Here is a 53,267-nt window from a genome sequence, read left to right as displayed (position 1 = left end):
CAAATCGGAAAGTATATCCAAATAAATGGTAATCTATCGAAAAAGGTCATTGAAAAGAAACCTAAGGACAGACCTAATTGGATAAAACGCCATAAAAAGTTCAAATTTAATGTCGATTTTTGCAGGAAATTGGCAAACAAAAGAGGAATTGTAGGAGCAAATTGAAAGGAGTGGTCCGATTGTTTGCAAAACCTTGCGAAATGTCATTAAGAATCAAGAAATTACAGGCACTTTTCGATGGGAGGATGGATCCCAATCACCCCGATTGGCCGGATTTGGTTCACGAATATAAAAATAGGATGGCAGGGTATCATGGCGAGAAATCCGTGGATTTTTACTTGAGCATGCTTCCAGAGGCCGACTATCAAATTTACCACGATATCCGCCTGCTTTATGGAAAGTATTACTTTCAAATTGACATCCTGCTACTGTGTGCGATGTTTGGCCTAGCGTTGGAAGTGAAAAATAGGAGCGGGGAGATCCATTTTAAAAGAGAATTAAACCAGGCCTTTTTGCGAAAGAATGGTCAGGAGGAACGCATAAAGAATCCGGTGCTGCAGGCCAAGCTCCAGGCGCGAAAGCTAAACGGGTGGCTGCAAGAGCACCATTTTCCAAACGTTCCAATCCATTATCTTTTTGTAAACAGTAATGAAAAAACGTTGATTACAACGGAGCACGGGAACGAAGAGATTCTTCGGAATGTATGTAATAGTGAATTTTTAATAGAAAAAGTAGAACAAATTAAAGAATTTCAAAAGATAGAGAAGCTAGGCTCCAAGGATTTAAAAAAGGTAAATAAATTACTACTATCGAAGCACACTCCCGATAATCCCGATATATTAAAGCAATTCCACCTGTCTCCTAAAGATATCCCCACTGGTGTGAAGTGCCCCGATTGCCGCTTTCTGCCGATGACTTATCATTCCGGAACCTGGTGGTGCCCAAAGTGTAACGCCAAATCGAAAACTGCCCATATTCCAGCCATCAACGATTATTTCCTTTTAATAAAACCGACTATCACAAATTCTGAGCTAAGAGAGTTTCTCCATATAGATTCGATAAGAGTGGCCAGCCATTTTCTAACGACCGCAGATTTCCCCCATAGTGGTACATTTAAAGACCGTGTTTATCACCATCCCGTATTGCAATAAAAAAACCACCGCCTACCAGCAGTGGTTTAAGAAACAGACCGAACGCGGCCGAGCAGCTTCGCCAGCCCCACAAATTTACCCTTAAACAATGCGCCGCGAATAAAATAGTAGCAGACGCTGATGCCGAGGAAGTCCTTAAACAGGTCAAATAGCGACGCGGAGCGGTATGGATAGAACGATTGGTGGATTTCGTCACTGATGCCGTAGAAGGCCGCAAACAGGGCACAGGCCAAGTTCCAGCCTGGTGTAAAACTGAAACCGGCGACAGCATTGCTGCGCAGGTCAGCGTCACCGCGTCTAAACGTCAAACATGCGAGGACTAGTAATACATATAAAATCGCAAACTCTATTAAATGCAACGATTCTTTAATAGTATGGTCAATATTCGAATCGGGCAGGCGCACGAAGTGGTCCGACGGCAGGCTCGATTGAATGAAGATGGCTGCCATGTAAAGCACGGGCAGGACCCGCAGCACCCATTTTAACACTTTCATGAAACAATTCCCCCTAAAAATTTTTCAAAAAGATGCATAAAAACGCAGGCGATTACAAAAAATAAAATTTTTTTCAGACTAGTGTATATAATTCTAGTTATCTGTTCAGAATGATTGCTGAGGTGATGAAAATGAGAGAGGAAGAAAACAAACGATCTTCTCAAAGTTCCAGCGTAAAACGCTTTTTCAAGAAGCGTTGGGTATTTCCAGCCATCTATATCGCAAGTGCAGCAATCATTTTAACAGGTGTTCTTTGGTACCAGTCCAGCGCAGGAGACTCAGACAAATACGATTACAAGTCTACTGATATTACTGGCAAAAAGACCAACCCGCCTGCAGTTGAAGTTAACTCGGCTTTAGAAAACGTCAAAATGCCGGTGAAGGATGCAGCATCAGCAGTGATCAAGACAAAGTTCTATGATTTCACAGCCAAAGCTGAAGACCAGGAAGCCGCATTAGTATTCTACGAGAACACATACAATCCGAATACTGGTGTCGACATCACCATGAAAGACGGCGAAACGTTTGATGTATTAGCATCACTAAGCGGTAAGGTCGTTCGAGTGGAAGAAGACGCAGTGCTTGGAAATGTCATCGAAATTGAACACGACAAAGGTATTGTAACACAATATCAGTCCGTGAAAGACATTAAAGTTGAAGTTGGCGACAAGGTGAAACAGGGAGATGTTCTTGCCAAGGCTGGGCAAAGCATGTTCAATGAAAAAGCTGGAACACACGTCCATTTTGAAATTCGTAAAGATGGCGTCGCGGTTAACCCTAGTAAGTATATCGACAAACCGGTAAGCACTTTACAAGAAGCGACTCCTTCAAACAGCAAGGAATCCATGCAAACTCCTAGCGAAAAAAAGCAGCAGGAGTTGGAGGATCCAGCTGGCTCCGACGACCAGTCTTCCGATAAGGAAACAGACGACGGCAAGACCAAAGAAGACGAGTCCACTAACTCAAAAGAAAAGACAAATTCTTAATATAGCAATTGTAAGTAAAGGGGAAGGGGAATGCTTCCTCTTTTTTTTGCGTTTTTTTTTCAAAAAAAAGAATCCGGCCGCTAGCCAGATTCCGCACGTTATCAAAAAAATAGGACCCGGCCGATTGCCGAATCCAACACGATATATTAAAAGGGGGGGTTATGAAAAAGTGTGACTAAGATTGTCCTTTTCACACTCTTATCTTACCCTCCAGATATGAACAAACTATGAACAAAAGGTGAAAGTTTGAAAAACAGTTATGAGAATTATCTGTTCTGATAACCACAAAGTTTACCAAAAAGTCCTTTCCATTTTCAAAAATTTCTGATATATTTTGACTGTAAGATGATAACTTAATATTGTTTGAAATGCTCTACTGGGGGGGTCCGATGGCTCGGACTGAGAGAAGAATGCATAAATTCTTTGACCCTTTGAACCTGATCTGGATGATGCCAGCGTAGGGAAGTAGTATCAAAGGTGTCCGTGTTTAATTTGGGTACCGCTACTTTTGGATGAAATAATCAGGTTCTGTGCAAACAGAACCTTTTTGTATTGTCCTCTATTACTTTCCAGTAATGAACTGCGCTGTAACTCCCAGGGTGCAAATTCAAACCATTTTGAAGGAGGAAGTTACATGCAGAAGCAAGTGGAAGGGAACATCGAGTTAAAATCACAATTCACTGGAAGTAAAAAGGTATATGTCGAAGGGGCAAGCCCCGATCTTAAGGTTCCTATGAGAGAAATTCAACTTAGTCGAACCGTTGCTGCTTTTGGAGAAGAAGAAAACGAGCCTGTTCGGGTCTATGATACGAGCGGCCCCTACACAGATTTGAATTATCAGGTCGATATTCAAAGCGGACTTCCAGCATTGCGCAAGAATTGGATTCTCGAGCGGAATGATGTGGAGGCTTATGTTGGAAGAGAAATAAAGGCCAAGGATAACGGATACCATGAAGGGGACCAACGTGCAAACCTTGAATGGTATCCTAATGTAAACAAAACACCCCTAAAGGCTAAAACAGGAAAAAATGTCACCCAGATGCATTATGCCAAAAAAGGCATGATTACCCCTGAAATGGAGTACATAGCCATTCGTGAACATAGGGAACCGGAATTTGTTCGTGCGGAAGTTGCCAGCGGGAGAGCGATTATCCCAGCCAATATCAATCACCCGGAAAGCGAACCGATGATTATAGGGCGAAACTTTCATGTGAAAATTAATGCAAATATCGGGAATTCGGCTGTTACCTCCTCTATAGAGCAAGAGGTTGAAAAAATGACCTGGGCAACTCGCTGGGGCGCCGACACCATCATGGATTTATCAACGGGAAAAAATATCCATACAACGAGAGAATGGATCATTCGCAATTCTCCCGTACCAGTTGGAACGGTCCCAATCTATCAGGCACTCGAGAAAGTAAATGGGATTGCCGAGAATTTAACATGGGAAATTTACCGCGATACGTTAATTGAACAGGCGGAACAAGGCGTCGACTATTTTACAATCCATGCCGGCGTTTTGCTGCGATATATTCCTTTAACGGCAAAACGGACAACAGGCATCGTATCCCGCGGCGGCTCGATTTTGGCGCAATGGTGCTTGGCTCATCATAAGGAGAATTTCCTCTATACTCATTTTGAAGAAATATGTGAAATCCTGAAACAATATGATATCTCTGTTTCTCTTGGAGACGGGCTTCGTCCAGGCAGTATTGCCGATGCAAATGATGAAGCACAATTCGCAGAGCTTGAAACGCTCGGAGAATTAACAGACATTGCCTGGAAACATGATGTGCAGGTGATGATTGAAGGGCCTGGTCATGTACCGATGCATATGATCAAAGAGAACGTCGATAAGCAAATGGAAATTTGTAAAGAAGCGCCATTTTATACGTTAGGACCTTTAACCACCGATATCGCACCAGGATATGATCATATTACTTCAGCAATCGGAGCAGCGATGATCGGCTGGTTCGGAACAGCGATGCTCTGTTATGTGACACCCAAAGAGCATTTGGGCTTACCGAACAAAGATGATGTCCGGGAAGGAGTCATTGCTTATAAAATTGCCGCTCATGCCGCTGATTTGGCCAAAGGGCACCCCGGTGCGCAAAAAAGAGACAACGCGTTATCGAAAGCCCGTTTCGAATTCAGATGGGAAGACCAGTTTAATCTTTCTTTGGATCCGGAGCGTGCAAGGGAATACCATGACGAAACATTGCCATCGGAGGGGGCAAAAACAGCCCATTTTTGCTCCATGTGCGGGCCGAAGTTCTGTTCGATGAGAATATCACATGACATTCGGGAAAAGGCAGCGAGTAAAGAAGTGGACATCGAAGAAGGCATGAGGAAAAAAGCGGAGGAATTTATTCATGATGGATCAAGAATTTATCGATGAGACGAATTCCATTAAGGTAATAAAAATGAATGAAGAAATAGACATCCTAAAACAAAAAATTCATAGCTTGGAAAAGGAAATTGAAAACATTCAGCAACATTGCCGGCATTTATTTTCCGAAACGTACGGTATGAGGAAATGCCGAAAGTGCGGTTTCGCAGAAAGCACCTATTATTAATTTCATTCACCTAGTCACAAAGCAAATCCCGGTTTAATAGCCGGGGTTTTTTAATGCCGCTATTTTCCTTAGGAGTTTTGTCCTGAAATTGGCGATGGGGTGTTTTTGTTGCGGTAGATTGGAGGGCTTGGGCATATGTTAAAGAGTCAGCTGATTATACCTGGAATACAGGATGACCTACGTTGCTTTGATGAGAAATCTGTCTAAGGTTGTGTTAAAATGGTAAAAAAAGGAGGGGTTTGCCTTGAAAAAAGTTGCCGGGCTGTTGCTTGCCGTGGTGCTGGGTGTTTTGCTTGCCAGCTGCAGCAAGGAGCCAACGCCGCAGGATCGATTTTCCGAGTACATAGCCTTATGGAATAAGCAGAAGTTTGCTGACATGTATAATTACCTTTCGAATGATGCCAAAAAGAAAATCTCTAAAGATGATTTTACGAACCGCTATAAGAAAATCTACGACGATTTACAGATTACTGACCTCAAGATTGACTTCAAAAATCCGAAAGACGATAAACAGAAGGATAAAGAGCAAGCCAAGTATTCTTTTAGCGCCAAAATGAACAGTGTCGCGGGGCCAATTAATTTTACCGAAGAAGCTCTGTTGAAAAAGGAAAAAAAGGACGATAAGGAAAACTGGTTTGTGGACTGGAACCCGGGGTTCATTTTTCCAAAAATGCAGGAGGGCGACAAGCTGAGCTTGAGCACGGTACCGGCGAAGCGGGGCGAAATCGTTGACCGGAACGGCACGGGGATGGCGGTGAACGGCCAGGTGTACGAAGTGGGCGTATCGGCCGGCGATATAGCGGCGCCGGTGATGGAGCAGCTGGCGTCGCTGTTGAAGATGACGCCGGATTCTATTGATAAGGCGCTGAAGGCGAGCTGGGTGCAGCCTGGGATGTTTGTGCCGCTTAAGAAGGTGTCGATGGACGATACTGAGCGGGTTGCCCAGCTGGTCGCGCTTGAGCCTGTGAAGACACGCAAGGTGGACGCGCGGATTTATCCGTACAAGGAGGCCGCGGCGCAGCTGATTGGCTATGTTGGGCAGATTACCGCGGATGAACTTGAAAAGAGGAAGGACAAGGGTTACACGAGCCGTGATGTGATTGGGAAGCGCGGACTGGAGCAGGTGCTGGATGAGCAGCTGAAGGGCCAGAGCGGCGTGAAGATTGTGATTAAGAAGAAGGCCGGCGGCGAGGAAGTACTCGCGGAAAAGCCGGTTGCTGATGGAAAAAATGTCAAGCTGACCATTGATGCGGATTTGCAGGCGGTGGTGTATGCGGAGATGAGTGGTGGAGCAGGTGCCGCTGGGACCGTGGCTGGAGGAACTGCTGGGGCTGGTGCTCCGGCTGGCGAGGTCGGGACGGCGGCTGCGATGAACCCGGTGACAGGGGAAACACTAGCGCTCGTCAGCAGCCCGTCATTTGACCCGAATCAGGCGGCGTTAGGCTTTTCTGCGGATGAATGGAAGGCACTGCAGGACGATGCCCGCCAGCCGCTGTTAACGCGCTTTAAACAGGCATTTGCGCCTGGGTCTGTGATGAAACCAATTACGGCCGCTGTAGGGCTCGCGAGCGGCGCGATTAAGCCGGACGAGGGCGTGCAGATCCTCGGGCCGAAATGGCAGAAGGATGCGTCCTGGGGCGGCTATTTCGTGACCCGGGTGCACGAGGGAAGCCCGATTAATTTGGAAAAAGCATTGGTGTTTTCGGATAACATTTATTTTGCACAGGCTGCTTTAAAAATAGGCAAGGATGCATTTTCTGATGGTTTGAAAAAGTTCGGCTTTGAGGAGCAGCTGCCGTTCGTTTATCCGCTTGAGACTTCAAAAATTGGGGCTCTGGGCAGTGATATAGCGCTAGCCGACTCAGGTTATGGCCAGGGACAGGTGCAGATGAGCATTGTTCATTTGATGAGCACCTATACGCCATTTGTCAATAATGGCAATATGATTAAGCCGATTCTATTGGATGAAGAGAAGCGCGGGCAAGTGTTGAAAGAGGGCGTTGTTTCTGCAGAAAATGCTGGTTTGATTGCAGGGGACTTACGCAAGGTCGTTGGTGATGCCGGAGGAACTGCCCACGCTGCAGAAATGGCCGACAAGCCGCTTGCTGGAAAAACCGGAACAGCGGAATTCAAGCAGAAGCAGGGCGAAACCGGGCTCGAGAATGGCTGGTTTATCGGCTGGAATGTCAATTCGCCGAATCTGATGGTGGCCATGATGGTCGAGAACGTAAAAGACCGGGGCGGTTCGGGCATTCCGGTGAAAATGGTGAAGAATATTTATATGAAATGGAAATAAGTTGTGTGCGGAAGCACCTGGCCTGTGGGCCGGGTGCTTTTTTGTGGGGAAAGTACCTGGTTTGGGTGGGCTGTGGCCTTTGAAAATTACCTTTTTTTTAATTTACTTGCTTTGTTTGAGGGTTTACTCGCGGAAAATTAGGATTTACTCGCCATCCCCCATCTCGAGCGACAAAACCACCCTAAAAAAGGTAACTTTTCAATTACCTTTTTGGAGTGATTACCATTAATTTGGATATACTTTCCGGTTTGGTGCGTTTACTTTCCAAATGGGGACAAATACTTTCCAGATTCATGATTTTACTTACACTTTTTGGCCAAATACTTACCGGAATACCTGATTTACTTTCCAAACTTATTTTTCAGGGTGGATTTACTCCAAAAAGCCAGGCGGCGAGCCTGGCTCAGGTAACATATGAGATCTTAAAAATACCTTTTAAAATTTACTCGCTGATTTGAAGTTTTACTCGCCAACTTTTGACATTTACTCGTCTATTTTTATAATTTACTCGCCTGAATCTAAAATTTACTCGCCAACCCCCATCTCGAGCGACAAAACCACCCCAAACAAGGTAACTTTTCAATTACCTTTTTGGAGTGATTACCATTAATTTGGATATACTTTCCGATTTGGTGTGTTTACTTTCCCGGGTGCCACTGATATTTTTCCAAATCAATAACCCCATTTAAACCCACATCCACGCCCTCGGCCTCGAGCGACAGCCATTGTTCGTTGTAGCCCTCGTCATCCTGCAGGGCGATTTTTCCTTGGGCATTGACGACCCTGTGCCAGGGCAGGCGGTGTTTCCTGCTCATGGAGTGGAGGACGCGGACGACCTGGCGGGCGGCGCGGGGACTTCCGGCGAGCCCCGCAATTTGTCCGTATGTCATGACTCTCCCCAGGGGTATATTTTTTATAATCGAAATTACTCTTTCCGTAAAAGGTGTCACTGTCGTAAAATCCTTTCTTAAATAACTTAACCACATTATATAATATTAAAAACGATTCAATATCACGGACACTACAGGAAACTTGAAACCTTGCATCTTCTTCAATGTTACTTACCACATTTCAATGTTTTTTTACCAAAACCCCAAATTTTCACAACACAAACACATCAAACACATATATTTTTCATCCGACAAATTTCTTGGGAAATAACGAGCGGCCCGCGATTATTTCTGTATAAACCATAGACGTGGCGCGGGTTTGGGGCTTTTTTCCTAAATGTCGAAAAAACATACAATATTTGAATTTTCTAAAAATAGTCCAATACCTTGTCCCGTTTGTGTATTTTGTGCATAAACCCGTATCCAAGCTAATACAATGTTACAAACCTTTATACAAAGAGAGTGTTTGAGGTGAGGAGTCGTTTGAAGTTAGCGGGTATCCAGCCGGGGACATGATTATTCATCGTATGATCAGAAAGTGAAAACTTTCTGCCGTGTGACATGCAGGGCGAAATTTGGTGCCTGACACCATTCGTGGATACTGTCCACGTGGGGTGGACAATTCCAATTTCGCGTAAGCGCAAACATGAGCCAGTCAGCAGCTCGCACGGAAGCAGTATTCAGTCGAAGTGATAAGCGGGTCTCATTTCACACGTCTCACATCCAATTTAGGGAGGGCGAGAGTGTGCACGATTACATCAAAGAGAGGACTATCAAGATTGGGAAGTATATCGTGGAGACGAGGAAAACGGTTCGCGTCATTGCGAAGGAGTTTGGCGTATCCAAGTCTACAGTCCATAAGGATCTAACAGAGAGACTACCTGAGATTAATCCTGAGCTTGCAAACGAAGTAAAAGAGATTCTAGATTATCATAAATCCATTCGTCACTTAAGGGGCGGCGAGGCGACTAAAATGAAGTACCAGAAAGAAGAAAAAGAAGGAGAGGCTGTCAAGTAAGCCGAGAATTTTTCAAAAATAAATGCCATTAAAGAACTGGTGCCATACACCATTTCTTTTTTTTACAAAAAAATGTCCCACCTTCTCAAAGAATTTCCGATTCCGACAAGATTCAGCAAAAAATTACATTGATTGTTTTAAAATGTTATGGATATTTTAATGAATGTGATAGAATAGACAATTAGGTAGAAGGAATCCGTCTTGAGGAGGAAAGGAAAGAGAATGTTTGCAAGGGATATTGGGATTGATTTAGGAACAGCCAACGTGTTAATCCACGTGAAGGGCCGCGGCATCGTATTAAACGAGCCTTCCGTAGTTGCAATCGACAGAAACACTAACCGGGTTTTGGCAGTCGGAGAAGAAGCTCGCCGCATGGTTGGACGTACACCAGGAAACATCGTCGCAATTCGCCCGTTAAAGGACGGCGTTATTGCTGACTTTGATGTAACAGAAGCAATGCTGAAGCATTTTATTAATAAACTTAACGTTAAAGGCTTTTTATCAAAGCCGCGCATCTTAATTTGCTGCCCAACGAACATCACAAGTGTTGAGCAAAAGGCAATCAAGGAAGCTGCTGAAAAGAGCGGCGGGAAAAAGATTTATTTAGAAGAAGAACCAAAAGTGGCGGCGATTGGCGCAGGTATGGACATCTTCCAGCCAAGCGGCAACATGGTAGTGGATATCGGGGGAGGAACGACGGATGTGGCCGTTCTATCAATGGGCGATATCGTGACTTCTTCCTCCATCAAAATGGCGGGCGACAAGTTCGACATGGAGATCTTGAACCACATCAAGCGCGAATATAAGCTGTTGATCGGTGAGCGTACAGCTGAGAACATCAAAATCAACATCGCTACTGTCTTCCCAGGCTCTCGTTCCGAGGAAATGGAAATTCGCGGCCGTGACATGGTCAGCGGTCTGCCGCGCACGATCACCGTTCGTTCAGAGGAAATCGAGCAATCATTGCGGGAATCTGTGTCAGTCATCGTTCAGGCTGCCAAAAGCGTTCTTGAGCGCACACCACCTGAGCTATCAGCAGACATCATCGACCGCGGCGTCATCTTAACAGGCGGCGGTGCACTTCTTCACGGTATCGACATGCTGCTTGCGGAAGAGCTGAAGGTACCTGTTTTAGTAGCAGAAAATCCAATGGACTGCGTTGCCATCGGAACAGGCATCATGCTAGATAACATCGACCGAATTCCAGGCCGTAAGCTAGGATAATAAAACTGAATGTGGTAAGACCTCTTACCAATTTCCAAAAGTCTAATGATAACGGCTGGACAAGCCTGGGTCATTGGGCTTTTTTTGATGCATGGGTGATGCATGGGGACGGTTCTCGTGCCTCAAATGGAATCAGGTAAGTAATGCATTAGACCGTTTTTGTGCCTCATTTGGGTGATGCATAAGAACCGTCCCCATGCCTCACTGGAAAGCCTCAAACTTGGAAAGTATTGGAAATCTCCTTCCCAGAAAACCCCCCCTCGACCTCCAGCTTGACCCCATTTTCTGCGCTTTTTTTACATCAATTTACTTTTTTTCGCAAAAAGTTAATGTATAATCATGAATAATTTTTTATAATAGAATAAAATGTGCATCGTGTGTGGCTTCAAAATGGTTATAATATGTATTAACTCTAATCCCGTGTTGGTTGATAGGCAAAATCCTTTAAAAAGGAATGGCGGGATTCAAAGGGGAAATTAAAATGTCATTAAATAATGTAGAACAACAGCAATTTCAATCGCGAGAGGAATATAAAAAGGCACAGACTGATGCCTTGCAAAAGGTGGACACAGCCGCTGCTAAAGAAAGAAACACAGAGGAAGCAGAGCCGCAGAACCATGTCCGCATCAGAGTGCGGCTAATTCCAATCTGGCTTCGCCTCGTACTCTTGGTGGTGTTTTTCTTTGTCAGTCTTGTGGCTGGGGCGGCGGTCGGTTACGGTATCCTTGGCGGCGGCAATGCAGCCGATGTTTTTAAGGGATCGACTTGGACACATATTCTCGACTTAGTGGAAAAGAAATAACATTATTAACATAAATAAGCTGTAAGGCTTTATAACGCCTTACAGCTTTTTAGCATGGCTCCATTTTTGAATTACTTTTGTAAAAAAATAAGCTATATAACAGATGGCTGTATCGATCAGAAAGATGTAAAAAAGATTCATTCCCTTGCCCAGTTTAACCATCCCTAAAAGCCGTTCAAGGGAGGCGAGGCCAAAGGCAAACACGGCTCCTAGCACTAGTGAATAAATTAGGAAATTTTTCTTGTGATTGGTACAGTATTGATATAAAAGCAGGAAGCCGACCGGAAGTGCAGATGCTGTCATATTCAGTGCGTACGGGAATACAGGTGCAATAAAGTAAGTGTGAACAAAATAACTGTATCTTTGCAACACAATATCTGTGTAGGCCCATAGAACATGGACGGTATAGCCGAAAAAGAAAAGCTCAAACACACGGCTTCGATCCACTGTAAAATAAAGCAAAATGAGCGGAAACACCAGTAAAAACACGACGGTCCAGAACTGCCAGGTGCCGATATTGTTATGCTCATTCCAATAAGAAGTAATTAATGAGTTCATTTCTTCGCTGTGTGAAAAGATTTTTTGCCAATATTGATCATAGCTCATCTCTCGCCCCCCCTTAACTGCACAAAATGGGAATAGTCCTAGTCTTCCACCACCAATAGCTCCCATACATAGCATTTTTGAAAATAACCCTCCTTAAGGTATAATGGTTCTAAGAAATTACAATGTGTAAGGGGACTTTAATTCATGGAACAACTGAACATTGAACAAATTAAAGAGATTATTCCACACCGCTATCCATTTTTGCTGGTGGATCGGATTTTAGAGGTGGAAGAAGGAAAAAGAGCGGTTGGCATTAAAAATGTTTCCGCCAATGAAGAATTTTTCAATGGCCATTTTCCTGATTATCCAGTCATGCCTGGAGTTTTAATCGTTGAGGCACTCGCGCAGGTCGGGGCAGTCGCTGTTTTGAAAAAGGAAGAGAACCGCGGCCGGCTGGCGTTTTTTGCAGGAATAGACAGCTGCCGTTTTAAAAAGCAAGTAAAGCCGGGCGACCAGCTGCGCCTTGAGGTGGAAATGGTGCGTTTGCGCGGACCAATCGGCAAAGGCAAAGCCGTGGCAACTGTTGACGGCGAAATCGCCTGCGAAGCGGAAATTACTTTTGCGCTTGGGGAAAAGAAGGAATAAATTTAGGCTGTGAGTGGGGTTAGGCGAGTAAAACTTGATTTTAGACGAGTAAATCCTTAAAGTTGACGAGTAAATCCCGCAAATAGACGTGTAAAACTACAGAACTGACGAGTAAAGGCCGGAGGACAACCCACGGCCTTTTTCACATGCAAAAAAATTCCATTCAAATTTTAAAAAACAACGGGAAAGCTATAAGTGTTAGGCAATAACATGAAAGTTGAAGGGAGTTTTTTGCTTGAAGAAGAAGCTGTTTACGCTGCTCACCGGTTCTGTATTGTCGGCGATGATGCTGGTTGGCTGTAATAATGATAATGACAGAAATGACATCAACCCGCCGCCGCCGAGGGTCAACGATAACAATTTGAATGATAATTTGGATCGCAACGACCTGAATAATCGGAACAACCTGAACGACCGCGACAGGATGAATAACCGGTTGAACAACGATTTAAATGACAATCCGATGGATCGACGCAACCATTATCCGGAGTCTGAGGACAAGAACACACCAACTGACAAGGACTGGATTAAGGACAACAATACCAAGCAGGAAGATATTATCGAGGATGATATCGACCGCAAAGACCGCGATAACAAAGACGAATAAGGCAAAAGGGGACAGGTGCCAAAATGGCGCGCCTTGTCCCCTTTTTTTTAAGAAAAACCCGTCATCATTAAAGCTGCCGCGAGAATAGCAAAAATGATAACCAAAATATAAACGATGATGGCCAATATCGTGATAATCCAGCCAAGCACCTTTCGTCCGGTTTGAATTAAATAAATTCCAAGCGCGATGGCCCCGAAGAAAAATCCCAATATCGCCCATAGCCATGGCCTCTTACCGCGCTTCGGTGCGTCCACGGCTAAAAAAATGGCAATTATGACGTTTACAATCCAGCTAGTCCAACTCATCTCTTTCTCCTGCCTCCCTCCCAAATTTCTCCATATACATCAATAGTATGGGGAGGATTTGTCGAAAAAGCAAGATAATTTTTCCAAGAAAAAACCAGTCCGAAGACTGGTATACACTTTAAGTATTGTGGACCTTTAGCTTCGGCTTGCTCTTCATTTTATCCTTGAATTCGGCAAGGAGGGCGTCTCCTGATAAGCCTTTTTGGATGAGGCTGTCGAGCAATAGTTCGGAATAGTCGCTTTTGTTGCGGCGCAGGTGGCCTAAAAACAGAACGCTTGCGTGTTTTTCGAATTTCGTCATTGAAGCGATTTTCGTTTGAAAATAAGCGGGTGTGTTTTCCTTCTTCGTAATAACGGCCTCGACAATGACTTCGCGGTTTTGCTCAGATATTTTTTTAAAATAATCATACAGGGAGAGATCAGTGGTGTACGCCTCAATCAGCCAGGTGGAGCGTTCGTCTTCTTTGTTGAGAATCAGGCCGTCTTCAAGCGGAACTTCAACCGATTTGTCATTTTCCACAACTTCCAGCGAGAATAATTTAAACGTCTTCATTACCAACCTCCTGTTTGTTTTTTCCTAATTATAACATACGCAAAAAAGAAGCAAATGTCGAAAAATATTTGACCGAAATAGGATTTTTAATTTATTTGTAAAAAATTGACCTCGTCCGTGACAAAAACCATCTCGAAAATTGCTTTTTCGAGAAAAATCGACCTTGAAACGGGCTGTATCGCGATTTTACTTTGCTTTGGCCCGGGTCTAAGATGAAATCATCAAATGTTGGAGGAGATGATACCTTGATTAATCAAGTAACGCTGGTTGGCCGCTTGACGAGGGACCCGGAATTGAATCAAACGACGGAGGGAACGCCGGTGTCGCACATTACCTTGGCGGTGAACAGGAATTTCCGCAATCACAATGGCGAATTTGACACGGATTTTGTGCAGTGCACCCTGTGGCGAAATGCCGCTGAAAACACGTACAAATATTGTCGAAAAGGGGCGGTCGTCGGGATCACCGGACGGCTGCAAACCCGCCATTATGATGGGCGGGATGGAAAAAGGGTATACGTAACAGAGGTCGTGGCGGAAACGATTCGGTTTTTGAGTACGAAGCCGCAGGGGGCGGTGGCCGGGGAATCTAGAGCTGGGTCTTCGGCGTCGGTTTCTGGTGCGGCAAATGGGCAGGGGGCGAATCCCCCTGGACAAAGTTCAGCCGCGGCATCCGGAACTTCGGTGGCAGCAGGCCAGTCCCAAGCTGCTGCACCTGGGCCAGCCCCAACAGCTGAATCGGTTGCTGCATCATTACCATTTTAAGTGGTGGAATAAAAGGAGGGGCTCAACTTTGGGTGCTCATGAAGAAGAATACGTCCACAACCTCGAGCAGTTACTCGAAACATTAATAAAAATGGTTGGAAAGGCCAATCAAAAGGTCGACAGCCTGCAGCTGCGGGTTAGCCAGTTGGAATGGCTGATCAAGGAACAGCAGCAGGAAAAAAGGGAGCGCAGCCCGATTCGGATTTACTCGTAGGTGGGCACATTTTGGCGACCTTGGATTGACGGAGATTTTGGTAAAGGTAATTGCAGGCAGCGGCGCCACTGCCTGCTTCTCAAGAAAAGTATGTCGGTCACGATTCTCAACCAATTTCCCCGAACTGCCTACATTGAAAAAGAGAATCAAACATCTCTCCTGAACCAGCCTCATTTTTGGAATTCCGGCATTGTTTTGCCGGGATTTTTTTTGTATGACGAATTGGTATAAAAACCCACGAACTGGCAATACTATTAGCAAAACCCCCTGTTTTTTAAAAAGAAGCCGCTGATCTCGTGTCAGCGGCTTCTTCGATTTTCTAAAACCTCACGCTAAATCTTATCCCTATGCCGCTTACTAGCCCTAACGAGGCTTGCGATCATATCCGCATAAAACGCCCGGCGCTTAGGTGCCATTAAGTGGAGCTCCACCAGGGCCTTCTTTAACTCAGGCTCTTTTTGAAGCAATTCATAAATTATTGCCAAATCAGGATTCTCCAGGGTTTCCTTGGTAAGAAAGCCTGGCTCCACCTGTGGGAAATCGCCCTGATTCAATTCCCCGAGCAAATAATCCTTGTCTATTTTAAAAATTTCCGCAAACTGCAGCAATGTTTGATAAGTTGGTACGCTACGGCCGTTCTCAAATCGGCTGATCGTCGAGCGATGCAAATTCATCATGCTAGCCAGCGTGTCCTGGGACCAGTTTTGCCGATCACGAAGCTTCTTCAATTTTTCCGCTAGAGACATCCTTTTCACCGCCATCATAAAAACAAATCCTGACTTTACCTTAACGGGAAAAAATGGCCCATAGTCCAAATGTGCGCATCCTTCACATCAAGTGGCGTGAAAAGAGTGCACGTTGAATAAAAAATATGATTTCCCCAATTTTATTGAAAAGGAATATCAAAATTATTGTCGAATAATATGAAACGGTGTAGATAAATGTCAAAACAGGAGGTCTTTCATGGAAAAAACTTTTTTAGTAATAGTGGGTGAACAAATTAGCAGCGAGGAATGGCGATTAAAAAGAAAACCTAGTTTTATTGACATATTTATACTTTCATTGCAGTTATCTCACACAACTATGAACCCCTCATACCAATATATTCCCCTTGAAAACGGTGGGAAAATGCCCATTAATTTCTGTGAACAAGACTTCCAAATAATATACAACGAAAATAAATTACAGATTCTAGTAGGTGAAAAAGATCTCCCGGAGGAGGTAATCTATGAGATTCTGAGTCACTTTGTTCTAATTGAAGGAAGCAAAGTGACAGCCCTTCGACATTTCCCTTTTGAAAAAACAAGTCTATTAATAAGGAAAAAACGGCGTACCGTGTCAGCGGAAAAGAGACTTAAAGATACTAGTGATTGTTTTAAACTAGAAGGAGGGATACTTCGGAAATTGTAGTGAAAATTACCTGAGCCAGGCTGGACGCCTGGCTTTTTTGGATGGATTCCCTCTGAAAAATCAAGTTGGAAAGTAAATCAGGTTTTTCGGTAAGTATTTGGCCAGAAGGCGGAAGAAAAATGATAAAAGTGGAAAGTAATTACCCCCATTTGGAAAGTAAGCTCACCAAATCGGAAAGTATATCCAAATAAATGGAAATCACTTCAAGAAGGTCATTGAAAAATACCTGAGCGAGGCTGGACGCCTGGCTTTTTAGGTAGTTGGGGTCCGCTTGAGATGGGGGGTGGCGAGTAAATCATGAAATTCAGCGAGTAAAAGCCAATAGATGGCGAGTAAATCCTCATTTTTGACGAGTAAACTCACGAAATCGACGAGTAAATTTTAAAAAAAGGTAAATTTCAGCCCCAATACATGACTTTCAACCCAAACAGACAATTGTCCACGAACGGTGCCTGACACCTTTACCCACCGTTTTCCAAAATGGCCCCGTTTTTTTGATTTATGACACCTTTTTGCCATAAAACAGCCATTTTTATCCAGTTTAAGTCGATTTGTGATATTCTTTTAATATTTTTGTAACATAACTGGTAAGTTTGTCTGTTATAAATAGATTAATAGGAGGGGAGTATATGCAATCCACGATCAAGCGTATTTTACTAGTAGTACTTACAATTGCTACATACGCATCAGGCACCATGGTTACATATGCACAAACAAGCAGTGAAGCACTTCGCAATGCTCAACAGCAGCTCCAGGAAAAACAGCAAATTGTTAATCAGCAGAAACAAGAACAGCAAGCTGTTAATCAAGAAATACAAGGAATTCAGAAAGAACTCGATTCAATATATGCATATATTACAAAGAACCAAGAAGAAATGGCCCAAACTCAGGCCAAAATCGACGAAGTGAACAAGCTGATTGAACAAAAGAAAGAAGAGATTGTTGCGCTTGAGGACAAAATCCTCGGCCGTAGCGAAATCATGAAAAAGCGGGCCGTGGCCATGCAGCAAAGTGACAATTTCAATATCATCATGAACGTATTCTTAGAATCTGAAAGCATTTCCGATCTCATTAAGCGTGCAAGCGCTGTCTCGACATTGATGGATGCTGACAAGGACATTTTGAATGCCCAAAAGGCAGACCTTCAGAAAATTGAAGACGACAAAAAGGAAATCGATAAGCAAGAACAGGTTTTACTGGAGCAGCAAAACGTTCTTGCCGCAAAGCAAGCTGAACTTGATCAAAACCTGCAAAAGCGTCAGGAAGTCCTAACGGCCATGCAGGATAAATATAATCAAATTACGCAACAATTGGCTCTAGCAGAACAGGACAAAGCGAAAATCCAGTCACAAATGGCCGGCATTCAAGCGGCAATTGCCCAGCAACAGGCAAGCGCACGCCCAGCTTCCGCACCAGCGCAGGATACCTCTAGCGCTAATCTTAGCGGCAAGGAAATGTACGTCACCGCAACCGCTTACAGCCATGAAGATTCAGGCTCGATAACGGCAATGGGTTATAACATCGAGGCCAATCCAAATATGAAATTGATTGCAGTCGATCCGTCTGTTATCCCGCTTGGTTCGCGTGTATGGGTCGAAGGCTACGGCGAAGCGATTGCCGGAGACACTGGCGGCGCCATCAAAGGCCACCGCATCGACATCCTCAAGCCAAACAGTGCAGAAGCAAGAGCATGGGGCAGAAGAACCGTCAAGCTGATTATATTAAATTAATTTTTGAAAAATAAAGTTCATGTGAAGCGGAGACCCGGTACTGGAGCGTGCCGGGTCTTTTTATATAGGCTCGAATACTTTGGTTGGTCACACAATGAAAAATGACTTCGAATCAAGCAGGAACCATTTAATATATTCAATATCGGTTCTTGCAGGAAATTTGTCCAAGTTTGTCGAACTATACTTAATGTGGAATTTTGACTTTCATAACCATAGATGAAAGAATCGTTTTTGTGATTAGTATCGCTGGGCGATATGACTTGCGTATATCGTTATGCGATACGGATAAACCCCTTGACGATACAGCTAAAGGCTTGGCGTATTAACAAAAGAAAAATTATTGAAGATCTATTTTGACGATAATGCATTTAAACTTGAAGGAGGCTAAAAAGGGCGTTGTAGTGGTTGAGAAACTCAATCAAAAACAAGCATCATCCTTAATAGAGTTCCTCCAGAAAGGAGCTTTGTATCGCTGGGCGATATAGCTTGAAATAAATCGAAAATACTTTCATAATGTAATAGAATAGGAGGTCCGATATGAGACGTGATATACAACCGAATGAGCGAGCTTTCTCTTCCAAAGAAGTGGCGGAAGAAGTGGGGATTGCAACACCTACTGTCCGAAAGTATGGCCAAATCTTAGAACGAAATGGATATGAGTTTTTAAAAGATGGCGATCGGCGTATCTTTGTTCAATCCGACCTCGAAGCACTTATATCGTTACGCGATACAGACAAGCCCCTAGACGATACAGCTAAAGACCTTGTTTATCAACAAAGAGAAAGACTAGAACGATTCAATGAAACAGAGATAGCGGTATCCGATACATATGAAAATTTACCCGAAGACCCCAATCAATTAAAAGAAGTGTTAAGGTTTTTAGTCAATGAGCTCGCAGCCACACGTGAAATGAATGTCCAACTGACAAACGATATGTCACAGCTTAGAACCGCGGTTTCTCGGTTACAACAAGACCATCATAGCATAAGTTCTAATATTGCAAATTCGGCGCAAAAAACTCAGGTTAAAATTGAAAAATTATCTGAACACCAAATGACCCAATATGAAACATTACTTCAACAAGAAAAACAAATGAACGAATTCTTACAAGCAGAAATACAAAATATGCGTGACGAACAGAAAAAAGAATGGCATTCACAAAATGATTTTAATAAACGTTTAGAAGAAGCGATACAAAAACCTAAAGGGATATGGGAGACGCTTTTTCTGTTATTCCGAAAATAAGGGAACTATTTTAGTTTTTTTGCTTCGTATCGCTATGCGATATAGGTGCAATTAATTTCTTTTTCAATCCGAAGTCGGAGCCTTATAGCGATACCCGATACGGACAAGCCCCTAGACGATATTACAATCAAATCAAAACGAATATTCCTTTGTTTCAAATAGTCGGATTCATTATTCTTCAAATTTCAACAAATTCCCGGGAAATAACTGAAATTTTGCTAATGTTTGTAAAGCTTCCATTACGCCAAAAAACGCTCAGAAGATTGCTCTGAGCGTTTTTACTTGTCATTCATATTGCTAATATACTGTTAAAACATATGTTAATTAGTTTGGCATCTTTACCATCAACATCCGAATCCGTTAACCGAAAACCAGCTTGTTTGTAACTTAGATCGACATTTTTTCTGCGGAATCCACCGTATGTTTCAACAAGGTCGCAATGGTAATTGGTCCGATGCCCCCAGGGACAGGAGTGATGGCACTTGCCGCTTCGTAACATGTGTCATAATCAATATCCCCAACATTGCCTTTATTGTAACCTGCATCTAATACAACGGAACCCTGCTTTAACCAGCTTCCTTGAATAAATTTAGGCCGTCCGACCGCTGCCACAACAATATCTGCCTGCTTTAAGATTTCAGCTAAATTGTCTGTTTTTGAATGGCATGTCGTAACGGTCGCATTGGCATTAAGAAGTAACGCGGAAACAGGTTTCCCTAAGATCGGACTTCTGCCCACTACGACAGCATGTTTACCTTCGATTGGAATCTGGTAATAGTCTAACATTTTCATAATGGCCGCTGGTGTGCAGGAGGGATATTCGCCAAACCCTAGTGCTGTCTGTCCGTAGCCTGCACTTGTGACACCATCTACATCTTTTCGAATATCAATGGCCTCAAAAGCGGCACGTTCATCAATATGCGATGGAACCGGGTGCTGCAAAAGAATGCCATGAACCGCTGGATCGTTATTTAACTCTTTAATTTTTTCAATCAGCTCTAAAGTCCCTGTTTCTGCGGGTAATTGTACGCGAATAGACTCCATGCCAAGTCTTTTGCAGGCATTTCCTTTCATTCTTACATAGGTCTCTGAAGCGGGGTTATCACCAACTAAAATCGTTGCGAGGCATGGCGTGATGCCTTTATTTTTTAAAATTTCAATTCGTGCTTTCAAGCCTTCCTTAATTTCTGCCGCAACGACATTTCCATCCAAAATGATTGTTTCCATAACAAGCCCTCCTGAAAAAATGTAATAAAAAAGAGATAAGGATATAATCCTTACCTCTGCCCAGACGACCCGACACTATATAAAACACAGCTTCCTTGTGGTCGTTTCCACATTTGTCGTCAGTAACTGTGTCCATTTCAATGTTATAAGTAAAAGATAACATATAAGCTTTAAATGTCAATGGAGTTCTGATGAATTAGATTTTCTAAGAATCCTGTGTGATAATAATGAACAACTTTCTTTGTTCATAAAAGTTCAATTAGAAGAGTAATACGGAGGGGATAATCAGGATGGAAAAAATAGATGGATTAATCTTTTCTTGGGAGATTAATAAAGCCTATAGTAAATTTAGTAAAGAAAATCTCAATTCAGTTAATGGCCTACATGCTAGTTTTCGGAGTCAATTAAAGGAGAGCTTTTTTTCAGGATATTCAGTAGGACACGAAGATGGCTACCATTCTGGCGTGACCGATGCCAAATTAAAAATGATGGTTAAATTGGCAGTACATACGAACTTGGACGATAACTTAATATTAAAGGTTTTAGAAAAAGAAGGCGAAGAGCATTTTATCAATGCACTAAAAGAGATTCGAGAGAAACAAAAGAATCAAAATTAAGGCAAAAAAACAGCGGCCTCTAAAGCCGCTGTCCTCCCCATGCGTCCAAATGTCCACGCACGGTGCCTGAACCATTATCCAAGATGCACCAAATCCCTAAGTTCATCTGTAGAAAGCTCCGTAATCCAATTCTCACTCTGAATAATCTGGTCATTTAAAAATTGCTTCTTCTCCAGCATGGCGTCAATTTTTTCCTCGAGCGTGCCGGTGCAAATGAGTTTGTGCACGTGCACGAAGCGTGATTGGCCGATGCGGTAAGCCCGGTCAGTCGCCTGGTTTTCGACGGCCGGGTTCCACCAGCGATCGTAGTGGATGACGTGGTTCGCTGCCGTCAAGTTCAACCCGGTACCGCCCGCTTTTAACGACAGCAGGAACACTGGGAACTCCCCGTTCTGGAACCGTTCAATCATCGTATCACGCTGCGTCTTCGGCACACTTCCGTTCAAAAATGGTACCTCGATGCCAAATTTCTTCTTCAGCGCACTCCGAATCATTTCGCCCATTTCGATATATTGGGTGAAAATCAGACAGCTTTCGCCCTGGTCCAAAACCGAATCGACAAGCTCGACAAGCTTCTCCAACTTGTTCGATCGCTCGAGAAGTTCCCGGCTCGCTGACTTTTCCTTCAAGTAGAGGGCAGGGTGGTTGCACAGCTGCTTCAAACGGCCCAGCATTTGCAACACTAACCCCTTGCGTTCAAAGCCGGTCAATTTTTCAATCTGCTCAAATGTATCGTGTATGAGCTGCTCATAAAGCGACGCTTGCTCTGCCGTAAGCGGGCAGTATTCCTTTTGCTCCAGCTTGTCAGGCAGGTTCAGCGCTACTTCCTCATCCTTTTTTGTCCGCCGCAGCAGGAACGGCCGAATCAACGACTGCAGCTGCTGGATTTTATCTTTCTTTTCATCCTTTTCAATCGGGATGATATACCGTTTCTGGAACTGGCCTAAGCTGCCAAGATAGCCATGATTGGTAAAATCAAAGATCGACCACAGTTCGGATAGACGGTTTTCCATCGGCGTCCCTGTCAGGGCCACATGATGCCGTCCGCGCAATCTTCGAACCGCTTTGGATTGCTTCGTTTGGGCATTCTTAATATTCTGCGCTTCATCGATGGCAATCGTGCTCCATTGAACGGACTCGAATTCCTCGGAATCCAGATGACTCAACCCGTAGGAGGTAAGCACCACATCTACATCCTGAGCTTTTTCGGAAAAATTAGCCTCTTTCAGGCGGTTCGAGCCGTAGTGGAGGTACACGTTCATCTCCGGAGCAAACCGCTCAATTTCCTTTTGCCAGTTGCCGAGCACCGAGGTAGGGCAGATGATTAAGGCTGCGTTCGTCGGTAACTTGGCAGGGGCAGCATCCTCTTTTTTCTTCCTGCGCGGTTTTGCTTCCGCAGGTGTAATAGGGGTTTCCGTTTCAGCAGCCGTGGTTAGACTTTCCACGGTAGAAACAGTGTCAACGTCGGCATCGGTTTCAGGCGCCGTAGCCTGGCTATCCAGCGTATCAACCACAACCGGCGCTTCCACAACCTCTCCCGGAACCACCTTCACCACTTCCCCAGCTTCATCCTTCACCTTCAACAAATAAGCAATCAACTGAATTGTCTTCCCAAGCCCCATATCATCGGCTAACACAGCGCCAAACCCGTACTGCCGCAAAAACCAAAGCCAGCTCATCCCCAGCTGCTGATACGGTCTCAATTCTCCGTTCAATCCCTCAGGCACATCCACAAGCGGAATTTCATTTGCCTCCGACAGCTGCTTCACCATCTGCTTCCATTGCCGGTTCAGTTCAATCTGAATCTTCGCGAACACCTTGGGATTCTCTAGTTCCTCTTCGCTGCCCTCACCTGAATTGACTAACTCCTGCTCAATCAAATCCCGAACTTGCAGGCCCTCTTTTTCGGCACGTTTCATCAAATCCTGAATTTGTCGAATGAACTGCGGATCGAGCTTCACCCAGCGGCCGCGGATATAGACGAGCCGCCGCTTTTCTTCGACAAGCTGATGGAACTCATCCTCGGACAAATCGACACCATTCATCGAAAAGCGCCAGTTGAAATCGAGCATCGCATCGAGCCCGACAAACGATGGCCGGTGGCTCGACGTACCCTTAAGCGACGCCTTCACACGCAAATTAGCATTTTTCATCGCCTGCCACCAGGAAGGGAGGAGGATTTCGACATCCAGCGCCAACAGTGTCTCGCTCGCATCCGTCAAAAACATCCACGCTTCTTCCTCGGTGAGCTCCGTTTTCAAAGCCGCAGGGCTGCTCTCATCATCCGCATCCGTCGAAGCCCCGTCTCCCAGCCACGGAAACAGCCGCACCCAGCGGGCCTGCTCACGGTCAACCTTATCCAAAAACGGCCGCCACTTCGCCGGAATCCGCTTCACATCTTCGACATCAACAATTTCATCGACATTTTTCTTGCCGCGCAAAAATACATCCAAGCTCCAGTCGCCTTCGCCGTCCTCCGGCTCATCCAGCCGCAAGCCAATCGTAAACGGCGCCTCGCTCTCCTTGATGCCGACCCACTCGAGCCAGCTTTCCTCATCAAAGTAACGCCCCAGCTCCAAGCCCGACAAATTCTGTTTCTTCAATAAATCAAGCTTCGGCCCAAACAGCTCCTTCGCCGCATTATTCCTAGTCAAAAAAGAATCCAGCGCACTGTTATACAAATCCGAAATATAGTTGAGAGCGGTGGGTGAGGCATGGGGACGGTTCTCATGCCTCACTTCATCTGCCTCTGATGATGCGCGAGAATCGTCCCCACGCACCACATCATCCGTCTGCGGTGATGCAGAAGAACCGTCCCCATGCACCATTTGCTCCCAAAACTCGGGATGGAATTCATCCATCACGCGCTCGGGCAGCTTCCAGCGGAATTCGCCGTCCGGGCCCCATACGGAAAAGTCTGGGTGCCAGTCTTTTTCGACAATGCCCTCGTACATGGAGTTGGCGGCCGCCAAGCAAATTTCGGACTCTTCGTTCCAGTCCCATTCGATAAAGCGGTTGAATGACTCCTTGGCAAAAAGCGACACAAGCTGCCAGCCGTTCACAACCACGCCTTCGACCTCATCCACGGTCATCTCATCCAGGACTGTCCCGAAAAAACTCTCTTCGTGGCTGCTGAAGACAAGATTCTTCCACTTGAAAGGACTCATGGACCTGCCGTGCTCATCTTGGGCCGTCAGCAGAAACCGGTCATCACCTAATTTAGTTGTCAGTAATTTCAAAAACCTGGTTTTAAGCATGGAAAACGTGCTCCTTTATAGGAGGGCCGCTTAAAGTTAGACCCTCGAATACCTTTTTCTTTATAAAAAAGGTAATTTAAAAATAAATGTATGTATGTAAATCTATAATTGCCCTCAAAAAAGTTTTATAAGTTACCTATTTTCAACATAAAAGTCCTTTGCCCTTTATAAAATTTCGTTCTATTGGCGAATTTTCACACTCTATTGGCGAATGGACGGGTTCTATTGGCGGTTCAAGGCCTTCTATTGGCGAATTTTCATGTTCTATTAGCGGATCGAAAAATTACTCGACTCTGAACCCAAAAATCGTAACAAAATATAGTTGGAGCCATTCGGCCCCAAACCTATATCAACTTACTCCGCTGACACTCCTCATGAAAAGCCCGCAACCGCTTCGTTCGTTCCAATAAACCTTCAATAAAGTACTCCCAATCATCAACGCGCTTCAGCTTCTTATATAGCGTCCGCAGCTTCTTCAAGTGCCTTACTGCCGCCCGGTAGCTCGAACGGTTTTTCTGGTCAATCTCCCGCTGCGCCGTTTGATGCAGCATCCCCAGCAGTACCTCGGGCCGCTCCTTCTCGACGACCTTAACCCGATCCTTCGGCAATTCATAATAATCGAACCCGACAAACGCCTGAAGCTCGCCCCAGCGGTCATAATCGCCGCGCTCAAACAATAAATACTCATAATCCGCAAAGCTGTAGGGCAGTGACACCAACAGCGCCCGCTCATACAATTCCACGCGGCCATTCTCCGAACAATACGGTGCAATCGACCGCATTACACTCCTCACAAAGGCCGAACAGCTTTGATAGGAACCAATCCAATCCAAATACTCCTTCAGCTTTCCCAAAAACATCTCAATCACAGGCTCCGCTCGGCGCCACAGTTTCGCACCTGTAAAATAATCAATCCAGTACACCATATATGGTACAAACCGAACATCCGGCACACCGCCAGCAAGCTTCAACGCCAAATCATCATTCCCCAGTAGGAAATACAAATGAATCATTGTTGCCAGGAAAGGCAGGGGATTCTCCGACTCCTCAAGCGTCTTCAGCCGCGCACCAATCCTTAATGCTTCCTCCTGCCGCCACTCCTTCTTCCGGAACAGCTCAGTCCACAACTGGCGGTGCATATATACCCGTTCAATTTCATACCCCGAAACACACGTCAGGACCTCAAACGACTCATCCCGCAGCCGCTCAATAAACTCATCGAACGCAAATGGCATCGTCTGTACGACCAACCGTTCCACCAAATCCGCCGTATCCTCGAGCAAATTTTCAAAACAATGCCCATAAGCCTTCCGTCCGACATGTTCCTCAAACCCAAGCTCTTCGCTCAACACCAAAAGCTTCCGAAACGACACGATCGACGCGACCAGCTCATACAGCAGGCGCCACTCCTTCTCCACCGGCGCACTCGCCCCGACCCGTTTCATATGAATCCCGAACAGCTCTGAGACCACATACGGGTTCGAATGCTTTTTAGAGGCAACCAACGCATCAAAACTCGACTCAAACGACTGCACCCAGCGGTCATAGTCCGGCTTCATAAGCCCAGCTGCCTTCACCAAATCCTTCGCAGCCTGCAGACCCCAGCTCGCCACCGACTTTGTCTCCCGCACCGGCTCACGCCACTCCGCCAGCCAATCCGAAACACTCGCTTCTCTTGAGTACGCTGCAAAAAACACGGCCAACTGATGCCGGCAAAGCTCGTCACTAGGGCACGAACAATCACTCATTCCCAAAAACTCCGGGTCCAGCCGCACCTTCGCCGGTGACACATCCTGCACAACCGCCGTATACTCCCCTTTCTCAAAGCGAAGCTGCGTGACCAGACCCTGCCGGTACAGCATCATCCCCTTCTGAACTAGCCGTGCATCATCCGCCGCATTCGCATTCAGCATATCCTTCAACTCATCCGCAAGCCCCTGTAACACCTCGTTCACAGGCATCGCTCCCTTTACCCAAAAAATCCATATTCCTCTATTATACCCAAAAAACCGCAACACGAGGAGCAAATGCTCAAGCCTCTAAGAAAAAACGGTATCATTTCACAAAAAGGTGTCAGGCACCGCTAATGGACAATCCGAGCTCACAGCCCAAATTCCGCTGTCATTGTCCGATGACAACCAAATTCTTTACATCTTAGGTACTACTGCCTAAGTAGTAGAAAGTTGTATGTCGAAATTCCCAAAATTTGTGAAATCAGCAGGAGATTTCCACTTACACGCTGAAATTATATAAATATACTTCTTATGGGAGGAAGGCCGAATGAGAACTACCCACCAATATAGATCTCCTTATGCTGCCATGTTGTGGTCTGTGGTGATGCCGGGGTTCGGACATTTTTATAACCGCGATTATATAATGGGATTTACGTTACTGATATTGGAATTCGTCATCAATGTGAAAGCGAAATTAAATCTTGCCCTCATCTTCTCATTTGATGGGAACCTGCCGGAGGCCAAGCCACCGATCGATTACGGCTGGGGATTGTTTTATCCGTCACTTTACGGCTTCGCCATTTGGCACGCCTACAATACGGCCAAGACGAATAATCAGAAACTGGAAGGAAATGTGGAGAACAGGACTTATCTGTCAGGCTTTTTTCTCGGAATTGTCCTCGGGATGGATTTTGGCCTGTTCTGGCATGACGGCCCCATATTGAAAAATTTGCCGCTTTTCGACGCTCCCGTGTTCAACGGAATCTTCTTCGGTCTGGTGATGGGATTAATTGGGCAACTTTTGGAAAACAATGTTTATCGAAAAAACAAAAGGAAGAAGATGCGAGCAACTTAATATGGAAAATGACCATAGCCAGGCTGCCCGCCTGGCTTTTTATCTTTTTTGGACAGTTGGAAAAATAGGTCAGGCGAGTAAAATACAAATTTCGGCGAGTAAATCCTGAAATTAGACGAGAAAAAACAAAATCAGACGAGTAAAGTCAAAAAATAGACCAGTAAACCCGATAAAGTGACGAGTAAATCCCAAAATAGGTAATTGATAGGGGGGCACGCACCAAAATCCCTTACCAAATCTCTAAAGATAGTGGGGTAGACCAATTAAAATTACCTTTTTTCTGGATATATTTCCCTGCTTTATATAAATACTTTCCAAAAAAGACGATTTACTTCCCACATCCAACAAAATACTTTCCAAATTCAATAGTTTACTTTCCAAAAACCCCAACTTTCTTTCCAAACACAAAAAAACCAGCCCCATAACCAAAAGGGGCTGGCTTGCAAACTAGTTTAATAGAGCCGCTTAAACGCAGCAAAGTGCGACGCATAATACGTGCTTTTTACATTGGAAATCGTCACGCCGGTGCCGTCGTTGGCGTGGATGAACTGGTCGTTGCCCAGGTAGATCCCGATGTGGGAGATACCTTGTTTATAGGTGTTTTGGAAAAAGACCAGATCGCCAACCTTAGGCTGGTCGACATAATACGAGCGGTCATAGTAGCCGGCAGCGGAAGTGCGGGCGATTTTATAGCCTGCTTGATTAGCCACGTAATAGATGAAGCCGCTGCAGTCGAAGCCGGACGGTGTGCTGCCGCCCCAGGCATACGGGACGCCCAATAAGCTTTTGCCTACGGAAATCATCTGCGCGCCTAAATCACCAGCTGGCGCCGGTACCGAAGTCTGGCCTGGCACCTTTAGCGTCTGGCCGGCATAAATCATATCGTAGGTTAAATTGTTCAGCGCCTTCAATTCCTGAACAGTGATGTTAAATTTAGCAGCAATGGCACCAAGTGTGTCACCGCTTTTGATCACATAATCAGAAACGTCCGATGCCGCTGGAGGCGGAGTCACCGGCGCTGGTACTGCGGGAGCGGCTGGAGCTGATGGCTGTGCGGCATCACTCTGCCCCGGGACCTTCAGCGTTTGTCCGGCATAAATCATATCTGAACTTAACCCGTTCAAAGACTTCAATTGCGACACGGTCGTCCCGAATTTTAGCGCAATTTTGCTCAGGCTGTCGCCTGGGACAATCGTATAATCCTGCGTCGCAGCTACAGAAGGGGCCGGAGCCGGAGTCGAAGGAGCCGGCGGCGGTACAACCACCACTGGCCCAGGAGCCGGGGCACCCCCAGCATTAGGGTTTGATACCTTCAATACCTGTCCTGGAAAAATTAACGTGCCGCTAAGGCTGTTCCACTGCTGAAGCTCGCCGACCGTCACGCTGAAGCGGTTGGCAATCTTAATGAGGGCGTCACCTGATACAACGGTATAAGTAGCCGCTGGCTGCACAGATGGAGAAGGGGCAGGAGCAGGAGCTGCACTAGCCCCAGAACCCGGAATCTGCAAGGTTTGTCCAGCATAAATGAGATCGGAACTTAATCCGTTTAACGACTTAAGATCATTCACAGTCGTCTTATATGTATTGGCGATTTTCGATAAGGTGTCGCCTTTTTGAACCTTATATGTATCTGCATGGGCTGCGCCCGCATAGGCTATGGAGAGAAGGGCGGTTGTCGACAGAGCCCGAACGACGGTTTTACTCACGAAACAGTCACCTCTTTTTCTTCTATTTTTCTATGTATTTTACCATAGATTGCTAATTTATTGTTCGAAAGTCAAAAAATTTGTGAGAAATTAACAAAATAGCGCACCTACTGTAGAAAATTCTACAATATTCACAAATTTGCTACAAAAATAAACTGGAAATCTATTTACATTCCACTACTTTTCTATTATTATGAAAAACAATGAGATGATGGAGGGACAGGTCGGAGTGGAAAAGAATGTAGAAAACATCAGCATGCAGGCTGACTTTTCAGAGATTGTCAAAAAAACATACGACAAGGCCATGCAAGAAAAAGAAATTTCCCTGAATCAATTAATTGAAGATTTAAAAGAGGACCTTAGACATTTGGTAGCACTTTAATAATAAATGGAAGACTGCTGGACTAAAAAACTAGCAGTTTTTTTGTTGGGAGAGATGGATGCACGGGGACGGTTCCCGTGCATCACCCATTTTGATGCATAAGAACCGTCCCCATGCATCAAAAAAGCGAACCCTCAAAAGGTCCGCTCCCACAATTATTTACTAATCAAATACCCCGCCAACGCTTCGCTCCATACTTGTACACCTTTGTCACTTGGTCCGCTCTGGTCGGGCGTTAAGTATTCCTTAATCGCTTCGGTATTCGGGTCTGGCCAGGCTGTCCAGTGGTCTAAATAGGCAATCCCGTTCTTCTTCGTATAATCCTCCAGCTGTGCCACCTGAACAGGGTAATTCTTCGCCTTATAAAGTGGAATGGATGGCTGCAGGATAAAGGAAGTATCAGACTTGGCCGTCTTCACAGCCTTCATCACCGCCGACAGATCCGCTAACGACTTATCCATCCCCACTGAGGATCCGTTATTCTGCAAAATAAACGGTTCATAAATGATCAAATCGGCCCCGATACTAGCAACCTCTTTCTCTTTGTTCTCTTTCAAAAATTGGCTGGAGTTTGAGCTATATGTATACAAATCTACTTCGACATGTTTCGCCCCGAACGCATCCACAAGCTGTTTCTTCACTAGTGGAAAAGTCCCGTCACCTTCAGAGCCGATAGCCTCAGATCCAACAAATAAAATCTTAAACTTAGACCCATCAGCCAGCGTCTTCTTGAACCGCTCCACAGCGCCAGAAGGCCAATTTTTCGTATACGAAACCAAATCCTTCTGCCCCTTAGCTGCAGCAGAACCGGCACCGCCAGCAGCATTCCCAGCCGACCCGCGCGACTTCTTATATTCCTTCTGAAGCGTCGTATAATAATCCGTCTTCATATTGGCAGATGTATCCGCAATTTGCTGTTTCCAGTTCGACTGTCCGAAATATAAAACGATAATAAAAATAATCCCTAATAATGCCACAATCACTTTCTGCATCTCTACCTATAACCCCCAATCCATGTTGCCCCCCTATTATAACAGAAAAATTCCAAATTAATCCTTGATTCTACAAAAATCACCAAAAACCCGAGACGAAAATCCTGAAGTTGAAATTACTTCCAAATTCACATAACCTCTTCAAATTTCTTACAGAAAGGTGTTTAATAATAATCAGCAGTTAAATATATTTGAAATAATCCCGACATAAAACCCAATAAAGTGACAAATTATGCTATAATAAGCATGTTTTGTATTGAGAATATTCAGGAGGACCAAATGGAAGAAACTATTAGTCTAAAAGAACTACTTGAAACGCTGAAAAAGCGGCTATCGTTAATCGTATCCATCACCCTCATTGCTGCCATCATCAGCGGTGTGGTCAGTTACTTTTTCTTAACCCCGATTTACCAAGCTTCAACGCAAATCCTTGTCAACCAAACGAAAAATGATCAAACGGCGTACAGTCCGAGCGAAGTACAGACAAACCTGCAATTAATCAACACCTACAACGTTATCATCAAAAGCCCGGCTATCTTAGATATCGTGGCGGACGAGCTCAAATTAGGCTTGAACGCGACCCAATTAAATCAAAAAATCACTGTCGGCAGTGAAAAGGATTCCCAGGTCGTCAACGTATCCGTACAGGACTCAAACCCGGACACGGCAGCCCTGATCGCCAACAAAACGGCTGAGGTGTTCCAATCGGAAATCGTCAAGATTATGAATGTCGATAACGTCAGCATTTTAGCAAAAGCACAAACTGGGGAAAATCCATCACCGGTAAAACCAAGACCATTATTAAATGTGGCCATTGCTCTTGTAGTCGGCTTAATGGCAGGTGTCGGTCTGGCCTTCCTATTAGAGTATTTCGATAACACCATCAAAAACGAACAAGATGTCGAAAAAGAGCTAGGCCTGCCGATCCTTGGCATCATTGCCCAAATCGATGATCAAAAAATCGAAGAGTTAAAACAGCGCAGAGCCGCGAAAAAAACAGGAGTAAGAGGTGAGACTTATGGCTCTTAGACGAAAAAAGAAACAGATAACGAAGGACCCAAGCCGTAAGTTAATTACATCGATTGCGCCAAAGTCACCGATTTCCGAGCAATATCGGACAGTCCGTACCAATATTCAATTTTCATCGGTCGATAAAGAAATCCGAGTGATCATGGTGACCTCTTCCGGTCCTGCTGAAGGAAAGTCGACAACAGCAGCCAATCTAGCAGTGACCTTCGCCCAGCTTGGAAAAAAAGTCCTCTTAGTGGATGCTGACCTGCGTAAGCCAACCGTTCACCATACGTTTGGCGTCACCAATTTATTTGGTTTTACAACTGTCCTAACCAAGCAAAGAACGCTCGAAAACACAATCAACGAGACGGAAGAGCCGGATCTTTATGTGTTAACAAGCGGACCGATTCCGCCAAACCCTGCGGAACTCTTAAGCTCCAAATCGATGGAGCAGTTTATCGAAGAGGCCAAAAGTGTATTCGACTATGTCATCTTCGATACTCCGCCATTACTAGCGGTTGCAGACCCGCAAATTCTTGCGAATCAGTGCGACGGTTCTATTTTGGTTGTCTATAGTGAAAAAACAGAAATCGACCTGGCGAAGAAAGCGAAAGAATTGCTGGAAACGGCCCAAAGCAAGCTGTTAGGCGTGGTATTAAACCACAAAGAAGTTCAGAAGAGCGACTATTACTATTATTATGGGGCATATGGTACGAAAAATTAACATCATTCGACAAAGTTCGTCATACTTTATCCCTATGAATATGGTAATATAGTGGAAAGTGTTACAAATGACGAAATTATCAGAAAAGAGTGTTAACAATGATTGACCTACATTGTCACATTTTGCCCGGAGTGGATGATGGGGCGAGAGATTTGTCAGAAAGTATCGAGATGGCAAAAGAGGCTTACAAGCAAGGGATTCGAACCATCGTGGCGACGCCCCATCATTTAAATAACCAATTCGAAAATCCGAAACAAATCATTCTGGAAAAAACAGCGGAGCTAAACCTTCAGTTACAACAAGAAAATATAGAGATAAAGATTATCCCAGGGCAGGAGGTCCGTCTTCACGGCGGACTGATTGAGGGTCATAAAAAGGGCGAAATTCAGCCGATTCACACCACGAATTATGTGTTGGTGGAATTCCCCTCCAATCACGTCCCGCGCTATGCCAATCAGCTGTTCTATGATATGCAGCTGGAAGGGCTGATTCCGATTATTGTCCATCCAGAACGAAACCTGCAAATTGTCGAAAATCCGGATATCCTCTATCGAATGGTGGAAAAAGGCGCGTTAACCCAAGTGACTGCCGCAAGCATCTGCGGTGATTTTGGGAAAAAAATCAAACGCTTCACGCTGCAATTAATCGAAGCAAACTTAACGCACTTTATCGCTTCTGATGCCCACAATGTGAAGAATCGCACGTTCCGGATCCGAGAGGCCTTCGACATCATTCAAAAAACCTACGGAAATGAAATGGTTTATGTTTTTCAAGAAAATGCAGCCAACCTCATGGAAGGCTACCATGTCTACAAAGAAGTACCCGAGAAGATTAAAAAGAAGAAGCTTTTTGGTATATTTTAACCGATTAATCCGATAAGAAAAGGCTGCAAAACTAAACATTCATTTCAGGGCGTGATGTATGCCTTGAACGGTGAGGCTTTCCTGTCCGTTATCAAAGGGAGCACTCGGTCATGCTGTGGGTCCCCTCTTCGGCAAAGAGTAGGTCCTTAGACGCATGTCGTCAGGAGCATGATGTGAGGGCGGGTTAGATGCCCGGATTAAAAAATAAACAAAAAACAATAAATATCTAATGAAAGGATAGGTGTAAAGTCACTTGTATTTCCATTAGATATTTATTTTTTTGCTCAAATGGTATTGAAATATAAAAAGAGAAAAAGGGGGAAAATACCGGTGACCTATGGGAAGAGACTGACCACACTGGCGCTATTGGATTCGGCAATCATCCTGACAGCAATCTACATAAGCTACTGGACGCTTAATCCGATGATTCAAATTCTCGAGAGCCCGATTGTGCTCGTGACCGCGCTGACATTATTAATCTGCCATCATCTATTTGCTTTTTATTACAAGCTTTATAACAAAGCGTGGCAATATGCGAGTGTGGGCGAGCTTATCGCGATTGTAAAGGCCGTGACACTGACGATTGTGGCAGCGGCCGTCATGCAGGAGCTCGTGTTTGACAATATTTATGTCCGGGTATTGATGATCACCTGGATGATCCATGTCTTGTTTATCGGCGGTTCCCGCTTTTCATGGAGAATGTTCCGCGATAACATCATGAACAAACAGAAAGATATCAGAAAAACACTGATTATCGGGGCTGGTTCAGGCGGCACGATGGTGGCGCGTCAGCTGCTTCATAATCATGACATTGATTTAAAGCCGGTGGCGTTTATCGATGATGATCCAAGAAAGTATAAATTGGACATCCTAGGCATTCCAGTGGTTGGGAATTCCAGCGATATCGTAAAAACCGTTGAAAAATACAAAATTGATAACATCATCATCGCAATTCCTTCGTTAAGCAAAAAGGAAATCAACCTCATTTTCGATGAATGTGCTAAAACAAAGGCCAAAACACAGATTATTCCCAAGCTGGAAGACTTGATGACCGGGAAACTGTCAGTAAATGAATTCCGCGATGTCCAAGTGGAGGATTTACTAGGGCGGGAACCGGTAGAGTTGGATATTAATATCATTTCAGAATATGTATCAGGAAAAACAGTTCTGGTAACTGGAGCAGGCGGTTCGATCGGTTCAGAAATCTGCCGTCAGATTTGTAAGTTCAATCCTCGAAAAATTGTCCTAGTAGGACATGGCGAGAATAGCATCTATTTGATTGATATGGAGCTGCGCCGTCAATACGAGGGACAAATAGAGATTGTTCCTGTAATTGGTGATATTCAGGACCGGAACCGGATTTTTGAAGTGATGGAAGAACATCGGCCGTTTGTGGTGTATCATGCGGCTGCGCATAAGCATGTACCTCTTATGGAATATAACCCTAGGGAAGCTGTGAAGAATAATATTTTCGGAACGAAAAATGTTGCAGAGGCGGCTGACACCTTCGATGTTCATACTTTTGTGATGATTTCTTCGGATAAGGCGGTTAATCCTCCTAATGTTATGGGAGCGACGAAGCGATTTGCGGAATTGATTATTCAGGGTCTCGCACAGCATAGTTCGACAAAATTTGTTGCCGTTCGGTTTGGTAACGTCCTTGGCAGCCGCGGCAGCGTGATTCCGTTATTTAAAAAGCAGATTCAGGTGGGTGGACCGGTAACGGTAACTCATGAAGATATGACACGGTATTTTATGACAATTCCTGAAGCCTCACGGCTTGTTATTCAGGCTGGTACTCTTGCACGAGGCGGAGAGGTTTTTGTGTTAGATATGGGTGAGCCAGTGAAGATTGTTGATTTGGCGAAAAACCTAATCAAGTTGTCAGGATTTTCAATAGAAGAAATAGGAATTAAATTTTCGGGACTTAGACCTGGTGAGAAGATGTACGAAGAACTGCTAAATGCAAATGAGGTCCATCCAGAACAGGTTTTCCCTAAAATTCATATTGGGAAAGCGAATGTCATTAATGCTGATATTTTAAATAGGTTAATAAATGAACTATTAAAAATGTCAGAGTTGGAAATGCATGATACGTTGATTGCCGTGGCTAATAATAAGTATGATGCTACTGCATTATTGACATTAGCAAATTAGAAACTTGATAACCTTCTTTTATCTATTAATGTGTGATAAGGACTGAAAATAATGAAAAAGGTACGTAAAGCGATTATTCCAGCAGCAGGCTTAGGAACGCGTTTCCTGCCTGTTACGAAAGCAATGCCAAAAGAAATGCTGCCCATTGTTGATAAACCAACGATTCAATATATTGTAGAAGAAGCGGTAGCTTCTGGTATCGAAGATATTATTATTGTTACAGGTAAGGGAAAGCGGGCCATTGAAGACCATTTCGATTATGCTCCTGAACTCGAGCAAAACTTAATTGAAAAGGGAAAAACCGACTTACTCGACAAAGTCCGCTATGCCACAAATTTAGCTGATATACATTATATACGGCAGAAAGAGCCAAAAGGTTTAGGGCATGCGGTATGGTGTGCAAGAAATTTTATTGGGAACGAGCCGTTTGCGGTGTTGCTGGGTGATGATATTGTTCAGAGTGAAACGCCTTGCTTGAGACAGCTTATTGATATATATGAAGAAACTCAGTCATCAGTTATTGGGGTTCAGACGGTTCCGGATGATGAGACGCATCGATATGGGATTGTTGAACCTTCGGTTCAAGAAGGGAGAAAATATCAGGTTCATAACTTTGTTGAGAAACCGGCACCAGGAACGGCTCCTTCTAATTTAGCGATTATGGGTAGGTATATTCTTACGCCGGAAATCTTTATGTTCTTAGACCAGCAGGAAGCAGGGGCTGGAGGAGAAATTCAACTAACGGATGCCATTCAAAAATTGAATCAGATTCAACGGGTGTTTGCTTATGATTTTGAAGGGAAACGGTTTGATGTTGGGGAGAAGATTGGGTTTGTGAAGACGACGATTGAAATGGCGTTACAGGATGAAGAGTTAAGAGATGATTTGTATAGTCTTTTAGAGGAATTAACTCATAAAAGTAAGATAGTGCAGTAAGCAAGATCAGCTCCTATTCCGTTATGATGGTGGATGGGGGCTGAGTTAATGAAAGGAAGATAGAACTGTTGCTCTTCGAGCATATTGTTCTTGAGTGCTCTTCCCTCTAGTGGAGTGGAAAGATGTTGCTTTTTTGAGCTCTTTTTTATTAGAAAGTTTTATCATAATAAAGGCAATGGGATCTAGTACGGATGAAGTGATTATTAATGCTCAGGGGGGAAGATGAGTAGTTCGAAGGGTTTTACCTTAGTAGAAGTAATGGTCGTTGTGGCAATTTTGGGGATTCTCGCAGGAATTGCACTTCTTTCTATGCAAGAGGTTATGGAAAAATCAAGGCGGGATGTGTGTAATGTTAACTCTAATGAATTAGAAAGAATGTATGAATCTGAGCTTGCGATTCGTGGGATTGAACATTCAAATGCAGTCTTTGGTCAATATTTGCGAGACTATGGTCAGGAGATTTGTCCTGAGGAAGGGATTATTCGTTATCAGGATGGGGAAGTTCAGTGCAGTTTGCATCCAAAGGTGAAACAAGATGAACAACCTGATCAGGATAGTGGTGTTCCGTATTTGTAGAAGAGTATGCTGCTTTTTTGATTTTTGTGGGTGTTTTAAACCTGGTTGGTTAGCCCTTGGTGATTAAGGTAACTTCTTTTTACACACCGCTTGACATAAGTACTGATTGCTAACCAACTATTTTCTTTTGTTTGAATGGTGGTGGGGAACTGAGTATCGTAGTTAGATTAAGTGCTAGAAACCTTGCGGGATAAGGGTTTGAGGCGTTCTTAGTGAGATTTAGAGATTGATTGAATGGTTTATATAATAGGAAGAAACTCGGATTGGACAGTTAGATAAGAGAATATCTATTTCGTATTCGCTAAGCAGATTGAATAGATATTACGAGGTGGCTATTAGAAGTGGATAAGATTTAGTGGCTTAGTAGTTGGTTAGAGGTAGGTCTTCTAATTAAGTCCTAATCTACTAAAATCCTTTTTAATGATTTAAACAAAATCTAAATAAAGTGAGGAAAATAAAATGATTGATACTGAGTTAAGAAACATTCCATTTTCTCCGCCGGATATTACAGATGCGGAGATTGAAGAAGTAATAAAAGCTATGAAGTCTGGCTGGATTACAACTGGACCTAGAACTAAAGAGTTGGAACAAAGAATTGCTGAATATATAGGAGTAAATAAAGCTGTCTGCTTAAATTCTGCAACTGCAGCTATGGAGCTAACCCTTCGTATTTTAGGTGTTGGACCTGGCGATGAAGTCATTACCTCAGCATACACCTATACTGCATCTGCCTCAGTCATAGATCATGTTGGGGCGAAAATAGTTTTAGTTGATACAGCGCCAGACTCTTTTGAAATGGATTACTCTAAATTAGCGGATGCGATAACAGAAAAGACTAAAGCGATCATACCTGTAGACATCGCAGGAAAGATGTGCGACTACGATACTATATTTGAAATAGTAGAAAGTAAAAAGAATCTGTTCAAGCCAAACAATGAACTTCAGTGGTTATTTAATAGAGTAATTGTTATGACAGATGCTGCTCATGCTTTTGGAGCAGAGAGAGAAGGAATGAAATGTGGGCAAGTTGCGGATTTTACTTGTTTCTCTTTCCATGCTGTAAAGAATTTTACAACGGCTGAAGGTGGAGCAGTTGTATGGCGCAATGATCAAGGTTTAGACGATGAATGGCTTTATAAGCAGTTTATGCTGTATAGCCTTCATGGTCAGTCTAAAGATGCACTTGCTAAAACACAAAAAGGTGCATGGGAATATGATATTGTCTATCCAGCCTATAAGTGCAATATGACCGATATTATGGCCAGTATTGGATTAATCCAGTTAGATAGATATGAAGGTCTACTAGTAAGACGCAGAGAGATTATTGAGATGTATGATAGAGCGCTTCTACCATCAGGCATTCAAAGCTTGCAACATTACGGTGAAGATTTTACTTCTTCAGGCCATCTTTATTTAGTGAGATTACCTGAAATCAGTGAAGAAAAGAGAAATGAAGTTATTATTAAAATGGCTGACGCTGGAGTTGCTTGTAACGTCCACTATAAGCCGCTACCTATGTTTACGGCTTATAAGAATTTAGGATTTAATATTAAGGATTATCCAAATGCTTATAAGCAGTATGTAAATGAAATTACATTACCTTTGCATACTTTGTTGAGTGATGAAGATGTTGAGTATGTGGTTAGGAATTTTATAGTTTCGACTAGGGGGGGTATACATGTATAAAGTTATAATTAAGCGTGGTATAGATATATGCATCGCTCTTATTGGCCTGCCTATACTCTTCCTAATATTGATATTTGTAGCACCTTTTATTTATTTTACAGATAAAGGTCCTATCTTTTACAATGCTAAGCGAATTGGAAAAGATAGTAGGTTATTTAAAATGTATAAATTCCGTTCCATGAAGGTTAATGCACCAGATATAAGACTGGATGATGGTTCTACTTTTAATGGGGAAGATGATCCAAGGGTTACTAAAATAGGGAAGTTCTTAAGAAAAACGTCACTAGATGAGGCACCACAAATTCTAAATATACTAAAAGGGGATATGAGTTTAATAGGTCCTAGGCCAGATCCACCTGATTGGCTCGATAGATATCCTGATGAGGTCCGAGTATTCCTAACCGTTAGACCGGGAATTACTGGTTATAGCCAAGCCTATTTTAGAAACTCCGTTGATGGTGAGACAAAAATGAAAAACGATGTATATTATGCAGTGAATTGTTCCCCATTATTAGACGTTAAGATATTCTTTAAGACTGTAGCTGTTGTACTTAGAAGAGAGAACACATATAAAGATACTTCAATAAACGAAATAACTGTTGATAAAAGAAATTGAGGAAAAGGGGAGAATTTCGGTGCATGAACTAGTTCGGGAATACGGGAGTGAGTTCGACTGGGATTCAAATAATTATTTTATAAATACTAGTAACCAACAATCTTATTTCAATAATATAGATGGTTACCGTAGTGGTAGAGATGTTTTAAAAGCAATAGCTTTTAAGTATAAAGAAAACTATAAACGGGTTATGCTCCCAGCTCTTTGTTGTGAATCCATGGTCAAACCATTTGAAATGTTTGGATATCAGATTGACTTTTTTAAGCTGAATTCAGATATGTCAGCTGACTTTGAAGATGCGAAGGAAAAAATAAAAGAAAATACAATTCTTGTTTTTATGGACTATTTTGGTATAGTCTCGTTTAGTGATTATACCCTAAATTATTTAAAGGAAAAGTTTGGACGAATATTATTCGTTGAAGATAGAACACATGATATTTTTATGAAGAGTAGGCGTAATTTTATACCCGATTATACAATTTGCAGCATACGTAAATGGTTAGCAATTCCAGATGGTGGCCTTTTATTTACTAGATTAAATGAAAAAAGGGTAGAAAAGGAAAATGACACATACTTTAGCGAAATTCGCACACTGGCTTTGAAAGAAAAAAGTGAATATCTCTTAACAGAAGATATTAAATTAAAAACGTCATACAGGGGAAAATTGGCTGAGGCGAATAACTATCTAGATAATGCGGAAAATATAGCTGATATTTCATTAGAATCTAGAAAACTACTGGAACGGATTGAATTTAAAAAAATTAATAGCATAAGAAAAGAAAATGCACAAGTTTTATCGGAACATATAAAAAAAATTAAAGGTGTAAAAAGCTTTCTATCTGATAGAGAGTTGGGAGGACTCTATTACCCGATAATTATTGAAAATAGGGATGGTATTCAAAAAGCTCTTGCAGAGAAAAAAGTATATTGTCCAGTTATTTGGCCAATACCTAAAAAGGCTCAAGGGCAATGTAAAGTGGCAGATTATATTGCTAACCATATGCTTGCTTTACCATGTGATCAACGTTATAGGAAATCTGATATGAGATATATCAGTGATAATTTAGAAAAAATAGTGGAGAGTTGCCTATGAAGAAGATTATGATTTTAGGAGCAAGTATTTTACAGACTCCAGCAATACTAAAAGCAAAAGAAATGGGACTGCAGGTTATAGCTGTCGATATGGATAAAAAAGCTATAGGTTTTAAGGATGCTGATGTAAGTCTTAAAATAAGTACATTAGATATTCCTAAGGTTATGGAAGCAGCAAAACAATATGATATCGATGGAATAATAACGTTAGCAAGTGATATGCCTATTAGAACTGTTGCAAAGGTAGCAAAAGAAATGGGACTTATAGGTATTTCTGAAGATGTGGCTTTTAATTCTACTGACAAATATAGAATGATAAAATGCTTTGAACAATTTAATATACCGATCCCATGGTTCCATAGGATTAGAACATTTGATGAATTTAAACAAACTGTTAATAATCTTGTTCCCCCATATATTATAAAGCCTACGGATAATAGTGGTAGTCGTGGGGTGGCTCTTGTCACCGAAAATTCAGATCCGTTTGATGCATATAATTATAGCAAAGCATCAGCACGCGCAGGAGAGGTCTTAATTGAAGAGTACATGCAAGGGCACGAAGTGTCTGTAGAATGTTTTGTATATGAAAAGGAAATTCACGTATTACAAGTTACAGATAAAATTACTACTGGCCCCCCTCATTTTGTAGAGATGGGGCATAGTCAACCTTCGTTACTACCAACTGAAATGCAAGAAAAGATAAAAAATGTCGCTAAATCTGCTTGTAAAGCAATAGGAATAAGCTATGGTCCTGCTCATGTTGAGATTATAGTTACAAAATCTGGACCTAAGATGATTGAGCTCGGTGCCAGAATGGGTGGGGATTGTATTACTAGTCACCTAGTGCCATTATCAACAGGGATTGATATGGTAGGTGCAACAATTGCTCAAGCTTGTGGAGAAAAGAGTGATTTAGCTCCTAAACACATAAAAGGAAGTGCAATACGATATATAAAGGCAAATAAAGGAAGAATTAAATCAATTACAGGAATTGATAAAGCTATGGCCATTTCAGGGGTTAAGGAAGTAATAATTACAAAATCTTTAGGTGAAAGTTTGTATGGAATTAACTCAAGCACAGACAGAGTAGGATATATAATCTCTCAAGCTGAGAATTCAGATAAAGCAATTGATATATGTAATAAGGCCCTAGAAGAAATAACGATTGAAGTAGATTAAGGGGAATAAATTATGAAAAAGAAAGTGCTAATTCTAACAAATTATATCTATGGTACACTGCGATTTCATAGTGAATTAATTTCTTCCTTATTAGAAGAACATGAAGTGCATATAAGTGCCCCGAAGCATGAATATAATGCCGTTGCAGAAAATATGGGATGTAATATTATTCCGACGGAAATTAACCGAAGGGGTACAAACCCTGTACAGGAGATAAAATTAATAAAAAATTATATTGATATCATAAAAGAGATAGAGCCAGACATTGTTTTGACTTATTCAATTAAATCTAACACGTATGGAAGTATAGCGTGTCGTTTAACATCAACCCCCTATATAAATAATATTAATGGATTAGGTAGTTCCTTTTTGGATAAAGGGTTAATAAAGAAAATTGTAATATTGCTCTATAAAATCGCTTTAAAAAAATCAAGTTGTGTTTTCTTTCAAAATACGTATGGGCTTGAACTATTTAATTCTCTAAAAATCCTGAAAACTAAATATCGTATGGTTCCTGGATCAGGTGTAAATCTACAAAAGTTTCCCTATACTGATTATCAAGATGAAAAAAGTGGAATTAAATTCAACTTTATCGGACGTGTCATGCGAGATAAAGGTATTGAAGAGTATTTAAAAGCAGCTGAATATATAAAAAGTAAATATTCAAATACAGAATTTAGAATTATTGGTTTTATAGAAGAAAGTGAAATAAAGTACAAAGAGATTATTAAAGATTATGAGAAGAAGAGTATTATAAAATATCTAGGTCATAGAACGGACATAGAAAAAATAATAAAGGAATCTCATTGTTTAATCCATCCCTCATATTCAGAAGGAATGGCAAATGTAATCCTTGAAACTGCAGCAATAGGTAGGGCAATTATTGCTTCCAATATTCCAGGATGCCGAGAAGCTGTAGATGAAAATAAAACTGGTTACCTTTTTGAATCGAAAAATGTTTCAAAGCTAACGGAAAAAATAGAGATGTTTCTTAGCTTAAGTGCTACTGAAAGAAAGCAGTTGGGTGTGAATGGGCATAGAAAAATGTCTAACGAATTCGATCGAAATATTGTTGTAGATGCATATTTAGAAGAAATAAAAAGAGTAATATATTAGGAGAGATTATAGTTGAATAAACCTATCCGAGTACTTCAGGTTTTTTCTGGTATGAATCGTGGTGGAGCAGAAACTATGCTCATGAATATATACCGTCATATTGATAGATCTAAAGTGCAATTTGACTTTGTTGTTCATACAAATGATAAGTGTGATTATGATGATGAAATAGAAGCACTAGGTGGTAAGATATACCATATTCCCAGATTTACCGCTAAAACTGCTCTTCATTATTCTAGAATATGGAGAGATTTTTTTGATTCTCATCGAGAATATAAAATTGTACATTCTCATATAAGAAGTACTGCATCTATTATAGTGAAACAGGCTAAGAAATATAATCTTAGTACAATAGTGCATAGTCATAACACTTCTTCCGGAAAAGGTGTAAGTGCAATTATAAAGAATATTTTACAGATCCCAATTAGATGGCAATCAGATTTCTTATTTGCTTGCTCTGATGATGCTGGAAAGTGGCTATTTGGAAAAAATAGTTTAAAAAATGATAACTACTATCTAGTGAAGAATTCTATTGATGCTGGTTCCTATAGATATGATTCTACAAAGAGGACGGCCATTAGGAATGAAATTGGTGTAGAGGGAAAATGGGTACTTGGACATGTAGGGCGTTTTGTAAACCAGAAGAATCACGAATTTTTAATTGACATTTTTTGCGATTTTCATAAAATCGAACCCAATTCAGTTTTGTTGCTTATTGGTAGAGGAGAATTAGAGGGAAAAATCAAGAGTAAAGTTAGTGATTTAAACCTTGATGGTGCAGTAATATTTATGGGTGTTCGGTCTGATATTACAGACCTAATGCTAGCAATGGATGTCTTTGTATTTCCCTCTTTATTTGAAGGATTAGGTATTGTTGCAATTGAAGCACAAGCATCAGGTCTAAAAACTATTGTCTCAGATACAATCCCTAAAGAAGCTAAAGTAACTGAATTGATTGATTTTGTTTCATTAGAAAAATCTGCAGAACAGTGGGCAAATATAATAGTAAATAATTTGAAATATAATAGAGTAGATAAAACTAGCGAACTAAAAGCATCTGGGTATGATATTAAGCAAAATATACAATGGCTACAAGATTTTTATCTCAAGGTGGGGGAAAATAATGGGATTCTCCTCTAGAGTGACAAGAATGATATTTATTTGTAAGTGGCTTAAAAGACATAGGGTACCATTATTACCAAAAATGATAAAAGTAATTATGCGAATAATGTTCTCCTGTGATATTCCAATTGAAGCGGATATACATCACACAGTTCATTTTCCACACAATGCATTAGGTGTAGTGATTCATCGTGGTTGTCTAATTGGGGAAAGCTCTGTTGTGTATCAAAATGTTACATTAGGTGTTAATCTTAATGAGGATTATGATAATATGGCTCCTAAAATAGGCAAAAATGTAATTATTTGCGCTGGGGCAAAAGTTATAGGCAATATAACGATTGAGGATAATTGTATAATTGGAAGTGGTGCTGTAGTTACAAAAAATATCCCTGCTAACAGTGTAGTGGGAGGAGTTCCTGCAAAGGTTATAAAAAAAATTGAAAGGAGTGACAATTAAATTGCAACTTGTTTATGTCCTTGATCACGGTTATTCAAATATAAACGGATACCCGCACACCACTCATGGTAACAAAGCAATGTTAGATCGACTACTAAAGAATTTCGATGAAATTATTATTTTATGCCGAGATAGAAGCTCGTCACTATTAAGTGAATATAAAAAAATTGATAATTCTAATGTCAAGGTAATTGAACTTAAAGATTTTAAATCAATTTCTGAATATATTAAAACATCTTCATATAATAGAAACATCTTAAAAAAATATACTGCATCTGCAGATGTTGTCTTTGGATTGGGGTTTAATGGAAGCTTGGCGATTAAACTGGCTAAAAAGAAGGGGAAGACTTGTGTAGGGTATATTGGGGGATGTGGCTTATTAAGTTATAAAAATACTAATAATATAAAAGAAAAAATAAAGTCAATTATATTTTATTTTAAGCAGAGATCTCTTGCAAAAAAGGCAGATTTTATGCAATATGTGGCACAGTATCTTCATAGAACATATCCAACGCATGGAAGGTCTTTTTTTGCATCTTCAATTAAAATTCCTTTCCCAGATAGGGATACAAAGCAAAACAGATATAAAAAAGAATATTCTTCTGATACTCCAATCAAAATAGGTTTAATTGGATATACTCATACACCTATAAAAGGAATTGATACAGCGATTCGTGCACTATCCAAATTGGAGAATAGATATACTCTCCAGATTGTTGGGCGTGGTGACCATGTGTGGTTAGATAACTTAGCAAAAGAATTTGGTGTATCAGAAAGGGTTGAATTTCTTGGTACTATGCCAGGAGGACAGGCCATTTGGAATTGGCTAGATACTGTTGATATATATATTCAGCCAAGTATTAGTGAGGGTATGCCCCGAGCAACAATAGAGGCAATGTTCAGAGGTTGTCCAGTTATTTCTACAAATGTAGGTGGACTATGTGATATCGTTCCTAGAGAATGGAGAATTGCTCCAGGGGATCATGAGGAGCTCGCACAATTAATCAGAAAAATGGCTTCAAATTATGAAACTCTACATGAAGGTATGTTAAAAAGCTTTAAAACTGCAGAACAATTCTCAGAAAATATATTAGGGGAAAAATATGATGATTTTTGGAGGAGTGTTATTCAAGCTCAAGGATGTGATTAAATAAATATGCTTATACAGGGAAATAGTTTAGTAAGCAATGGAAAAGCTAATATTGATAGGAAATTAAAAATGTTATTTGTATTTGCTTCAATAATAGCACTCTCTCTTTTTCAGTTAATTAATGATAATATACTGTGGAGTATTTATTGTTTTATTTTAATTTGGTTTATTAGTTTAACCTCGATAAAGTTTGATGTACTTCACCCATATGTTTGGTTTATACCGATTTTTACAATTTACTCTATTGGATATCCACTCTATTTAATGGTCAATGATAGTCTTACATTTTTTGATATCCGGGTCTTACAATTAGAATGGTTAGCCTTATGCGTATTTATCCTTGTTGTTGGAAATAAGCAAATTAAATACGACTTTAAAAATCATGTTTTTAATGAGAATTCTATAATTCTAAAATTACTACTCTTTGCATGTGCGATTATGTCGTTAATATATATAATATTGGTGATACAAAGCGGAGTAACGTCTAAAATGGGGGTTGTTTCATCTTCAAACCCCTTAATACTTTTGGGAAATATGTTTGTTAACTTTACTCCAGTACCATTAAGTTATATTATTTTAAATCCCAAGGTTAACAACAAAAATAAGATACTTTTATACTTACTTTTCTTATTATTACAATTACTAAATTTTGCAGTTAATGGTCAAAGAGCTATAATAATAAGCTTTTTATTTTTTGGAGTAATGATTTACAATCTAACAATAAGAAAAATTAATAGAAAAACTTTTTTAATGCTTCTTACTGTAGGGATATTGCTAATTACTATTTTAGCAGACTTTAAAATGGTTTTAATGAGAGGTTACCCAGTATCCTCTAATGATACCGAATTTATAAATAAATTACTTTCTAGTGAGTTTCAAACTAGTTCTCAGAATCTTAATTATTTACTAAGCGTTAAGGATACTTGGGATTATAAATACGGTTCCACACTAATTTATGATATATTAGCGCCGATTGATTTTTTATTACCTGTAGATATAAATAGATTTAGTGCAATTAATTGGTATCAAAGCACCTATTTTGCTCAATCAAATTCTGGACAAGCTTTCACTCTAGTAGGCGAAGGATATATTAATTTTGGAGTTCTTGGTGTAGTAATTTGGTATATTTTAATCGGGTTGCTTGTAAAAGTAATATATTATAAAAGCAGTAATAGTAGAAATTGGTTAATCCTATATTTGTTGTTAATTATTCAAATCATGTATTCAAATCGTGCCGATCTTGCAAATATATTTAGTCCTTTGGTGAAGTATGGTTTATTACCTCTGTGGTTATTTTCTCTTACCCTTAGACAAAAAAAAGCAATATTAAATCATAAAAGGAAAGAAAGAAAGTGAGAACTAAGAATTCAATACTTAACGCTATTGCAGCTTTTTCAGGACAATGTCTCTCAATTATTATAGGATTAATATCTCGAACAGTATTAATAAGTACCCTTGGTGTAACAATTCTTGGTTTAAATGGTTTGTTTACAAATATTATTTCCATGCTTTCCCTAGCAGAATTAGGTATTGGAACAGCAATCGCTTACAACCTCTATAAACCTATAGCAGACAATAATATAAAAGAAGTTAATATGTTATTGAGATTCTATGCGATGATTTATAGAACTATTGGAGTTTTTATATTTTTTATTGGAATAGTAATACTGCCATTTTTAAAGTATTTTACAGAAGGAGTAAGTGAATCTTATGCAATAACAATATTTCTATTATTTGTAATAAATGCAACCATCTCATATTTTTTTTCATATAAGAGAACAATTATATTTGTAAATCAAAAGAATTATATAATAACTTCTGTACACTATTTATTGTTTATAATTTTGAATATAATTCAAATAGTATTACTTATATTATATAAAAACTTTGTATTATATTTATTATTACAAATCTGTTTTACATTATTAGAGAATATATTAATTACGTTAATTGCTAATAAATTATATCCATATATAAAAGTAAAATCACCTTATAAACTGGAAAAGGAAAGAGTCAAAAAACTATTTTTAGATGTAAAAGCTGCATTTTTATTTAAATTCGGAAGGTTATTGATATCGAATGGAGATTTATTAGTTATCTCCACTTTTTTGGGTCTGGCAGCAACTGGTATATATTCAAACTACATCCTATTAATAGGTTCAGTCACAAGTATTCTTACTCAAATATTTAATGCTGTTGCAGCAAGTATAGGCAACTTAAGTGTATTATCAGATAAGAGTAAAAAAAATTCAGTCTTTTTAAAACTTGTTCTATTAAACTCTTGGTTTATAAGTTTAAGTACTGTTTGTATCTTAGTATTAATAAATCCATTTATAAGATTATGGATAGGGGAAAAATTCCTATTAGATACAAATGCTATTATATTATTTTCGCTAGTTTTTTTCCTAAATGGAACACGGCTAATATTAAATACGTTTAGAGATTCTATGGGGCTTTTTCGATATTTAAGATATAGACCAGTATTTGAGGCAATATTAAATATAATACTCTCAATAATTTTGGTTGATTATTTGGGCATAACAGGTGTTTTATTGGGAACGGCTATTAGTTCTTTTGTATTTCTATGGTTTGAGCCCCAAATTATGTATAAGCATATTCTAAACGCTTCAATAAAGGAGTATATAGTTAGGTTTATTTTAACAATCACTTGTACTACCATTTCATCAATCCTATGCTACTTTATAAGTTTGTCTTTTAACTACTCGATATTGGATTTCATATATAGAATTCTATTATGTTTAATAGTACCAAATCTAGTGTTTTTCCTAATTTTTAGGAATATTAAAGAATTCAGTTCTTTAGTAACGATAATTGTAAATGTGTTCGGAAAATTTAAAATTATGATTAAGGAGAGTTTTCATTTATGAATCTATATGAAAAGATTTTAAATAAAGAAGAAAAAATCTCACTTGTGGGATTAGGTTATGTTGGTATGCCAATTGCAGTTGCTTTTGCGAAAAAAATAGATGTGATTGGATTTGATGTTAATAAGGAAAAAATTGAACTATATAAGAATGGTGTTGATCCTACAAAAGAAGTTGGGAATGACATAATCAAAAATACTACTGTTGATTTTACCTCAGATGAAACAAGACTCAGAGAAGCAAAATTTCATATTGTAGCCGTTCCAACGCCTGTAAAAGATGACCATACACCTGATTTAACACCGGTTGAATCTGCTAGCCGTACTTTAGGTAGGAATCTAACCAAAGGTTCGATAGTTGTCTTTGAGTCTACTGTATATCCAGGTGTAACCGAAGATATTTGTGTTCCAATTTTAGAAAAAGAATCAGGGTTAAAATGTGGTGTTGACTTTAAGGTTGGTTATTCACCAGAAAGAATTAACCCTGGTGATAAAGTTCATAGGTTAGAAACGATTGTAAAAGTTGTGTCAGGACAAGATGAAGAAACCTTAGATATTGTAGCAAAAGTATATGAATTAGTTGTTGAAGCTGGTGTTCATAAAGCCGCGAGTATTAAAGTGGCTGAAGCTGCAAAGGTCATTGAGAATTCACAACGTGATATCAATATTGCCTTTATGAATGAGTTATCCATAATATTTAATAAAATGGGAATTGATACAAAAGCGGTTCTTGAGGCAGCAGGGACTAAGTGGAACTTCCTTAATTTTTCTCCTGGGCTAGTTGGTGGTCACTGTATAGGGGTTGACCCATACTACCTAACGTATAAGGCAGAGCAAATGGGTTACCATTCTCAAATCATTCTTTCAGGTAGAAAAATAAATGATGATATGGGTAAATACGTTGCTGAAAGTACAGTAAAGAAAATGATTAAAGCGAATAAACAAATAAACGGTGCGAAAGTAGCAATATTTGGCGTTACGTTTAAGGAGAACTGTCCGGATGTTCGAAATACAAAAGTAGTTGACGTAATCAAAGAATTAGAAGAGTATGGAGTAGACGTTAAAGTTGTAGATCCACAAGCAGACAGAGAAGATCTATGGCGTGAATATAGAATTAATCTTTGTGAAGTAGAAGATATAAAAGAAATGGATGCAGTAATCTTTGCAGTTCCACACGATGAATTTAAATCTATTCAGTTAGAAGATGTAAAAAAGATGTTTGGAACAACTGGCTATGTCAACTTAGAAGTTATGAATGAAGTAGCTGCAACATCTGAGTTTGATATAGATATTGATAGCAAGAATTGTGTATTGGTGGACCTCAAAGGAATGTTTAATAGAAAAGATGCAGAGGATACTGGATTTGTATATTGGAGGTTATAAAAATGGGGTATGAAAATATAAAGTTTCCAGAGGGTAGTAAATTTTTGGTTACTGGCTCAGCGGGTTTTATTGGCTCTAATTTAGTAGAAGCCATACTTAAATTAGGCTATAAAGTTAGAGGGCTTGATAATTTTTCAACTGGAAAAAAAGAGAATGTAGAAGAGTTTTTAGACAATCCTAATTACGAATTTATTGAAGGAGATATTCGTGATCTTGAAACATGTGTAAAAGCTTGTGAGGGAATCGATTATGTATTAAATCAAGCTGCATGGGGGAGCGTTCCAAGAAGTATTGAGATGCCTTTGTTTTATGAAGAGGTAAATATAAAAGGTACTTTAAATATGATGGAAGCAGCAAGGCAAAATAATGTAAAGAAATTTGTCTATGCTTCTAGTTCATCAGTGTATGGTGACGAGCCAAATCTTCCAAAAAAAGAGGGAAGAGAAGGTAATGTATTATCACCTTATGCACTTACCAAAAAAGTAGATGAGGAATATGGAAAACTCTATACACAACTGTATGGTCTTGATACTTATGGTATGCGTTATTTTAATGTATTTGGTAGAAGACAAGATCCTAATGGTGCCTATGCAGCTGTAATTCCAAAGTTCATTAAACAGTTACTTAATGATGAGCAACCAACTATTAATGGTGATGGAAAGCAGAGTAGGGATTTTACCTACATCGAGAATGTAATTGAGGCCAACTTGAAAGCTTGTAATGCATCCCATGAAGCAGCGGGACAGGCCTATAATATAGCTTATGGTGGAAGAGAGTTTTTGATTGATATCTATACCCATTTATTAAATGCCTTAAAAAAAGATATTCAACCAATTTTTGGACCTGATCGCAAAGGAGATATTAAGCATAGTAATGCTGATATCAGTAAAGCGAAAGAATTTCTGGGGTATAATCCCGATTGGAGTTTTGAGCGAGGGATTGGGGCAGCAATTGAGTGGTATAAGGAGAATTTAAAGTAAACTTTTTTCTACGTTTATTGATTAATTGGATTAATTCTAAGAAGAGTTTCTTATTACGCTGATACTTCAAAAGAAAAGCGAGGGCTAGTGGGGTCAGTCCCCCACTCAGCTAAAGTTTAAAGCGTTAAAGTGTGAGGGTTATGCATAGGGCATGGCCCTATTTTTTTGTTCGTGAAATTGTCAAATTTGGTGGTCAGATTAAGAAGGGGATTGGAGGATTTTGTTGAAATATGTATTTTGTTAATTTTGAAAATCGGGTCAGACCCCCACTCAGCTAAAGTTTAAAGCGTTAAAGTATTAGGGTTATGCATAGGGCATGGCCCTATTTTTGTTCGTGAAATTGTCAAATTTGGCGGTCAGATTGGGGAGGGGATTGGGGGATTTTGTTGAATTATGTATTTTGTCAATTTATATTACAAGAAAGAGGTGTGATGTCAGTTGTCGAGAGATCACCGAATTTGGTTTCCCGGAGCCAGGTATCATATTACAAACCGGGGAAATCGGAGGGCTTCTATTTTTTATGATGATTTTGACCGTGAGGAGTACTTAAAGATTTTTAGAAGAATCCCGCAAATATTTTCCTTTTCATCTCCACGCCTACTGTCTTATGACCAATCACATTCATCTTCAAATCGAAACGATTAACCATCATCCCAAAGATTTTATGAAAATGCTAAATTCCCGCTATGCTATGTATTTTAATAAACGTCATCATCTGGTTGGCCATGTTTTTCAGGGGAGGTATGGTGCGGAATTGATTGATACTGCAGAATATTTACTTGAAGTTAGCAGATATATTCATTTGAATCCTGTCGAAGCAAACATGGTCAAGTTCCCTGATGATTACCGCTGGAGCAGCTATAATGCTTATGTTACGGAAATCGAAGATCCTCACGTTACCACCACGAAAATACTATCACATTTTTCGAATCCGCAGAAAGAGCACTACCGCCGTTTTGTTGAAGGAGCGCATCCTTTCTTCCAAACTAAATCCCAGTAAACATGAGTTATCTATAGGAAATCAAATAAAGCAGGGAGTTAATCTTTTATGACAGTAAAAGCATATAGTATTGGATTAAAGGGTCTTGAAGGATATCTGGTGCAAGCAGAAGTAAGAATTAAGCCGGGGACGGAATCAATGGTAATTGTCGGGCTTCCGGATCAATCCGTAAAAGAGTCAAGGGAACGGGTCGTTGCCGCACTTGGCCATTTTGATGTAGATTTTGCGGACCAAAAGATTATCGTTAATCTTTCACCAGCTGAACAAAAGAAAAATGGTCCACTGTTTGATTTGGCAATCGCCATTGCTACTTTAAAAGAGCTAAATATGATAAAGGCGGCAATTCCGAAGGATGCAGGGTTTATTGGTGCCTTGTCCCTAGATGGAACGGTAGTAAAAGCAGAGGGCATGCTGCCGGCATTAATTTCTGCAAAAGGGCTCGGCCTGAAGAAAATTTATCTGCCATACGATCCGTCAATTCCGATTCAAATGTTAAAAGATTTGGACTGTATTGTTGTCCAGCATATCGAAGACGTGGTCCAGCACCTAGAAGGGCAAGAATTGCTACCGATTGTTCCCCATTTACCTTCAAATCATATACCGATTCTTTCTGATGTACAACAAAGGGATTTTCGCTACGTCATTGGTCATGAACAGGCGAAAAGGGCGCTTGAAATTGCTGCTGCTGGTGAACATAATGTGCTTATGAGCGGCCCTCCCGGTTGTGGGAAAAGCCTGCTTGCAGAAACCTTTCCTTCGATATTGCCAGCTTTGACAGACCAAGCCCAATTAGAAGTCATGAGTTTATATCAATTAGCAGGGGAAAGGATTGACACGAATCAACATCCACCCTATAGGCACCCGCACCACTCCGCATCCTCAGTTGCGATTATTGGCGGCGGCTCGACTCCAAGACCAGGGGAAATTTCACTTGCTCATAGAGGGGTATTGTTTCTTGATGAAATAGCGGAGTTCACAAAGAAGACGTTGGACATGCTTCGTCAGCCGCTTGAAACTGGCCATGTGACCATCAGCAGAGCACATTCGGGCGGTAACCTATCCATCTACTTTTATCCTTATTGGTGCGATGAACCCATGTCCATGTGGTTATCTTGGATCAAATAGCCACTATTGTACATGCTCCCCAAGGCAAATTCAAAGCTATCAAAACCGTTTATCAGGCCCGGTGAACGACCGAATTGATATCTTGTTATCATTAACATCCGTAAATCTTGATCAGCCAACCCAAATCCGAGAATCTTCTATTGAAATTAGGAAGCGCGTTGAAAAGGCTCGGCAATTGCAGTATCAACGTTACCAAAAGGAAATAACCAACGCCAAAGTGCCATTTGATGTCATCGCGGAAAAAAGTCCGTTAACCAATGAGCAGAGTAGGATGCTTACGAACATCACAGCTAAACAAAATTGGAGCAACCGAGTGCAAATCAAAATCATCCGGCTTGCAAGAACCATCTCGGATCTGGCTGGGGAAAACAACATTACCGACTCCGCCCTTTGGGAAGCCATGACACTAAGAAGATGGGGATATCATAAACAGCAAGCAGTTGCGAGGGAAACATAGAAAATATGCCTGGATTTTTCAAACTTTACTCATATTGTATTGTTTAGAGTCCCGAAAGGGACTCATCACGCTTATTATTGAAATTTATTACCAGCTGACCCATGTAACCCAGCACCACACTAATCAATGATTTCGATTTTAATCTTGAATCCTTCATATGCCATAAGGTACTCAAATCCCCCAGTTATAATTTCCATCTGCCATTTTTATTAAAGGAAGCTCCCTTGACATAGTTTTTGCCACTGATTGACAAAAAGTGTACCAAAGAGTGACAGGTTGTTTACCACTTCAAAAATTCTGGTGATAAA

General features: G+C 41.2%; 50 protein-coding genes, 2 pseudogenes and 2 riboswitches. Of the genes and pseudogenes, 40 read left to right on the top strand and 12 right to left on the bottom strand.

Features of this window, described 5'->3' with window-relative positions; genetic code table 11:
- The first annotated feature begins 179 nt into the window (after positions 1–179).
- A complete protein-coding gene (locus tag ACNQGS_RS14645) occupies positions 180–1,151 on the top strand; it encodes a nuclease-related domain-containing protein (protein ID WP_491487955.1) in 972 nt (323 codons plus the stop codon).
- A 26-nt stretch (positions 1,152–1,177) separates the two neighbouring features.
- Here the strand turns inward: ACNQGS_RS14645 and ACNQGS_RS14640 are convergent, their stop codons facing one another.
- Complete coding sequence (locus ACNQGS_RS14640) at positions 1,178–1,645, bottom strand: VanZ family protein (RefSeq protein WP_491487954.1); 468 nt, start codon at positions 1,643–1,645, stop codon at positions 1,178–1,180.
- Positions 1,646–1,776: 131 nt separating this feature from the next.
- On the opposite strand from ACNQGS_RS14640, the gene spoIIQ reads away from it, so the two are divergent.
- From spoIIQ to ACNQGS_RS14615, 5 genes are all read left to right on the top strand, one after another.
- Entirely contained in the window at positions 1,777–2,631 is an 855-nt protein-coding gene (gene spoIIQ, locus ACNQGS_RS14635) for a stage II sporulation protein SpoIIQ (protein WP_491487959.1), read from the top strand.
- A 368-nt stretch (positions 2,632–2,999) separates the two neighbouring features.
- A riboswitch (TPP riboswitch) is annotated at positions 3,000–3,112 on the top strand.
- Positions 3,113–3,265: 153 nt separating this feature from the next.
- Positions 3,266–5,029, top strand: coding sequence for a phosphomethylpyrimidine synthase ThiC (thiC, locus tag ACNQGS_RS14630; protein WP_491487953.1), 1,764 nt, complete (start codon positions 3,266–3,268; stop codon positions 5,027–5,029).
- Entirely contained in the window at positions 5,004–5,207 is a 204-nt protein-coding gene (locus tag ACNQGS_RS14625) for a hypothetical protein (protein ID WP_491487952.1), read from the top strand. The genes thiC and ACNQGS_RS14625 overlap by 26 nt, the downstream gene beginning before the upstream one ends.
- A 244-nt stretch (positions 5,208–5,451) precedes the next feature.
- Complete coding sequence (locus ACNQGS_RS14620) at positions 5,452–7,503, top strand: penicillin-binding transpeptidase domain-containing protein (RefSeq protein ID WP_491487951.1); 2,052 nt, start codon at positions 5,452–5,454, stop codon at positions 7,501–7,503.
- A 215-nt stretch (positions 7,504–7,718) separates the two neighbouring features.
- Positions 7,719–7,961: a hypothetical protein gene (locus ACNQGS_RS14615; RefSeq protein WP_491487950.1), complete on the top strand. Its 243-nt coding sequence runs from the start codon at positions 7,719–7,721 to the stop codon at positions 7,959–7,961.
- Positions 7,962–8,141: 180 nt separating this feature from the next.
- Here ACNQGS_RS14615 and ACNQGS_RS14610 read toward each other — a convergent pair whose 3' ends face one another.
- The gene (locus ACNQGS_RS14610; RefSeq protein ID WP_491487949.1) at positions 8,142–8,453 is read right to left on the bottom strand and encodes an MGMT family protein; all 312 of its coding nucleotides are present in this window, start codon (positions 8,451–8,453) and stop codon (positions 8,142–8,144) included.
- Between the two features lie 685 nt (positions 8,454–9,138).
- Here ACNQGS_RS14610 and spoIIID point away from each other — a divergent pair.
- From spoIIID to ACNQGS_RS14595, 3 genes are all read left to right on the top strand, one after another.
- Entirely contained in the window at positions 9,139–9,411 is a 273-nt protein-coding gene (gene spoIIID / locus ACNQGS_RS14605) for a sporulation transcriptional regulator SpoIIID (protein ID WP_007086083.1), read from the top strand.
- A 222-nt stretch (positions 9,412–9,633) separates the two neighbouring features.
- Positions 9,634–10,635 (top strand): rod shape-determining protein, encoded by a 1,002-nt coding sequence (locus ACNQGS_RS14600; RefSeq protein ID WP_213117187.1) that lies wholly within the window; start codon positions 9,634–9,636, stop codon positions 10,633–10,635.
- A gap of 481 nt (positions 10,636–11,116) precedes the next feature.
- A complete protein-coding gene (locus ACNQGS_RS14595) occupies positions 11,117–11,437 on the top strand; it encodes a DNA-directed RNA polymerase subunit beta (protein WP_491487948.1) in 321 nt (106 codons plus the stop codon).
- A 39-nt stretch (positions 11,438–11,476) separates the two neighbouring features.
- On the opposite strand, the gene ACNQGS_RS14590 is transcribed toward ACNQGS_RS14595, so the two are convergent.
- Entirely contained in the window at positions 11,477–12,043 is a 567-nt protein-coding gene (locus tag ACNQGS_RS14590; RefSeq protein ID WP_491487947.1) for a hypothetical protein, read from the bottom strand.
- Between the two features lie 144 nt (positions 12,044–12,187).
- Between ACNQGS_RS14590 and fabZ the strand changes: the two genes are divergently transcribed.
- Positions 12,188–12,628 (top strand): 3-hydroxyacyl-ACP dehydratase FabZ, encoded by a 441-nt coding sequence (fabZ, locus tag ACNQGS_RS14585; RefSeq protein ID WP_491487946.1) that lies wholly within the window; start codon positions 12,188–12,190, stop codon positions 12,626–12,628.
- A 235-nt stretch (positions 12,629–12,863) separates the two neighbouring features.
- Positions 12,864–13,235: a hypothetical protein gene (locus ACNQGS_RS14580; RefSeq protein ID WP_491487945.1), complete on the top strand. Its 372-nt coding sequence runs from the start codon at positions 12,864–12,866 to the stop codon at positions 13,233–13,235.
- Between the two features lie 47 nt (positions 13,236–13,282).
- Here ACNQGS_RS14580 and ACNQGS_RS14575 read toward each other — a convergent pair whose 3' ends face one another.
- Positions 13,283–13,540 (bottom strand): hypothetical protein, encoded by a 258-nt coding sequence (locus ACNQGS_RS14575; protein WP_464492048.1) that lies wholly within the window; start codon positions 13,538–13,540, stop codon positions 13,283–13,285.
- A 118-nt stretch (positions 13,541–13,658) separates the two neighbouring features.
- Positions 13,659–14,093, bottom strand: a complete 435-nt coding sequence (locus tag ACNQGS_RS14570; RefSeq protein ID WP_491487944.1) for a YwpF-like family protein — start codon at positions 14,091–14,093, stop codon at positions 13,659–13,661.
- A 245-nt stretch (positions 14,094–14,338) separates the two neighbouring features.
- On the opposite strand from ACNQGS_RS14570, the gene ACNQGS_RS14565 reads away from it, so the two are divergent.
- Genes ACNQGS_RS14565 through ACNQGS_RS14555 form a run of 3 tightly spaced genes read left to right on the top strand, consistent with a single transcriptional unit; the run spans position 14,339 to position 15,302 of the window.
- Positions 14,339–14,857: a single-stranded DNA-binding protein gene (locus ACNQGS_RS14565; protein ID WP_491487943.1), complete on the top strand. Its 519-nt coding sequence runs from the start codon at positions 14,339–14,341 to the stop codon at positions 14,855–14,857.
- A gap of 28 nt (positions 14,858–14,885) precedes the next feature.
- A complete protein-coding gene (locus tag ACNQGS_RS14560; RefSeq protein WP_213118011.1) occupies positions 14,886–15,071 on the top strand; it encodes a hypothetical protein in 186 nt (61 codons plus the stop codon).
- On the top strand, positions 15,072–15,302 hold the full coding sequence (locus ACNQGS_RS14555) for a hypothetical protein (protein WP_491487942.1): 231 nt from the start codon (positions 15,072–15,074) through the stop codon (positions 15,300–15,302).
- 101 nt (positions 15,303–15,403) lie between these two features.
- On the opposite strand, the gene ACNQGS_RS14550 is transcribed toward ACNQGS_RS14555, so the two are convergent.
- Positions 15,404–15,817: a helix-turn-helix domain-containing protein gene (locus ACNQGS_RS14550; protein WP_491487941.1), complete on the bottom strand. Its 414-nt coding sequence runs from the start codon at positions 15,815–15,817 to the stop codon at positions 15,404–15,406.
- A gap of 217 nt (positions 15,818–16,034) precedes the next feature.
- On the opposite strand from ACNQGS_RS14550, the gene ACNQGS_RS14545 reads away from it, so the two are divergent.
- The 3 genes from ACNQGS_RS14545 to ACNQGS_RS14535 all read left to right on the top strand — a co-directional run bounded on the left by ACNQGS_RS14545 (position 16,035) and on the right by ACNQGS_RS14535 (position 19,456).
- A complete protein-coding gene (locus ACNQGS_RS14545; RefSeq protein WP_491487940.1) occupies positions 16,035–16,481 on the top strand; it encodes a hypothetical protein in 447 nt (148 codons plus the stop codon).
- A gap of 629 nt (positions 16,482–17,110) precedes the next feature.
- Complete coding sequence (locus ACNQGS_RS14540; RefSeq protein ID WP_491487939.1) at positions 17,111–18,211, top strand: PcsB-like coiled-coil domain-containing protein; 1,101 nt, start codon at positions 17,111–17,113, stop codon at positions 18,209–18,211.
- A gap of 537 nt (positions 18,212–18,748) precedes the next feature.
- Positions 18,749–19,456: a hypothetical protein gene (locus ACNQGS_RS14535; RefSeq protein WP_491487938.1), complete on the top strand. Its 708-nt coding sequence runs from the start codon at positions 18,749–18,751 to the stop codon at positions 19,454–19,456.
- Between the two features lie 387 nt (positions 19,457–19,843).
- On the opposite strand, the gene ACNQGS_RS14530 is transcribed toward ACNQGS_RS14535, so the two are convergent.
- Positions 19,844–20,683 carry a bifunctional 5,10-methylenetetrahydrofolate dehydrogenase/5,10-methenyltetrahydrofolate cyclohydrolase gene (locus tag ACNQGS_RS14530; RefSeq protein ID WP_491487937.1) on the bottom strand — a complete coding sequence of 280 codons (840 nt, stop codon included), beginning with the start codon at positions 20,681–20,683 and terminating at the stop codon, positions 19,844–19,846.
- A 51-nt stretch (positions 20,684–20,734) separates the two neighbouring features.
- Positions 20,735–20,820: riboswitch (ZMP/ZTP riboswitch) on the bottom strand.
- 153 nt (positions 20,821–20,973) lie between these two features.
- On the opposite strand from ACNQGS_RS14530, the gene ACNQGS_RS14525 reads away from it, so the two are divergent.
- A complete protein-coding gene (locus tag ACNQGS_RS14525; protein WP_491487936.1) occupies positions 20,974–21,300 on the top strand; it encodes a hypothetical protein in 327 nt (108 codons plus the stop codon).
- A gap of 74 nt (positions 21,301–21,374) precedes the next feature.
- Here the strand turns inward: ACNQGS_RS14525 and ACNQGS_RS14520 are convergent, their stop codons facing one another.
- The 3 genes and pseudogenes from ACNQGS_RS14520 to ACNQGS_RS14510 all read right to left on the bottom strand — a co-directional run.
- Entirely contained in the window at positions 21,375–24,557 is a 3,183-nt protein-coding gene (locus ACNQGS_RS14520) for a DEAD/DEAH box helicase (RefSeq protein ID WP_491487935.1), read from the bottom strand.
- A 344-nt stretch (positions 24,558–24,901) separates the two neighbouring features.
- Complete coding sequence (locus tag ACNQGS_RS14515) at positions 24,902–25,930, bottom strand: hypothetical protein (RefSeq protein ID WP_491487960.1); 1,029 nt, start codon at positions 25,928–25,930, stop codon at positions 24,902–24,904.
- A 315-nt stretch (positions 25,931–26,245) separates the two neighbouring features.
- A pseudogene (locus ACNQGS_RS14510) lies at positions 26,246–26,305 on the bottom strand (SWIM zinc finger family protein); the annotation flags it as partial.
- Between the two features lie 532 nt (positions 26,306–26,837).
- Here ACNQGS_RS14510 and ACNQGS_RS14505 point away from each other — a divergent pair.
- Positions 26,838–27,365 carry a hypothetical protein gene (locus ACNQGS_RS14505; protein ID WP_491487934.1) on the top strand — a complete coding sequence of 176 codons (528 nt, stop codon included), beginning with the start codon at positions 26,838–26,840 and terminating at the stop codon, positions 27,363–27,365.
- A 452-nt stretch (positions 27,366–27,817) separates the two neighbouring features.
- Here the strand turns inward: ACNQGS_RS14505 and ACNQGS_RS14500 are convergent, their stop codons facing one another.
- On the bottom strand, positions 27,818–29,071 hold the full coding sequence (locus ACNQGS_RS14500; protein ID WP_491487933.1) for a C40 family peptidase: 1,254 nt from the start codon (positions 29,069–29,071) through the stop codon (positions 27,818–27,820).
- Between the two features lie 193 nt (positions 29,072–29,264).
- Here ACNQGS_RS14500 and ACNQGS_RS14495 point away from each other — a divergent pair, with 193 nt between their 5' ends.
- The gene (locus tag ACNQGS_RS14495) at positions 29,265–29,453 is read left to right on the top strand and encodes a YwzD family small protein (RefSeq protein WP_491487932.1); all 189 of its coding nucleotides are present in this window, start codon (positions 29,265–29,267) and stop codon (positions 29,451–29,453) included.
- Positions 29,454–29,608: 155 nt separating this feature from the next.
- Here the strand turns inward: ACNQGS_RS14495 and ACNQGS_RS14490 are convergent, their stop codons facing one another.
- Positions 29,609–30,445 (bottom strand): SGNH/GDSL hydrolase family protein, encoded by an 837-nt coding sequence (locus tag ACNQGS_RS14490; RefSeq protein WP_491487931.1) that lies wholly within the window; start codon positions 30,443–30,445, stop codon positions 29,609–29,611.
- Positions 30,446–30,724: 279 nt separating this feature from the next.
- Between ACNQGS_RS14490 and ACNQGS_RS14485 the strand changes: the two genes are divergently transcribed.
- The 20 genes and pseudogenes from ACNQGS_RS14485 to ACNQGS_RS14390 all read left to right on the top strand — a co-directional run bounded on the left by ACNQGS_RS14485 (position 30,725) and on the right by ACNQGS_RS14390 (position 52,959).
- Positions 30,725–31,474 (top strand): YveK family protein, encoded by a 750-nt coding sequence (locus ACNQGS_RS14485; protein ID WP_491487930.1) that lies wholly within the window; start codon positions 30,725–30,727, stop codon positions 31,472–31,474.
- Positions 31,464–32,180, top strand: coding sequence for a CpsD/CapB family tyrosine-protein kinase (locus ACNQGS_RS14480; RefSeq protein WP_491487929.1), 717 nt, complete (start codon positions 31,464–31,466; stop codon positions 32,178–32,180). Before ACNQGS_RS14485 ends, ACNQGS_RS14480 begins: the two co-directional genes overlap by 11 nt.
- Positions 32,181–32,278: 98 nt before the next feature.
- Complete coding sequence (locus ACNQGS_RS14475; protein ID WP_491487928.1) at positions 32,279–33,043, top strand: tyrosine-protein phosphatase; 765 nt, start codon at positions 32,279–32,281, stop codon at positions 33,041–33,043.
- Between the two features lie 330 nt (positions 33,044–33,373).
- Positions 33,374–35,200, top strand: a complete 1,827-nt coding sequence (locus ACNQGS_RS14470) for a polysaccharide biosynthesis protein (protein WP_491487927.1) — start codon at positions 33,374–33,376, stop codon at positions 35,198–35,200.
- Positions 35,201–35,251: 51 nt separating this feature from the next.
- Complete coding sequence (gene galU, locus ACNQGS_RS14465) at positions 35,252–36,136, top strand: UTP--glucose-1-phosphate uridylyltransferase GalU (protein WP_491487926.1); 885 nt, start codon at positions 35,252–35,254, stop codon at positions 36,134–36,136.
- Positions 36,137–36,358: 222 nt separating this feature from the next.
- Complete coding sequence (locus ACNQGS_RS14460) at positions 36,359–36,712, top strand: type IV pilin protein (RefSeq protein WP_491487925.1); 354 nt, start codon at positions 36,359–36,361, stop codon at positions 36,710–36,712.
- A 459-nt stretch (positions 36,713–37,171) separates the two neighbouring features.
- Complete coding sequence (locus tag ACNQGS_RS14455) at positions 37,172–38,398, top strand: DegT/DnrJ/EryC1/StrS family aminotransferase (protein WP_491487924.1); 1,227 nt, start codon at positions 37,172–37,174, stop codon at positions 38,396–38,398.
- On the top strand, positions 38,391–39,014 hold the full coding sequence (locus ACNQGS_RS14450; protein WP_491487923.1) for a sugar transferase: 624 nt from the start codon (positions 38,391–38,393) through the stop codon (positions 39,012–39,014). The genes ACNQGS_RS14455 and ACNQGS_RS14450 overlap by 8 nt, the downstream gene beginning before the upstream one ends.
- 19 nt (positions 39,015–39,033) lie before the next feature.
- Complete coding sequence (locus ACNQGS_RS14445; protein WP_491487922.1) at positions 39,034–40,107, top strand: hypothetical protein; 1,074 nt, start codon at positions 39,034–39,036, stop codon at positions 40,105–40,107.
- Positions 40,104–41,285 (top strand): ATP-grasp domain-containing protein, encoded by a 1,182-nt coding sequence (locus tag ACNQGS_RS14440; protein WP_491487921.1) that lies wholly within the window; start codon positions 40,104–40,106, stop codon positions 41,283–41,285. Before ACNQGS_RS14445 ends, ACNQGS_RS14440 begins: the two co-directional genes overlap by 4 nt.
- A 12-nt stretch (positions 41,286–41,297) precedes the next feature.
- A complete protein-coding gene (locus ACNQGS_RS14435) occupies positions 41,298–42,401 on the top strand; it encodes a glycosyltransferase family 4 protein (protein WP_491487920.1) in 1,104 nt (367 codons plus the stop codon).
- Between the two features lie 12 nt (positions 42,402–42,413).
- A complete protein-coding gene (locus ACNQGS_RS14430) occupies positions 42,414–43,541 on the top strand; it encodes a glycosyltransferase family 1 protein (protein WP_491487919.1) in 1,128 nt (375 codons plus the stop codon).
- Positions 43,542–43,551: 10 nt separating this feature from the next.
- On the top strand, positions 43,552–43,980 hold the full coding sequence (locus ACNQGS_RS14425) for a serine O-acetyltransferase (protein ID WP_491487958.1): 429 nt from the start codon (positions 43,552–43,554) through the stop codon (positions 43,978–43,980).
- Positions 43,970–45,130 carry a glycosyltransferase gene (locus ACNQGS_RS14420; protein WP_491487957.1) on the top strand — a complete coding sequence of 387 codons (1,161 nt, stop codon included), beginning with the start codon at positions 43,970–43,972 and terminating at the stop codon, positions 45,128–45,130. The genes ACNQGS_RS14425 and ACNQGS_RS14420 overlap by 11 nt, the downstream gene beginning before the upstream one ends.
- A 6-nt stretch (positions 45,131–45,136) precedes the next feature.
- Complete coding sequence (locus ACNQGS_RS14415) at positions 45,137–46,486, top strand: O-antigen polymerase (RefSeq protein ID WP_491487918.1); 1,350 nt, start codon at positions 45,137–45,139, stop codon at positions 46,484–46,486.
- Positions 46,483–48,018, top strand: coding sequence for a lipopolysaccharide biosynthesis protein (locus ACNQGS_RS14410; RefSeq protein WP_491487917.1), 1,536 nt, complete (start codon positions 46,483–46,485; stop codon positions 48,016–48,018). Before ACNQGS_RS14415 ends, ACNQGS_RS14410 begins: the two co-directional genes overlap by 4 nt.
- Positions 48,015–49,397 carry a nucleotide sugar dehydrogenase gene (locus ACNQGS_RS14405; RefSeq protein WP_491487916.1) on the top strand — a complete coding sequence of 461 codons (1,383 nt, stop codon included), beginning with the start codon at positions 48,015–48,017 and terminating at the stop codon, positions 49,395–49,397. The genes ACNQGS_RS14410 and ACNQGS_RS14405 overlap by 4 nt, the downstream gene beginning before the upstream one ends.
- Positions 49,398–49,399: 2 nt before the next feature.
- On the top strand, positions 49,400–50,377 hold the full coding sequence (locus ACNQGS_RS14400) for an SDR family oxidoreductase (protein WP_491487915.1): 978 nt from the start codon (positions 49,400–49,402) through the stop codon (positions 50,375–50,377).
- Between the two features lie 607 nt (positions 50,378–50,984).
- Positions 50,985–51,377 (top strand): transposase, encoded by a 393-nt coding sequence (locus tag ACNQGS_RS14395; RefSeq protein ID WP_491487914.1) that lies wholly within the window; start codon positions 50,985–50,987, stop codon positions 51,375–51,377.
- A 48-nt stretch (positions 51,378–51,425) separates the two neighbouring features.
- Positions 51,426–52,959, top strand: a pseudogene (locus ACNQGS_RS14390) (YifB family Mg chelatase-like AAA ATPase).
- The last annotated feature ends 308 nt before the right edge of the window (positions 52,960–53,267 follow it).

The sequence above is a fragment of the Neobacillus sp. PVCKKU3 genome, assembly GCF_058323225.1.
This window is presented reverse-complemented; position numbering and strand designations above follow the sequence as displayed.

What these genes read in the sequence shown, in the direction of transcription:
- ACNQGS_RS14520 (WP_491487935.1), bottom strand. Translation starts at nt 24,557, where the DNA reads ATGCTTAAAACCAGGTTTTTGAAATTACTGACAACTAAATTAGGTGAT.
- ACNQGS_RS14490 (WP_491487931.1), bottom strand. Translation starts at nt 30,445, where the DNA reads ATGCAGAAAGTGATTGTGGCATTATTAGGGATTATTTTTATTATCGTT.
- ACNQGS_RS14550 (WP_491487941.1), bottom strand. Translation starts at nt 15,817, where the DNA reads ATGTCTCTAGCGGAAAAATTGAAGAAGCTTCGTGATCGGCAAAACTGG.
- ACNQGS_RS14545 (WP_491487940.1), top strand. Translation starts at nt 16,035, where the DNA reads ATGGAAAAAACTTTTTTAGTAATAGTGGGTGAACAAATTAGCAGCGAG.
- ACNQGS_RS14440 (WP_491487921.1), top strand. Translation starts at nt 40,104, where the DNA reads ATGAAGAAGATTATGATTTTAGGAGCAAGTATTTTACAGACTCCAGCA.
- ACNQGS_RS14415 (WP_491487918.1), top strand. Translation starts at nt 45,137, where the DNA reads ATGCTTATACAGGGAAATAGTTTAGTAAGCAATGGAAAAGCTAATATT.
- ACNQGS_RS14575 (WP_464492048.1), bottom strand. Translation starts at nt 13,540, where the DNA reads ATGAGTTGGACTAGCTGGATTGTAAACGTCATAATTGCCATTTTTTTA.
- ACNQGS_RS14495 (WP_491487932.1), top strand. Translation starts at nt 29,265, where the DNA reads ATGAAAAACAATGAGATGATGGAGGGACAGGTCGGAGTGGAAAAGAAT.
- ACNQGS_RS14485 (WP_491487930.1), top strand. Translation starts at nt 30,725, where the DNA reads ATGGAAGAAACTATTAGTCTAAAAGAACTACTTGAAACGCTGAAAAAG.
- ACNQGS_RS14525 (WP_491487936.1), top strand. Translation starts at nt 20,974, where the DNA reads ATGGAAAAAATAGATGGATTAATCTTTTCTTGGGAGATTAATAAAGCC.
- ACNQGS_RS14435 (WP_491487920.1), top strand. Translation starts at nt 41,298, where the DNA reads ATGAAAAAGAAAGTGCTAATTCTAACAAATTATATCTATGGTACACTG.
- ACNQGS_RS14450 (WP_491487923.1), top strand. Translation starts at nt 38,391, where the DNA reads ATGTATAAAGTTATAATTAAGCGTGGTATAGATATATGCATCGCTCTT.
- ACNQGS_RS14590 (WP_491487947.1), bottom strand. Translation starts at nt 12,043, where the DNA reads ATGAGCTATGATCAATATTGGCAAAAAATCTTTTCACACAGCGAAGAA.
- ACNQGS_RS14540 (WP_491487939.1), top strand. Translation starts at nt 17,111, where the DNA reads ATGCAATCCACGATCAAGCGTATTTTACTAGTAGTACTTACAATTGCT.
- ACNQGS_RS14640 (WP_491487954.1), bottom strand. Translation starts at nt 1,645, where the DNA reads ATGAAAGTGTTAAAATGGGTGCTGCGGGTCCTGCCCGTGCTTTACATG.
- ACNQGS_RS14595 (WP_491487948.1), top strand. Translation starts at nt 11,117, where the DNA reads ATGTCATTAAATAATGTAGAACAACAGCAATTTCAATCGCGAGAGGAA.
- spoIIQ (WP_491487959.1), top strand. Translation starts at nt 1,777, where the DNA reads ATGAGAGAGGAAGAAAACAAACGATCTTCTCAAAGTTCCAGCGTAAAA.
- galU (WP_491487926.1), top strand. Translation starts at nt 35,252, where the DNA reads ATGAAAAAGGTACGTAAAGCGATTATTCCAGCAGCAGGCTTAGGAACG.
- ACNQGS_RS14475 (WP_491487928.1), top strand. Translation starts at nt 32,279, where the DNA reads ATGATTGACCTACATTGTCACATTTTGCCCGGAGTGGATGATGGGGCG.
- ACNQGS_RS14535 (WP_491487938.1), top strand. Translation starts at nt 18,749, where the DNA reads ATGAGACGTGATATACAACCGAATGAGCGAGCTTTCTCTTCCAAAGAA.
- ACNQGS_RS14600 (WP_213117187.1), top strand. Translation starts at nt 9,634, where the DNA reads ATGTTTGCAAGGGATATTGGGATTGATTTAGGAACAGCCAACGTGTTA.
- ACNQGS_RS14505 (WP_491487934.1), top strand. Translation starts at nt 26,838, where the DNA reads ATGAGAACTACCCACCAATATAGATCTCCTTATGCTGCCATGTTGTGG.
- ACNQGS_RS14480 (WP_491487929.1), top strand. Translation starts at nt 31,464, where the DNA reads ATGGCTCTTAGACGAAAAAAGAAACAGATAACGAAGGACCCAAGCCGT.
- ACNQGS_RS14530 (WP_491487937.1), bottom strand. Translation starts at nt 20,683, where the DNA reads ATGGAAACAATCATTTTGGATGGAAATGTCGTTGCGGCAGAAATTAAG.
- ACNQGS_RS14570 (WP_491487944.1), bottom strand. Translation starts at nt 14,093, where the DNA reads ATGAAGACGTTTAAATTATTCTCGCTGGAAGTTGTGGAAAATGACAAA.
- ACNQGS_RS14405 (WP_491487916.1), top strand. Translation starts at nt 48,015, where the DNA reads ATGAATCTATATGAAAAGATTTTAAATAAAGAAGAAAAAATCTCACTT.
- ACNQGS_RS14400 (WP_491487915.1), top strand. Translation starts at nt 49,400, where the DNA reads ATGGGGTATGAAAATATAAAGTTTCCAGAGGGTAGTAAATTTTTGGTT.
- thiC (WP_491487953.1), top strand. Translation starts at nt 3,266, where the DNA reads ATGCAGAAGCAAGTGGAAGGGAACATCGAGTTAAAATCACAATTCACT.
- fabZ (WP_491487946.1), top strand. Translation starts at nt 12,188, where the DNA reads ATGGAACAACTGAACATTGAACAAATTAAAGAGATTATTCCACACCGC.
- ACNQGS_RS14425 (WP_491487958.1), top strand. Translation starts at nt 43,552, where the DNA reads ATGATATTTATTTGTAAGTGGCTTAAAAGACATAGGGTACCATTATTA.
- ACNQGS_RS14455 (WP_491487924.1), top strand. Translation starts at nt 37,172, where the DNA reads ATGATTGATACTGAGTTAAGAAACATTCCATTTTCTCCGCCGGATATT.
- ACNQGS_RS14460 (WP_491487925.1), top strand. Translation starts at nt 36,359, where the DNA reads ATGAGTAGTTCGAAGGGTTTTACCTTAGTAGAAGTAATGGTCGTTGTG.
- ACNQGS_RS14625 (WP_491487952.1), top strand. Translation starts at nt 5,004, where the DNA reads ATGATGGATCAAGAATTTATCGATGAGACGAATTCCATTAAGGTAATA.
- ACNQGS_RS14395 (WP_491487914.1), top strand. Translation starts at nt 50,985, where the DNA reads ATGACCAATCACATTCATCTTCAAATCGAAACGATTAACCATCATCCC.